The sequence below is a fragment of the Leptospira stimsonii genome (assembly GCF_003545885.1).
GTDB lineage: Bacteria > Spirochaetota > Leptospiria > Leptospirales > Leptospiraceae > Leptospira > Leptospira stimsonii.
Genome location: NZ_QHCT01000002.1, coordinates 1 through 57,154, shown reverse-complemented (window position 1 = coordinate 57,154; position 57,154 = coordinate 1). Strand labels below are relative to the sequence as shown.

At 43.6% G+C, this 57,154-nt stretch carries 60 protein-coding genes and 1 tRNA gene (1 of these 61 cut by a window edge); 48 read left to right on the top strand and 13 right to left on the bottom strand.

The window, feature by feature from the left end:
• The 15 genes from priA to DLM75_RS08345 form a co-directional block, all read left to right on the top strand.
• Positions 1-1,363 carry the 3' portion of a replication restart helicase PriA gene (gene priA, locus DLM75_RS08415; RefSeq protein WP_118968093.1) on the top strand. It extends 581 nt beyond the left edge of the window, so only the last 1,363 of its 1,944 coding nucleotides appear in the window; its start codon lies beyond the left edge, outside the window; it ends in the stop codon at positions 1,361-1,363.
• A gap of 1 nt (position 1,364) precedes the next feature.
• On the top strand, positions 1,365-2,312 hold the full coding sequence (gene fmt / locus DLM75_RS08410; protein ID WP_118968092.1) for a methionyl-tRNA formyltransferase: 948 nt from the start codon (positions 1,365-1,367) through the stop codon (positions 2,310-2,312).
• Positions 2,309-3,304 (top strand): PASTA domain-containing protein, encoded by a 996-nt coding sequence (locus tag DLM75_RS08405; RefSeq protein ID WP_069607357.1) that lies wholly within the window; start codon positions 2,309-2,311, stop codon positions 3,302-3,304. The genes fmt and DLM75_RS08405 overlap by 4 nt, the downstream gene beginning before the upstream one ends.
• The gene (gene rpe / locus DLM75_RS08400) at positions 3,301-3,948 is read left to right on the top strand and encodes a ribulose-phosphate 3-epimerase (protein ID WP_118968091.1); all 648 of its coding nucleotides are present in this window, start codon (positions 3,301-3,303) and stop codon (positions 3,946-3,948) included. Before DLM75_RS08405 ends, rpe begins: the two co-directional genes overlap by 4 nt.
• 122 nt (positions 3,949-4,070) lie before the next feature.
• The gene (gene rpsP, locus DLM75_RS08395; protein WP_118968090.1) at positions 4,071-4,337 is read left to right on the top strand and encodes a 30S ribosomal protein S16; all 267 of its coding nucleotides are present in this window, start codon (positions 4,071-4,073) and stop codon (positions 4,335-4,337) included.
• Positions 4,337-4,567 (top strand): KH domain-containing protein, encoded by a 231-nt coding sequence (locus DLM75_RS08390; RefSeq protein WP_000391865.1) that lies wholly within the window; start codon positions 4,337-4,339, stop codon positions 4,565-4,567. The genes rpsP and DLM75_RS08390 overlap by 1 nt, the downstream gene beginning before the upstream one ends.
• A complete protein-coding gene (rimM, locus tag DLM75_RS08385; RefSeq protein ID WP_118968089.1) occupies positions 4,560-5,090 on the top strand; it encodes a ribosome maturation factor RimM in 531 nt (176 codons plus the stop codon). Before DLM75_RS08390 ends, rimM begins: the two co-directional genes overlap by 8 nt.
• Complete coding sequence (gene trmD / locus DLM75_RS08380; protein WP_069607361.1) at positions 5,080-5,748, top strand: tRNA (guanosine(37)-N1)-methyltransferase TrmD; 669 nt, start codon at positions 5,080-5,082, stop codon at positions 5,746-5,748. The genes rimM and trmD overlap by 11 nt, the downstream gene beginning before the upstream one ends.
• Positions 5,745-6,176, top strand: coding sequence for a 50S ribosomal protein L19 (gene rplS, locus DLM75_RS08375; protein WP_118968088.1), 432 nt, complete (start codon positions 5,745-5,747; stop codon positions 6,174-6,176). The genes trmD and rplS overlap by 4 nt, the downstream gene beginning before the upstream one ends.
• Before the next feature lie 6 nt (positions 6,177-6,182).
• On the top strand, positions 6,183-6,854 hold the full coding sequence (rnhB, locus tag DLM75_RS08370) for a ribonuclease HII (protein ID WP_118968087.1): 672 nt from the start codon (positions 6,183-6,185) through the stop codon (positions 6,852-6,854).
• A 116-nt stretch (positions 6,855-6,970) separates the two neighbouring features.
• Positions 6,971-7,720 (top strand): hypothetical protein, encoded by a 750-nt coding sequence (locus DLM75_RS08365; protein ID WP_118968086.1) that lies wholly within the window; start codon positions 6,971-6,973, stop codon positions 7,718-7,720.
• On the top strand, positions 7,721-7,984 hold the full coding sequence (locus DLM75_RS08360) for an EscU/YscU/HrcU family type III secretion system export apparatus switch protein (RefSeq protein ID WP_118968085.1): 264 nt from the start codon (positions 7,721-7,723) through the stop codon (positions 7,982-7,984).
• 1 nt (position 7,985) lies between these two features.
• Positions 7,986-9,176 carry a cyclic di-GMP phosphodiesterase gene (locus tag DLM75_RS08355; RefSeq protein ID WP_118968084.1) on the top strand — a complete coding sequence of 397 codons (1,191 nt, stop codon included), beginning with the start codon at positions 7,986-7,988 and terminating at the stop codon, positions 9,174-9,176.
• Positions 9,177-9,184: 8 nt separating this feature from the next.
• Positions 9,185-9,535 carry a YraN family protein gene (locus DLM75_RS08350; protein ID WP_118968083.1) on the top strand — a complete coding sequence of 117 codons (351 nt, stop codon included), beginning with the start codon at positions 9,185-9,187 and terminating at the stop codon, positions 9,533-9,535.
• A 96-nt stretch (positions 9,536-9,631) separates the two neighbouring features.
• A complete protein-coding gene (locus DLM75_RS08345) occupies positions 9,632-9,829 on the top strand; it encodes a hypothetical protein (RefSeq protein WP_100787307.1) in 198 nt (65 codons plus the stop codon).
• 19 nt (positions 9,830-9,848) lie between these two features.
• Here the strand turns inward: DLM75_RS08345 and DLM75_RS08340 are convergent, their stop codons facing one another.
• On the bottom strand, positions 9,849-11,378 hold the full coding sequence (locus DLM75_RS08340; RefSeq protein ID WP_118968560.1) for a YifB family Mg chelatase-like AAA ATPase: 1,530 nt from the start codon (positions 11,376-11,378) through the stop codon (positions 9,849-9,851).
• A 245-nt stretch (positions 11,379-11,623) separates the two neighbouring features.
• Here DLM75_RS08340 and DLM75_RS08335 point away from each other — a divergent pair, with 245 nt between their 5' ends.
• The 15 genes from DLM75_RS08335 to DLM75_RS08265 all read left to right on the top strand — a co-directional run bounded on the left by DLM75_RS08335 (position 11,624) and on the right by DLM75_RS08265 (position 25,800).
• Positions 11,624-11,998, top strand: a complete 375-nt coding sequence (locus DLM75_RS08335; RefSeq protein WP_118968082.1) for a type II secretion system-associated lipoprotein — start codon at positions 11,624-11,626, stop codon at positions 11,996-11,998.
• Positions 11,967-12,980 (top strand): M23 family metallopeptidase, encoded by a 1,014-nt coding sequence (locus DLM75_RS08330; protein WP_118968081.1) that lies wholly within the window; start codon positions 11,967-11,969, stop codon positions 12,978-12,980. Before DLM75_RS08335 ends, DLM75_RS08330 begins: the two co-directional genes overlap by 32 nt.
• A 61-nt stretch (positions 12,981-13,041) precedes the next feature.
• On the top strand, positions 13,042-13,944 hold the full coding sequence (locus DLM75_RS08325; protein ID WP_118968080.1) for a general secretion pathway protein GspC: 903 nt from the start codon (positions 13,042-13,044) through the stop codon (positions 13,942-13,944).
• 5 nt (positions 13,945-13,949) lie between these two features.
• Positions 13,950-15,737, top strand: a complete 1,788-nt coding sequence (gene gspD / locus DLM75_RS08320) for a type II secretion system secretin GspD (RefSeq protein ID WP_118968079.1) — start codon at positions 13,950-13,952, stop codon at positions 15,735-15,737.
• 1 nt (position 15,738) lies between these two features.
• Complete coding sequence (gspE, locus tag DLM75_RS08315) at positions 15,739-17,412, top strand: type II secretion system ATPase GspE (protein ID WP_118968078.1); 1,674 nt, start codon at positions 15,739-15,741, stop codon at positions 17,410-17,412.
• Positions 17,413-17,417: 5 nt separating this feature from the next.
• On the top strand, positions 17,418-18,644 hold the full coding sequence (locus DLM75_RS08310; RefSeq protein WP_069607374.1) for a type II secretion system F family protein: 1,227 nt from the start codon (positions 17,418-17,420) through the stop codon (positions 18,642-18,644).
• 21 nt (positions 18,645-18,665) lie between these two features.
• Positions 18,666-19,142, top strand: a complete 477-nt coding sequence (gene gspG / locus DLM75_RS08305; RefSeq protein WP_118968077.1) for a type II secretion system major pseudopilin GspG — start codon at positions 18,666-18,668, stop codon at positions 19,140-19,142.
• Between the two features lie 21 nt (positions 19,143-19,163).
• On the top strand, positions 19,164-19,736 hold the full coding sequence (locus tag DLM75_RS08300) for a type II secretion system protein (RefSeq protein ID WP_118968076.1): 573 nt from the start codon (positions 19,164-19,166) through the stop codon (positions 19,734-19,736).
• Positions 19,711-20,259 carry a type II secretion system protein gene (locus tag DLM75_RS08295; RefSeq protein WP_118968075.1) on the top strand — a complete coding sequence of 183 codons (549 nt, stop codon included), beginning with the start codon at positions 19,711-19,713 and terminating at the stop codon, positions 20,257-20,259. The genes DLM75_RS08300 and DLM75_RS08295 overlap by 26 nt, the downstream gene beginning before the upstream one ends.
• A gap of 1 nt (position 20,260) precedes the next feature.
• Positions 20,261-20,905, top strand: a complete 645-nt coding sequence (locus DLM75_RS08290; protein ID WP_118968074.1) for a type II secretion system protein GspJ — start codon at positions 20,261-20,263, stop codon at positions 20,903-20,905.
• The gene (locus tag DLM75_RS08285) at positions 20,868-22,037 is read left to right on the top strand and encodes a type II secretion system minor pseudopilin (protein ID WP_118968073.1); all 1,170 of its coding nucleotides are present in this window, start codon (positions 20,868-20,870) and stop codon (positions 22,035-22,037) included. Before DLM75_RS08290 ends, DLM75_RS08285 begins: the two co-directional genes overlap by 38 nt.
• Positions 22,038-22,044: 7 nt before the next feature.
• The gene (gene pilM / locus DLM75_RS08280) at positions 22,045-23,670 is read left to right on the top strand and encodes a pilus assembly protein PilM (protein ID WP_118968072.1); all 1,626 of its coding nucleotides are present in this window, start codon (positions 22,045-22,047) and stop codon (positions 23,668-23,670) included.
• A 7-nt stretch (positions 23,671-23,677) separates the two neighbouring features.
• Positions 23,678-24,202, top strand: coding sequence for a hypothetical protein (locus DLM75_RS08275; RefSeq protein ID WP_118968071.1), 525 nt, complete (start codon positions 23,678-23,680; stop codon positions 24,200-24,202).
• Positions 24,199-25,113 carry a type II secretion system protein GspN gene (gspN, locus tag DLM75_RS08270; RefSeq protein ID WP_118968070.1) on the top strand — a complete coding sequence of 305 codons (915 nt, stop codon included), beginning with the start codon at positions 24,199-24,201 and terminating at the stop codon, positions 25,111-25,113. Before DLM75_RS08275 ends, gspN begins: the two co-directional genes overlap by 4 nt.
• 42 nt (positions 25,114-25,155) lie before the next feature.
• Positions 25,156-25,800 (top strand): D-Ala-D-Ala carboxypeptidase family metallohydrolase, encoded by a 645-nt coding sequence (locus DLM75_RS08265; RefSeq protein ID WP_241547868.1) that lies wholly within the window; start codon positions 25,156-25,158, stop codon positions 25,798-25,800.
• A 23-nt stretch (positions 25,801-25,823) separates the two neighbouring features.
• On the opposite strand, the gene DLM75_RS08260 is transcribed toward DLM75_RS08265, so the two are convergent.
• The gene (locus DLM75_RS08260) at positions 25,824-26,399 is read right to left on the bottom strand and encodes a TetR/AcrR family transcriptional regulator (RefSeq protein ID WP_118968069.1); all 576 of its coding nucleotides are present in this window, start codon (positions 26,397-26,399) and stop codon (positions 25,824-25,826) included.
• A 225-nt stretch (positions 26,400-26,624) separates the two neighbouring features.
• On the opposite strand from DLM75_RS08260, the gene DLM75_RS08255 reads away from it, so the two are divergent.
• Together DLM75_RS08255 and DLM75_RS24410 are read left to right on the top strand one after the other, a co-directional pair.
• A complete protein-coding gene (locus DLM75_RS08255; protein ID WP_118968068.1) occupies positions 26,625-26,849 on the top strand; it encodes a tautomerase family protein in 225 nt (74 codons plus the stop codon).
• 24 nt (positions 26,850-26,873) lie between these two features.
• Positions 26,874-27,941, top strand: coding sequence for a zinc-dependent alcohol dehydrogenase (locus DLM75_RS24410; protein ID WP_167731739.1), 1,068 nt, complete (start codon positions 26,874-26,876; stop codon positions 27,939-27,941).
• 408 nt (positions 27,942-28,349) lie between these two features.
• Here the strand turns inward: DLM75_RS24410 and DLM75_RS08240 are convergent, their stop codons facing one another.
• A complete protein-coding gene (locus DLM75_RS08240) occupies positions 28,350-31,949 on the bottom strand; it encodes a vitamin B12-dependent ribonucleotide reductase (RefSeq protein ID WP_118968067.1) in 3,600 nt (1,199 codons plus the stop codon).
• A gap of 210 nt (positions 31,950-32,159) precedes the next feature.
• On the opposite strand from DLM75_RS08240, the gene DLM75_RS08235 reads away from it, so the two are divergent.
• Positions 32,160-32,235: transfer RNA gene (locus DLM75_RS08235), tRNA-Asn, on the top strand.
• Between the two features lie 509 nt (positions 32,236-32,744).
• Here DLM75_RS08235 and DLM75_RS08230 read toward each other — a convergent pair.
• From DLM75_RS08230 to DLM75_RS08205, 6 genes are all read right to left on the bottom strand, one after another.
• Positions 32,745-33,665: a c-type cytochrome gene (locus DLM75_RS08230; protein WP_118968066.1), complete on the bottom strand. Its 921-nt coding sequence runs from the start codon at positions 33,663-33,665 to the stop codon at positions 32,745-32,747.
• 235 nt (positions 33,666-33,900) lie between these two features.
• Positions 33,901-34,476: a hypothetical protein gene (locus tag DLM75_RS08225; protein WP_118968065.1), complete on the bottom strand. Its 576-nt coding sequence runs from the start codon at positions 34,474-34,476 to the stop codon at positions 33,901-33,903.
• A gap of 108 nt (positions 34,477-34,584) precedes the next feature.
• Positions 34,585-34,878: an exodeoxyribonuclease VII small subunit gene (locus tag DLM75_RS08220; protein ID WP_118968064.1), complete on the bottom strand. Its 294-nt coding sequence runs from the start codon at positions 34,876-34,878 to the stop codon at positions 34,585-34,587.
• Position 34,879: 1 nt separating this feature from the next.
• Positions 34,880-36,148: an exodeoxyribonuclease VII large subunit gene (gene xseA / locus DLM75_RS08215; protein ID WP_118968063.1), complete on the bottom strand. Its 1,269-nt coding sequence runs from the start codon at positions 36,146-36,148 to the stop codon at positions 34,880-34,882.
• A 5-nt stretch (positions 36,149-36,153) separates the two neighbouring features.
• Positions 36,154-37,287 carry an AI-2E family transporter gene (locus DLM75_RS08210; protein WP_118968062.1) on the bottom strand — a complete coding sequence of 378 codons (1,134 nt, stop codon included), beginning with the start codon at positions 37,285-37,287 and terminating at the stop codon, positions 36,154-36,156.
• 3 nt (positions 37,288-37,290) lie between these two features.
• Positions 37,291-37,779: a hypothetical protein gene (locus DLM75_RS08205; RefSeq protein WP_429945449.1), complete on the bottom strand. Its 489-nt coding sequence runs from the start codon at positions 37,777-37,779 to the stop codon at positions 37,291-37,293.
• Between the two features lie 24 nt (positions 37,780-37,803).
• Here DLM75_RS08205 and DLM75_RS08200 point away from each other — a divergent pair, with 24 nt between their 5' ends.
• Positions 37,804-38,448, top strand: a complete 645-nt coding sequence (locus DLM75_RS08200) for a DedA family protein (protein ID WP_118968060.1) — start codon at positions 37,804-37,806, stop codon at positions 38,446-38,448.
• A 668-nt stretch (positions 38,449-39,116) separates the two neighbouring features.
• Here DLM75_RS08200 and DLM75_RS08190 read toward each other — a convergent pair.
• A complete protein-coding gene (locus DLM75_RS08190) occupies positions 39,117-40,676 on the bottom strand; it encodes a phosphatase domain-containing protein (protein WP_118968058.1) in 1,560 nt (519 codons plus the stop codon).
• Positions 40,677-40,827: 151 nt separating this feature from the next.
• Between DLM75_RS08190 and DLM75_RS08185 the strand changes: the two genes are divergently transcribed.
• The 7 genes from DLM75_RS08185 (at position 40,828) to DLM75_RS08155 (ending at position 47,678) form a co-directional block, all read left to right on the top strand.
• Positions 40,828-41,139: a Smr/MutS family protein gene (locus DLM75_RS08185; RefSeq protein WP_118968057.1), complete on the top strand. Its 312-nt coding sequence runs from the start codon at positions 40,828-40,830 to the stop codon at positions 41,137-41,139.
• Positions 41,136-42,680, top strand: a complete 1,545-nt coding sequence (gene cimA, locus DLM75_RS08180; RefSeq protein ID WP_118968056.1) for a (R)-citramalate synthase CimA — start codon at positions 41,136-41,138, stop codon at positions 42,678-42,680. Before DLM75_RS08185 ends, cimA begins: the two co-directional genes overlap by 4 nt.
• Positions 42,668-43,240 carry an aminoacyl-tRNA hydrolase gene (gene pth / locus DLM75_RS08175; RefSeq protein WP_118968055.1) on the top strand — a complete coding sequence of 191 codons (573 nt, stop codon included), beginning with the start codon at positions 42,668-42,670 and terminating at the stop codon, positions 43,238-43,240. The genes cimA and pth overlap by 13 nt, the downstream gene beginning before the upstream one ends.
• Before the next feature lie 147 nt (positions 43,241-43,387).
• Positions 43,388-44,323, top strand: a complete 936-nt coding sequence (gene xerC, locus DLM75_RS08170; RefSeq protein ID WP_118968054.1) for a tyrosine recombinase XerC — start codon at positions 43,388-43,390, stop codon at positions 44,321-44,323.
• Complete coding sequence (gene hslV / locus DLM75_RS08165) at positions 44,310-44,852, top strand: ATP-dependent protease subunit HslV (RefSeq protein ID WP_118968053.1); 543 nt, start codon at positions 44,310-44,312, stop codon at positions 44,850-44,852. The genes xerC and hslV overlap by 14 nt, the downstream gene beginning before the upstream one ends.
• Before the next feature lie 13 nt (positions 44,853-44,865).
• Positions 44,866-46,302 (top strand): ATP-dependent protease ATPase subunit HslU, encoded by a 1,437-nt coding sequence (gene hslU / locus DLM75_RS08160; protein WP_118968052.1) that lies wholly within the window; start codon positions 44,866-44,868, stop codon positions 46,300-46,302.
• Positions 46,303-46,394: 92 nt separating this feature from the next.
• Positions 46,395-47,678 (top strand): PQQ-dependent sugar dehydrogenase, encoded by a 1,284-nt coding sequence (locus DLM75_RS08155; protein WP_118968558.1) that lies wholly within the window; start codon positions 46,395-46,397, stop codon positions 47,676-47,678.
• A gap of 613 nt (positions 47,679-48,291) precedes the next feature.
• Here DLM75_RS08155 and DLM75_RS08140 read toward each other — a convergent pair.
• Entirely contained in the window at positions 48,292-49,122 is an 831-nt protein-coding gene (locus tag DLM75_RS08140) for a hypothetical protein (protein ID WP_118968049.1), read from the bottom strand.
• Between the two features lie 67 nt (positions 49,123-49,189).
• Here DLM75_RS08140 and DLM75_RS08135 point away from each other — a divergent pair, with 67 nt between their 5' ends.
• The 4 genes from DLM75_RS08135 to DLM75_RS08120 are packed head-to-tail and all read left to right on the top strand — an operon-like array spanning position 49,190 to position 52,106.
• On the top strand, positions 49,190-49,450 hold the full coding sequence (locus tag DLM75_RS08135) for a lipoyl domain-containing protein (protein ID WP_118968048.1): 261 nt from the start codon (positions 49,190-49,192) through the stop codon (positions 49,448-49,450).
• Positions 49,447-50,325 (top strand): metallophosphoesterase family protein, encoded by an 879-nt coding sequence (locus tag DLM75_RS08130; RefSeq protein ID WP_118968047.1) that lies wholly within the window; start codon positions 49,447-49,449, stop codon positions 50,323-50,325. The genes DLM75_RS08135 and DLM75_RS08130 overlap by 4 nt, the downstream gene beginning before the upstream one ends.
• A gap of 1 nt (position 50,326) precedes the next feature.
• Positions 50,327-51,370 (top strand): Mrp/NBP35 family ATP-binding protein, encoded by a 1,044-nt coding sequence (locus DLM75_RS08125; RefSeq protein WP_118968046.1) that lies wholly within the window; start codon positions 50,327-50,329, stop codon positions 51,368-51,370.
• A 46-nt stretch (positions 51,371-51,416) separates the two neighbouring features.
• On the top strand, positions 51,417-52,106 hold the full coding sequence (locus DLM75_RS08120) for a hypothetical protein (protein WP_118968045.1): 690 nt from the start codon (positions 51,417-51,419) through the stop codon (positions 52,104-52,106).
• 6 nt (positions 52,107-52,112) lie between these two features.
• Here DLM75_RS08120 and DLM75_RS08115 read toward each other — a convergent pair whose 3' ends face one another.
• Together DLM75_RS08115 and DLM75_RS08110 are read right to left on the bottom strand one after the other, a co-directional pair.
• Complete coding sequence (locus tag DLM75_RS08115; protein ID WP_118968044.1) at positions 52,113-52,727, bottom strand: UbiX family flavin prenyltransferase; 615 nt, start codon at positions 52,725-52,727, stop codon at positions 52,113-52,115.
• Between the two features lie 304 nt (positions 52,728-53,031).
• Positions 53,032-53,931 (bottom strand): 4-hydroxybenzoate octaprenyltransferase, encoded by a 900-nt coding sequence (locus DLM75_RS08110; RefSeq protein WP_118968043.1) that lies wholly within the window; start codon positions 53,929-53,931, stop codon positions 53,032-53,034.
• A gap of 123 nt (positions 53,932-54,054) precedes the next feature.
• On the opposite strand from DLM75_RS08110, the gene DLM75_RS08105 reads away from it, so the two are divergent.
• From DLM75_RS08105 to ychF, 3 genes are read left to right on the top strand one after another with little or no spacing between them, the layout of a single operon-like run.
• Entirely contained in the window at positions 54,055-54,705 is a 651-nt protein-coding gene (locus tag DLM75_RS08105; RefSeq protein WP_118968042.1) for a hypothetical protein, read from the top strand.
• Positions 54,706-54,711: 6 nt separating this feature from the next.
• Positions 54,712-55,686, top strand: coding sequence for an LIC11612 family fibronectin-binding protein (locus DLM75_RS08100; protein ID WP_118968041.1), 975 nt, complete (start codon positions 54,712-54,714; stop codon positions 55,684-55,686).
• 48 nt (positions 55,687-55,734) lie between these two features.
• Entirely contained in the window at positions 55,735-56,838 is a 1,104-nt protein-coding gene (gene ychF / locus DLM75_RS08095; protein ID WP_118968040.1) for a redox-regulated ATPase YchF, read from the top strand.
• Positions 56,839-57,154 lie beyond the last annotated feature (316 nt).

Here is a 57,154-nt window from a genome sequence, read left to right as displayed (position 1 = left end):
ACTCGCGGTATTACATTCCGCCCTGAAGGTTTCCGAAAAATTCAAGGCTTACAACGAACTTCTCACGGGCAAAAAAAGAATCGCGGTGGGCACAAGGAGCGCGGTGTTCGCACCCGTTTCGAACGTGGGCCTGATCATCATAGACGAGGATCATGATTCTTCCTTTAAAGAACATTCGAGTCCGAGATACCACGCAAGACAAGTCGCGATGCAGAGATGTAAGACAAACAACGCGGTTCTCGTGATAGGAACGGCGACTCCTTCTTTAGAAATCTATCACTTAGCGAAAGAAGGAAAAATTCATCTTCATACCCTCACCAAACGGCCCGAAGGCGTTGTGCCTCCGACGGTTCGTATCGTGGAGAATCAAAAAGAATCCAACGTTCTCAGTTCGGAACTTTCCTTTGCGATCAAACAACGTTTGGATAAAAAAGAGCAGGTGATTCTTCTTTTGAATCGGAGAGGTTACAGCCCTCTGATCTATTCTCCTGCGACTTCTTCCTACGTTCCTTGTCCGAATTGTACGACCAATCTTTGTTATCACAAAAAAGGGACCGCGATCTGTCACCTCTGCGGCCACACAGAAACGTTAGACTCGCTTGAAAAACGAATGGGCGAAACCCTAACGCTCAAAGGAACCGGAACCCAAAAGCTGGAGGAAAATCTTCTCGAAGCGTTTCCACAAACCCGCGTCGAACGTCTCGATCAGGATTCGATCCAGGATCGAAGTTTGTTAAACGAAGTCATCTCCCGTCTTTTAGGAGGTCAGATCGATATTCTTACCGGAACCCAGATGATCGCAAAAGGTCTGGATGCCTCCCAAGTAACGTTAGTCGGTGTTTTAAACGCGGGAATCGGACTCGGTCTTCCGGATTTTAGAGCCAACGAAAGGGTTTTTTCTCTTTTGACCCAGGTTGCGGGAAGAGCGGGGCGTTCGACACTCAAAGGCGAGGTTCTGATCGAAACCAACGCACCGGACCACCCTGTCATTCAGATGGCGATGACCCAAGACTATATTCAATTTTATGAATGGGAACTTCCCGTTCGAAAGGAATTATTCTATCCTCCTTTCTCCCGTTTGATCCGAATTGTATCCAGATCCAAAGACGAAGCAATTTCTCTGGAAACGATCGAACTCGTCTTTAACGCCCTTAAAAAATTCTTTCCTTCGAAAGATACGGTTCTGCTCGGCCCGGCGCCTTGCCCTTTTTATAGAATCGATTCCAACTTTCGAAACCATATCATTCTCAAGACGTCATCGATTCAACATTGGAGAGAGATCATCAAAAAAGAAGTTCGTCCTTTGAAACTTTCTAAAAAAGTTTATCTTGAAATCGACTTTGATCCTTTAGATTTGGTGTAATATGAAAATCGGATACTTTGGAACCCCGGAACATTCCGCAGAGCTCTTAAAAGCGTTGATCGACTCGAAGATCGTCGAAGTTCTTTTTGTGGTCACCAATCCGGACCGTGCCAAGGGAAGAAGCAGAACTCCCGAGCACGGGCCCGTAAAAAAGATAGCTCTCGAACACGGACTTCCCGTGTTTCAATATGAATCTATCAAAAAAGAAAAGGAACAAGCTCTTCAAGACTTCGGTTCCTTTCCCGCGGATCTCTATATCATCTTCGCTTTCGGTTCGATTCTTCCGTCCGAGGTTTTTAGAAATCCTCCACTGAGTTCGATCAACTTACACGGCTCCCTTCTTCCGGATCTACGCGGCGCATCTCCCGTACAAACCGCGCTCTGGAAAGGTTATACAAAATCCGGAATCACGATCCAATACATCACCGAAAAGATGGACGAGGGAGACGTTGTCGCTTATCAAGAAGTGGAAATCACTCCGGAAGACAACACCGGAACCCTGATGGATAAGATTACGAAAGCGGGAATCACAACCATTCTTCGTTTACTTCGGGAATTCGACGGCAAACCATTCGCGGCGACTCCGCAAGATTCTTCCAAAGCAACCTATTGCGGAAAGATCAAAGCGGAAGATAGAATTCTCGATTGGTCACTGAATGCGAACGATCTTCACAATCGAATTCGCGCTCTCTTTCCGGACGCCGTGGCGACGACTCAGTTCCGAGAGAAACGTCTCAATATACTAAAAACCAGGACTTCCGAACTCCCTGCGGAACTTCCGCCTGTGCCTGGTAAATTGAAACGATTGGACAAAAAAGGCCTTCTTACACAGTGTGGTGATGGTAGATTTTTGGAAATTCTGGAATTGCAACCGGAAAACAAGAACAGGATGTCCTCATCCGATTTTCTCAACGGTTTCAGAATCCAAGAAGGGGAAACATTCGGGTGAATCAGGAACAAATCAAAGAGAAATACCTTCCGATCGGGGGTTATATCTTATTCTTAGCGGCTGGTCTTTTATTATTCTTTAGCGCCGCATTCTTAGTCGTATTCGTTAGAACCAAAAGTACAGCGAAGGTAATCGTTCCCGATCTGGTCGGAAAGTCTTATCCCGAAGTTCACAACGAGCTCAATCGTCTTCAGCTGAAGGTGCGTCTGGAAAACAAACGGTATCCAGACAAAACGGACGGAATCATTCTCTATCAATCCATTCGTCCGGGAAGAGAAATCGAAGCCGGAAGTAAAATTGTTCTCGCGGTCAACACGGGAGTGGATCGACTTTTGGTTCCCGACGTCAGGGGACAGTCCATTGATTCCGCAAGAGCCAATCTTCAAAAAGTTCTCGCCGGAGAAACATATGTAGAATTACAAATCGGCGGGATCACTTATATCGAACCACAAGCCGACCAACTTCCAAACACGGTCATCGATCAAATCCCGGAACCAGGGAAGAATACAACTTCTCGAGAAAAAGTATTCCTACTCGTAACGAAGGCGCCTGCCAAAACAAAAGAAGAATTTGCACCGACTTCTTTTCAAGGTGCTTCCTTTCCTCTCGTTCAAAAAAGCTTAACTCGTTCCGGAATCAAAAGTAGGGTTGAAGAAATCATCAGCACGAGAGTTCGCACTGAAAACGGACTCATTCAATCCGCGAGAATGGAAGGAGATGAGATTCGTTTCAAAGTCTTCTACTTCGAACCCGAGCTCGCGGTCGAAAGCGGATACGAACTTTTCTCTTACGAGGTTGGAGACAACGGAGAATACAAGGCGGTCGTCAAACCGGAAAACCAAGACGTGGCCGATGTCCTCACACTTCCGGTGAGTCTCAAAGACGGAGAAAAGTTTCAGACCGTATTCTATAGAAAGGGAAGCGTAAAGTTAACACTTCTCGACGCAACGGATTCCAAAGTAAAATCCAAATCCTACGAGAGCGAACTTTGAAAATTTCCGCATCCATCTTAGCTACAAAACTCACTGAACTCGGAAAGACAGTGCCCGATTACGATCCTTCCGCCATCGACTTGATGCACATGGATGTCATGGACGGAAACTTTGTTCCTCAGATCAGCTTCGGAGAAGCGCTGAGCAAGGAAGTAAAAGCTCTCACTTCCATTCCATTGGACGTTCATCTTATGGTTTCCAAACCGGAAAACCATGTTTCCAAATACTACGAACTGAGTCCCTATTGTATTACGTTTCATATCGAAACCACCGATTTTCCGGTGCGTTTGGCTCAGGAAATCAAATCCCACGGAACCAAGGTCGGAGTTTCTCTGAATCCCGGAACAACCGTTTCTTCTTTGGAAAACGTTCTTCCTTATATCGATTTGATTCTTCTGATGACCGTGGAACCTGGATTTTACGGACAAAAGTTTATCGTAAACGGAATGGAAAAAATCCGCAAAGCGAAGGAACTCATCGGTTCCAGACCGATCGAGCTCGAAGTGGACGGCGGCGTAAACGATACCAATATCCAAGAACTCAAGAAGAATGGGGTGGACATCGTAGTAGTTGGGGCCGGACTTTATAAAACCGGAAACCCTGTGGAGAACGCAAAACATCTCAAATCCCTCGCAAAAACCTGAACCTGCATTTTTGTCGGATCATTTCTTGACAGAGGGACATATTGTCCAATATTGGTAAAAATCATGCATTCTTTTTCCGTACTATTCTTGTAAGGAAAAAATGATAAAAGGAAAACGATCCCTTGGTAAAGCTTAGATTACAAAGAACTGGAACCAAACACGACCCTCATTATAGAATTGTTGCCGCTGACAGCAGAGCGCCTAGAGACGGAAAATTCGTAGATATCGTTGGTCACTATCATCCAGCACAAATCAAAGAACAGACTACCTTCCATAAGGAAAAAATTCTTACTTGGCTGAAAAACGGAGCTCAACCTACAGGAACCGTTTTGAACCTGTTTAAGAGCGCCGGAATTTGGGCTGAATACAAAACAACCCTGAAGAAGTAATGGAAGAATTGCTGAAGTACATCGTTGCTTCTCTTGTTGAATTTCCCGAAGAAATCGTAATTCGGGAAATCGAAGGGGAAGAACAAAACATCATCGAACTTCGCGTTTCCCCAAAAGACGTGGGAAAAGTAATCGGTAAGAACGGTCGTATTGCAAAATCCCTGCGCGCGATTCTTACTGCGGCTTCCGTAAAAGCAGGAAAAAACTTCTCGCTCGAAATCATTGACTGAAGGCTGGATTTCACTCGGCCAACTTGGAAAACCCTTTGGAATCAAAGGGTTTCTTCGTTTTAATGTAAGAGAAACCGTTCTCACAGAATTCAAACTTCCCATTCAACTCAAACTTCGAAAACCGGATCCCAATTTTCCGGAGAAAGATATTACAATTCTCGAATTGCAAGCGCATACGGGAAAGTTTATCGTTCGTATCGAAGGAATCAACACACCGGAAGAAGCTGAACGACTTACGGGTGGAATCCTTCTTTTACCGGCTCATCTCCTTCCTAAAATCAAAAGCAAAGACGAATTCTATATCTCCGATTTGATCGGCCTTCACGCCGTGGACGAATCCGGAAAAAAATTGAATTGGGTCTTGAAAGAAGTTTTAGACAATCCGGCGCATCCGATTCTTTCTTTTACAAGGCCTGAGGACGAAGAAATTTTAATTCCTTTCATTCACGTCTACGTCGGGGAAGTGGATTTAGAAAAGAAAACCATCGTCCTCATTCAACCGGAGGTATGGAATGAAATTTAATTTCATCACTCTTTTTCCGGACAAGATTCGTTCTTACTTCTCAGAAGGACTTCAACAAAAAGCAATCGAAGCCGGAGTATTCTCCGTTAACCTTGTTCGTCTTCGAGACTTCGCTGGGAACAAACACAACCGCGTGGATGATACGATCTACGGCGGTGGCCCGGGAATGCTCCTTAGAGTCGAACCGATTCACAAGGCTCTGGAATCTCTCGGAGAAGACAAGGGAACGGTCATTCTTACTTCTCCTTCCGGAATTCCGTTTCATCAAGGCATTGCTACGAAGTTAAAAGAAGCTGGAAGACCTCTAACTTTTATTTCCGGATACTACGAAGGCGTGGATCATCGTGTGGCGGAACATCTAGTTGACATGGAAATGTCCCTTGGAAATTATGTATTATCTGCCGGGGATTTGGCCAGCATTTGTATAGCGGATGCGGTGTCCAGACTTCTGCCGGGTTTTTTAGGAGCAGGGGAAAGCCTGCTGGATGAGTCTCACAACCATCCCGATATTTTAGAATATCCGCAATTTACAAAACCCTCGGAATACAATGGATGGAAAGTTCCTGACGTCCTGCTCAGCGGCAACCACGCTTCTATTTTAGCGTGGAGGGAACAAAATAGAAAGAAGATCGACCCTGATCAAGAGAGGAAATTATGAATCAACTTTTAAGAGAAGTATTAACTCCAGACGCAGAAAGAAAACAAAACTTTGCGGTAGGCGATACTGTTAAAGTACATTATAAAATTGTTGAGTCTGGAAAAGAAAGAGTTCAGGTTTACGAAGGTGTGGTAATTTCCGTAGCAAACGAAGCAAACGGAAAAACTTTTACCGTTCGTAGAGTTTCTTACGATATCGGCGTGGAAAGAATCTTCCCTCTTTTTTCTCCAAGAATCGCAAAGATCGAACTGATCCGAAAAGGAAAAGTAAGAAGAGCGAAACTGTATTATCTCAGAAATCTTGCCGGAAAAGCGGCTCGTATCAAAGAACTCAAGGGTGGTAAAACTCTCGTGAGTGAAGATAGAAAGAGACAAATTCAAGAAGATTCGGTTGCGGCGGCAAAAACCGCGGCTCCAGCGGCAGAATAATCCGGTTTGCCGGAAACAAAACCAAAATTTGAACCGGAAGAACTCCGGTTCTATTCAGAGTCCATTCCCTGCGGAGTTGACGAAGCCGGAAGAGGTCCTTATGCGGGGCCTCTTTCTGTTGCACTTGTCTCTTTTTCCAGAAGCACGCTGGAACAAATCCTGGAAGGTAATATTCTCCAAGGCTTGACCGATTCCAAAAAACTTTCGGAGAAAAAACGAGAAGCCCTTTATCCTGAGATTCTCAAAAACGCACAAATAGCCTATCGAACTTTCTTAAGCCCTCACTACATCGATCAGGCTGGAATCAATCGAGCCGTCTTAGAGGGAATTCGAAAATGCGCAAAACTCGCGATTCGAATTTCCAATTCCACACTTCCGCTCCAACTTTTGATCGACGGAAACTACAACTTCAACCGATATCCGGAATGGAGTTTTTTAAAGAGCCGATCCGTTTTTTACACAAAGGGAGATCTCAGAATCGTCAGCATTGCCGCCGCCTCAATTCTTGCGAAAGTCGACCGGGATCGATATATGATCTCCATTTCCAAAAAATATCCTCGGTATCAATTTGAACAACACAAGGGATATGGAACAAAACTTCACGAAGAACTGATTGTTCGCCACGGTCTTTCCGATATTCATAGAAGAAGTTTCACCGGAAAATTCTTAGAATCTTGAAATTTCTTTTTTTGTTTGGAAATTAATTTCCTGAACGAAAAAGAATGCGGCGAAAACTTCGGACGAACCCGTATTATGATTAGATTCTTTCTCATTTCTGAAAGAGGTGGATTCTTATGAAACTTTCTGCGGATTTTTCGGCAGGAAATCTAAACCTCCTTTTCGGAAAGGAATCGGAGTTTGTCAAATCCGGATTGCAGAACGTATTCCTGGATCAAAAGGTCAAAGGATTGGTTTTGGAAAATTTTCCGGGCGGAGCCTGGATTTCTTTAGCGGGAAAACGAATCAGAACAAGTTCGGATACAACTCCCTTGTTTGTAGGAGAAATTCTCACGTTAGCAGTGAAGCCGAGTAAAAAAGGGATCGAACTCAAAATCGTGGAAAGAGAATGGTCCGGAAACGAAAACCCACTCTCCAAACTACAAGGAATCGGAATGAGCGTGCGAGACTTATCCGAAAAATTGACCGGACAAAATCCGTCCGATAACTCAGTGGAAACTTCACTCCTACGAGTTTTAAAAACATACTATCCATTTATAGAATGGGGTCCGGAATTGCCGCATTTTCGCTGGGACCTTCCTAATGGATATGCCGAAGGAACCTTGGATGGAAAACAGGAGACAAAAAAATTTCTCTTTCGCATTCAAACTGAAAAAACCGGAAAGACCCTAATCTTGTTCTTATGGAAAGAAAAATCGTCGGAAGACCTTCAAATCAACGCTACTTTTGATAATTTTAAAATGTACTTGCACGCTTGCCAAAACAAAGAAAAATTTAAGAGAATCCTGAATGAATCTTCTGTGAGCTTCCAAGGATACAATCTTGCTTATAAACCTTCGCTCACTCAGAAGGAATGGAATGCGTAAATGATCAGTGTGGCACTTAAATTCATACCCCAAAAGGACGATGCTCCCGTAATCACTGCGTCGGCATCCGGCCTTTTGGGAGATACCATTCATAAGATCGCAAAAAGAAACTTGGTTCCCGTCGTTGAAAATCCGATTCTCGCCGAAACCTTGTCCGAACTCCCGGTCGGTCAAGAAATCCCTGAAAATTTGTATAGAGCCGTCGGTGCGATCTTTTCGATGATCTTAGAATTGGATCTAAGTTCGGGAAAAAGGAAAATCTAATATGAAAAAGTTTGCCGTCTCTGAACTCAAACCGGGGATGAGGTTTTCAAAACCCGTCTACTTAGATAAAGAAAATCTTTTTATCACCTCCAATACTCCGGTCACCGATAGCGATCTTGATCGATTGAATAAGTTCGGAATTCAGGAAGTGATGACGGCGGGTGAATTATTGCAAATCGGCAATTCTACAAGTTCGGATCCGAGTCATTTGGAAACGAATATCGACGACATGATCGTCAATACGATTGTAGACGACGATCTCCAGCCTCTCAAAGCGATTTATGATAATCTCAACCGGATCAAAGTTACATTTAGTAACCTTTACAGAGAGACCACACAAATTCTGCAAGACGTCTTTAAAAAAACACTGGAGGAGAAACCGCTCGAGGTGACTCCCGTGAGAGAGATCGCGGAAAAGCTTACGGACTTCGTTCGCTCCAATCAGAACATTTCCTATCTCATTCTATCCAACAATCCGAGCGGATATTATCTTTATAATCAAATCGCGAACGCGACTTTCTATTCTCTCATCATGGGAAAGCTTTTGGAATATTCCAGACCGAAGATGATCGATCTCGGAATCTCCTGTTTACTCGCGGACATCGGAATGTGTAAGGTTCCCGCGACGGTTTCCGAAAAAAACGAACAACTCACGGACGAAGAATTCAAAACGATCATGAAACATACGATCTTGGGTTATCAGATTCTTTCCCAAAGAATGAAACTCAAAAATAATCTCGCGATCGTAGCTCTTCAACATCACGAACGATACGACGGAAACGGTTATCCTCAAAAATTATCTTCGAACGCAATCGAGGAACAGGCAAGAATCTATGCGATTGCGGATAACTTTTCAGCTTTGGTTACCAATCGCCCTCATCGTAAAAAAATTCTTCCACACGAAGCGATCAAATCGATGATCAGCATGGACGTCGGCAAATTCGATCTAAAACTAGTGCGCGCGCTTTTGAACCATCTTTCTCTATATCCGGTCGGTTCTTGTGTGGAGCTTTCCGATAAAAGAATCGGGGTGGTCTTGGGTCCAAATCCGGACAAACCGATTCGTCCCTGCATTCGTATTATAAAAGATGAATATGGTGAAATGGTCCGAAATTTGATTCTTGTGGATCTTCTTCGCGACACGAATCTTTTTATTTCACGACCCGTCGACCTTCAGGAAATTACCGGCTGATTTTTTTCTTGCTGGACTCCAGAAAACAAAAAGGAATCGAAGGGGAAAATCTTGCATGCGATTTCTTGGTATCGATCGGTCATAAAATTCTCAAACGAAATTTCCGGTTTTCCCGATTTGAAATCGACATAATCTCTTCAAAAGGAGAAGAACTTCATTTTGTGGAAGTCAAGAACTGGAAAGAATCCGGAACGTTTGATCCTCGTTTTTCTCTCAACCAAGCTAAACAATCCCGAATGAGAAAAGCCGCCGAGGCCTTTTTGGTCCAAGATCTTTCCTTTCAAAACCATTTTGTCTCATTCGACCTTGTCTTCATAAATTCAAAAAAGGGATGTGAATATTATCCTCAGCTCTTTTGAAATAGTGCATTAAGGTACTTCCAACAAGCACCGAATTCTTTAATTGTCTGCGGGTTCTCAAGGAAGAGAGCCTTAAATCGTTACAAGGAAGTAACTATGAAGAGCATCCCGATTTTAGGAAATCTGGCCGAATCAGATGATTTCGGACCGGATCCGGTCATTCTCCGTAAAAGGGGAATGCCGGTAAAAAAGCGAAAATTTGAAGATTACAAAAAGAAACTGGAGGACCCTAGCTATATCGATTTTGCAATCGATAAGATCGCAATGGAAATCTCCCATTTTCTTTCCAAATGAACTTCTCGCTTAACGGGAATTAAGCGATGGCCCTGTTTTCTCCGTAATTTCCGGCGTTCTGGAAATTCAGGGCCTCTAGAAGGTGCCTTTCCTCCACAGTCTTGTTTGCCTCCAAATCCGCAATTGTCCTCGCAACTTTTCGAATCTGATTGAACTTCCGTATGCTCAACCTACGAAGTCGCATCTGATTCTCCAGAATGTCCTCACAAGCCGAATTGAATTTTAGACGCTGATTCACCGATTCTCCGCGGAGTTGCCCGTTGAAATAGATTCCTGTATTTTGGTATCTTTGATTTTGAATCTTTGCGGCTTCTTCGATTCGATCCTTCACATCTTGCAAATCGACCTGAATTCTTTTTCTTTCCTTTTCTTTCGATGGGAAAATTTGAACTTCCAGATCCACCCGATCTCGAAACGGACCGGAATAGGGGGTTTGGTATTTTTTAATCTTTTGGGCACTACAACCACAAGATCCTTTCTCCACTCCGTAAAATCCGCAAGGACAAGGATTGGTGGCCGCCGCCAAAAGAAAATGAGCAGGATAAGTGACACTTCCAGTGATTCTCGAGACCGTGATTGATCCTTCCTCCATCGGTTCTCGAAGGGCCTGCAATACGCCTGATTTATATTCCGAGAGTTCGTCCAAAAAAAGAACTCCTCGATTGGCCAGCGTCACTTCTCCCATCCTCAAATCGCGGGAACCACCGACTAAGGCAATGTCCGAGGATGTATGATGTGGTGCTCGATACGGTCTCTCCACATACAGTTGTTTCAGGGGAGATTGAGCAGATCTGATTTTAAGAATGTCCAATGCCTCCGATTCTACCGGAGGGGGAAGAAGAAGTCCCAGCATCCTCGCTAACATACTTTTCCCCGTTCCTGGAGGTCCTGTAAGAAGAATGTGATGCCAACCCGCGGCGGCGATTTGAATCGCGCGAAAGGCTACCATCTGGTCCTTGTATAACTCAAAACTTTTTAGAATTTGTGGTACGTTTACTTGAATCGTGGACTTGATTTCCGGATTTCTCCGATTCTCCAAAACTTCTTCCAATTCTTTCAATTGGGAGATTCCAAAAACGTCAAACTTCTTCAAGAGCGCGGCCTCTTCTTTATTTTGAAACGGAAGAATCACCGTATCGTATTTATCCGAGGAGATTCCGGAAAGAATCGGAAGCACACCTTTCAAGGGTTTGAGAAATCCGTCCAGACCCAATTCTCCTAAGAGAATGGTTCTCTTTAATTTCCCGGATGGAAAGATCTGTCCGGTGAGTACAAGGATTCCGCAAGCGATGGATAGATCTAAAAGGGTTCCTTCTTTTTTTCTCCCCGCAGGAGCAAGATTCACGAGAATATTTTGGAAAGGACAGGAATAACCGCTGTTTTCCAGTGCGACCCGAACTCGTTCGGAGGATTCTCGAATTGACTGGGCCGCGAGTCCCGTAATCATAAAACGTGGAAGTCCTCGTTTCAAATTCATCTCCACAAAAACTGGAAACGCTTCCAGACCGTCTAAATTGGCTCCCGTTAAAGAAATCCAAGTGTTTTTCATTCTATCCCTCCGTAGAATACCGTTCCTGAGCTGAAAACGAAAGAGTAACTTTCCGATTTTTTTTTGAGAAAAAAGTGCATTCATCCGGACTTTCGAAATCAGCAAAGGGATCGATCTCGACTTAGGGAAAGTGTAGTAGGGAAATTAGATAGAATAGGGGATTCTTGGAAAAATTAAAGGGAATTGAGGAGGAATCTAAAAAAACTAGTTTCAAATACCTTCCCCCTCTGTAATTTTGCACTGAAATGTTTCGTATCACGGTTTTCCTGCTTCCAGGGATCATTTTTTTTCTAGCAGGCTGTGGAAACCGACTGATTCGAAAAGATGCAGTCGCTCAAATTAACGAGCACTACGCGGATAAGACTTACTACCTGATTCAAGACAAGAAGGTTTCCAATACGGAGACGTTTAAGAAAGGAATGCTCGTGAAGATCTACATCGAATCCACACCCTCGATGGTTAAGATCAAGTGTTATCCGGCGGATCACAAAAGAGAATACGCCATCGGAAGGATGATCATCTATCAATTGAACGATGAATACAGCGGAAAAAAGATTACGATAGAGGATCTGGATAAACTGATAGCTAATGAACTCGTGGAATACAAAAAGAAAAAATAGATCCTCCCGAAGAGGCGGTTCAAGATCGGCAACTCGGATGTCCGATACTAAAAAGGTGAACGGAAAGTTTTTTTTGATTCCCCTTATCTCCTCTTTGGTTCTGTCTTCTTCCCTGGGAGCGGATCCTCTGAAGAATTACGACGCGGAAATTTCCGAATACACCAATAAGGATTCTTCCTTTTTTACGGACAAAGAAGAACGTAAAATAAAACAATTATTCTCTCAATCGCCTGAAAACTGGCAAGAAGAGAAATACTCCCTCAATTATCATAAAGACAAATCGAATCTGGAACTTCCGAGTTTCATCAGCGTCAATCGAATCATCTCCTCCAAAATCGTTAGCCATAGCGGTGTAGTTTATAAGAATTACGTTGTAAAACCGAAGGACACTCTTTCCAAAATCGCAAGAATTATGAAAACCTCGGTGCAAAAGGTGAGTTCCGCAAACGGACTCAAGAAAAACTCAACTCTCCAAGTCGGACAAAATATTTCAATTCCCGTTCAAGTGCGTAATGCAAGTCGCGAGAAAGTCGAGTTCCGAAAGGTTTTTGTTTCCCCCGTGGTGAACGCGAAGATGACTTCCCGTTTTGGAAGAAGAAAGGATCCGTTTCATACTGGTTCCGGCGGTTATCATAGCGGCGTCGACTTCGGCGGAGCGCAAGGTTCTCCCATTTTGGCTTCTGCCGACGGGATCGTCTCCTTTACAGGCGTTAACGGTGGATATGGAAACACTGTCATCATCGATCACGAGAATGGCTACAAAACCATGTATGCGCATTGTGCAAAAATTACCATCGAGCAGGGAACGAGAGTGAGCGCAGGAACGGTCATAGGTGCCGTTGGCAGAACTGGATCGGCGACGGGTCCTCACTTGCATTTCGAAGTATTCTTAAATGGAAATCGGATCAATCCGGAAGTTGCCTTAAGAAAGACCTTGAAGATTGTGACTCCCTTAGACCCCGGTAAATTTGCCAGACTCTAAACATCCTTTCGAGACTGGGTGTTATTCAAATCTCTGAAAGAAATTTACTGATCGGATCCCTATGAACGCGATTTTTTTAGAACTCAGGAAGAACACATTCTATACCCTCATTCCTGTAATCCTGTTCTTTTCTTACTCGCTTTCGTATCTCTTGCGCGCGGTAATCCTCGCATTCTTAAATCCTAGCGTGCAAACCGCAAATACCAATCTCAATCCGACTCGAAAGGTCGGTCCTGAAACCAATCGAGCCCTTTCTTCCTATGAGGAAATGGTTCAGGGAAACCTCATTCGCGGTGTGATTCCAAGAGCGGGTGAAGTGGCTACGGAAGGAGAACTTTCTACCGCTCCTCCAGACACAGGCGAAGGCGAAGAAATGAGAATCACAGGAACCCTAAGCGGGCATTGGTCCTTTGCCCGAGTGACGATCGTCGAAAAGGGTAAGCCGGATGCGCAAGAATTCGCAACGGGAGAAACCGTAGCCGGTTATAAAATTCGTTCCATTGCTCTCAACTACGTCGTTTTAGAAAAAGGGGGAGTTTCTCTCAAAGTTGAAATCGGCCAAACTCCTGGTGAAGCAAGAGCAAAACTTGGCCAGGACACGGCGCCAAAAGGTGATCCCGGTCAAACCGCTTCCGGCGATACGGTAAGAAAGGTTCTTTCGAGACAAGACGTCAACCGCAAGCTCAAAGACCCGGCGGCCTTGTACAAGAACGCAAGATTTGGTCCCGCTCTGATCAACGGTAAAATCACCGGATACAAGATCTATAGCGTTGCCCCGGATCATATCTTTTATGCGCTCGGAGCAAGAAACGGGGACACGATCAAACGGGTGAACGGAATGCCTTTGACCGAAACCGAAAAAATGTTGGAAATCTGGGGATCCGTAAAAACTGCCGATAAGATAACGGTAGATGTGGAAAGAGGTAGCCAGATTCTCACCTACGAATTTATTATCAGAAACTAAAAAAAATGCCCGGAACAACCAATCAATTTCCAATCTTTAGAATCTTCTCCATTCTTATGCTCGTACTTTTGGTATGGGATCGCCCCGTATTCCCTCAGAATAAAAAGAAAGTTACCGTTAAGACAAAATCGGCGACTTCTCCCGAAGAACCGGCAGAAAGAACGTTCTACGCAAACTGGAGAGATACCGAGCTCAATGATTTCTTAAAAGGAATGAGCGCGATACTTAGAAAAAATATTCTTCTGGATGAGAGTTTAAAAGGCAAAAAAATCACGATCATTTCTCAAAAAGAAATTCCGATCAAAAACGCATTCGTTTTTATGAAATCGGTTTTGGAATCTCTCGGCTTTGGGGTCGTAGAAGAACCGGATCTGATCTCCATCGTCAAGATCAAAGATGCACTCGCAAGATCTCCCATCGTTCGTGTCGGGAAGGAACTGATCCCCGAAACGGAAGTCGGAGATTTTAGAAACATAACCCAAATCATTCCGGTGGAAAACGTGAAACCGGAAGAATTGGAGCCGATTCTCAAACGTCTGACATCTCCGAATACGGACGTGATCGTTTATAAGAATACGAATACGATCGTTCTTTCCGGTTCCGCCGCCGACATCAACAAGCTCTTGCTCTTAGTCAACGAACTCGACCAAAAACTGGAAGAGGCTACACCAGGCGCGGTTTCTTCCGCGGGCGACGTTCATATCTACACTTTGGAACACAGTGAAGCGGAAAAGATCGCGGCAACGTTAGTCAAGCTGGATAACCCTGTCGTTCAAACGGAAGAATTGACGCCTGAGAAAAAAGCCCAGGGTCAGGTTCCCGGAAAAGTGGATAAGATCAAGGCGGTCGGTCACAAAGAATCGAACTCCGTGATCGTCACCGCGACGAACTCGGAATGGACCGAGATTCGAAAGATCATCAAGGTTTTGGATTCGGCAAGAAAACAAGTTCTCTTAGAAGTGTTGATCGTAGAATTGACTTCCAGCGATCTCAACGACTTCGGTATCGATTGGAGATACAAGAGCGAAGCCTACGGACAATTCAACACCGGTCTTTCCAAAGAAGGAAATATCATCAACTCTAACGGTCAAGTGAACCCGAACATCAACACCTTGAGCGGTTTCTCCTTGGGATTCTTAAAAGCCGGTTCCGAGCAGATCATCGGTATCTTAAGCGCAAACCAAGGGAATGAAAACTTCAACGTCTTATCCGCTCCTCAAGTTTTGACCGTCGACAATCAAGAAGCGGAGATCAGCGTGGGACAAGACGTTCCCGTAAGAACACAAAGTAGAAACGCCGGAACCGGTGGGGCCAACGCGGTAACGGTGGACAACTACGAATACCGTCCGACCGGAATCAAACTCAAGTTTACTCCGCACGTAAACAAAAACAATAAGATCACTTTAGAACTCTTCCAAGAAATCAAGAACATCGCAGAAATTGCCCTCGCCGGCGGAAACCCGACCTTCAATCGCCGCGAGATCAAAACGTCAGTCACCATTGAGAATACACAATCCATAGTGATCGGCGGTTTGATTTCCACGGATAAACAAAAACGAATTATCAAAATTCCTCTACTTGGTGACATTCCGTACATGGGGCATTTGTTCAAAAGAACGACTGAAAAATTAAAAAAGACCAACCTGATGGTTTTTATCACACCTCATATTCTCGATAGCAGAGAGAACGCGGATAAGATGACGGTGAAGAAAAAGATGCAACAGGAAAGATACGAACTCGAAAGAGAAAGAATCCTCAACAAAGAAAAAGAAATCAAAGAAAGAGGGGACTAAGTTGAAAACTCTCGGAGATATCCTAATCGAAGAGGGGATCATATCCGAAAAAGATCTGGAAGATTCCCTGAAGGTTCAGAAAAAGAATAACCTTCCTCTCAGTCATATCATTCAAAAAAAAGGAATCGCCGGAGAATCCGATATTCTCCGCGCGCTTTCCAAACTCTATCAGCTCGAGTTTCGTGAAAAATTAGAATTCTCCGGAATGGAAGAGGTCTTTCAACAGATTCCTCTCAAACTCATTCAAAGAAGTAGAATCGTTCCTTTTCAACTCTCAAAAAAAACGATTCGAATTGCGGTCTCCGATCCTTCCGATCTCCATCCGATGGACGACGCTCGTAATTTTCTCAAAGGATACAACGTAGAATTCATTCTCGCTCCCGAACCGGAAATCATGCGGATCATCCATTCGCATTTCGATACAACTTCTTCCGCGGCCAAAGAAATGCTGAACGAGATGGAAGGAAGTTTTTCCGAACTCGCGGAAGCCTTTGAAAACGATTCTCTCGATTTAAGCGACGACGCGCCGATCATCAAGATGGTCAACGTCATTCTTTCCCAAGCAGTGAACGAAAGGGCTTCGGATATACACATAGAACCGTACGAAAAATCACTTGTGGTTCGTTATCGTGTGGATGGCATTTTGCATAACGTGCTCAGTCCTCCGAAATCCTATCATGCGGGAATTTCTTCCAGAATCAAGATCATGTCGAACTTGAATATCGCGGAAAACAGACTTCCTCAAGACGGTAGAATCAAACTTAGATTGACGGGAAAGGATATCGACATCCGCGTTTCTACGATTCCTTGTCAGTTCGGAGAAAGAATCGTGATGCGACTTTTGAACAAGACGGACCAAAAGTATTCTTTGGATACGATGGGTTTTTATCCGGAACTCGTAAAGACGATCCGATCCTTGATCATCGAGCCGCACGGAATCATACTTGTTACAGGTCCTACGGGTTCCGGTAAGTCTACGACTCTCTATTCAGCACTCAGTGAATTGAATACCGAAGAAAGAAACATCATCACCTGCGAAGACCCAGTGGAATATCAGTTCGAGGGAATTTCTCAAATGCAGATGCAGGAGAAAATCGGACTTACCTTCGCAACGGGACTTCGAGCCATTCTTCGTCAGGATCCGGACGTCATCATGGTGGGGGAGATTCGGGATGAAGAGACGGCAAGGATCGCGATCCAAGCCTCGCTCACGGGTCACTTGGTATTTTCCACACTCCACACAAACGACGCGGCGAGCGCGGCTACAAGGCTTGTGGATATGGGGATCGAACCGTATTTAATTACGTCCACCGTTCTCGGATTTATGGCGCAACGACTTGTGAGAGTGATCTGCGCCCATTGTAAAGAAACGTATAAACCGACCGCGTCCGAATTGGAGTCGATCGGAATCTCGAAAAAAGCTTTGAAAAACGGAACTCTCCACAGAGGAAAAGGTTGTTCTCATTGTATGGGCACCGGTTTCAAGGGAAGAACCGGGATCTACGAACTTTTATTAGTAGATTCTCATATTAAATCGGCTATTCTTCAAGGTAGCGACGCCGGAAAATTAAACGATATCGCAAGAGAACACAATTTCAAAACTTTAAAAGATTATGGAATTCGAAAGGTAATCGACGGCGTTACAACGATCGAAGAAGTGCTCAGAGTCACTTAAACAAAATGGCAATTTATTCTTACGTAGCATTTAACAAAAAAGGAAAAGAAGAAAAGGGAATCATCGACGCGGCTTCCCTCCAGGCGGCTCGTTCTAAATTAAAAAACAAGGGACTCTACGTTCGCAACATTTCCGAAGATTCCGAAAAAAAAGACCGGGAACTTTTTCCGTTCTTAGCCAAATATTTTTATAGAATTCCTCGCAAAGAGGTCGGGCTTTTTTCAAGACAACTCGCGACCTTGCTCGGAGCGGGAATTCCTCTCGACAAATCCTTGGCGAGCATAGTAGAACAAACCGATAATCAGAATTTTAGAAAAGTTTTAACGGGGATGCAAGCCAACATCACCGAAGGTTCTTCCTTATCCGAAGCGATGAAGAAACATCCGGATGTATTTCCGAGCCAGTTTCCTTCTCTCGTCGCGGTAGGAGAAAAAACGGGAGATTACGAAGCGACCTTAACTCGACTCGCGGAATTGGAAGAGAAGTCGAGCGAGCTCAAAGCGAAAGTCCAAGTCGCGATGGTCTATCCCTTTATCATGGGTTCGCTTTCCATCTTTGTAACGATCTTTTTATTGACCGTGGTAATTCCTCAGATTCAAGAATTGTTTTTGCAGTTCGACGCAAAACTTCCTTTAATCACTCGAATCGTCATTGGAGTTTCCGATATTCTCATAGGATTTTGGTGGCTTCTTCTCGCGTTGGGTTTTGGTGGAATCGTCGGCTTTATCTATTATAAAAATACCCCCCAAGGAAAACGAAACTGGGACGAGTTTATTCTCAAGGTTCCGATTTTGGGTTCTTTGGCTCGTAAGGTTTTAGTCAGTAGTTTTGCGAGAAACATCGGTATTCTTTTGAGCAATCGAGTTCCCTTGATCACAACTCTTTCCATCGTTGAACGTATTGTGGATCATTCCATCTTCGGGGAAGAAATCAAAAACGCGGTCGATAGAATCAAGGAAGGAGAAAAACTTTCAGCTTCCTTTAGCGGATCGGTAATTCTTCCTCAGATGGTGATCGGTATGATTGCAGCCGGAGAGGTTTCGGACCGGGTTCCGGAAATGATGAACAAACTCGCGGATATTTACGATACCGAAGTGGATACTGCGATTAAAACGATGACACAATCCATGGAACCGCTCATGATTGTGGTAATGGGTCTTCTCATTGGAACGATTATGGCCTCGATCATGGTCCCAATGTACAACTTGACGCAGCAACTTCAAAATATATAATTTAGAATAAGGAGAATTCAATTGAATCTGTCCAAATTAAAAAGAAAATACAGAAAAGGTCTCACACTGATAGAACTCGCTGTTGTCGTGATCATCTTAGGAGCGCTCATCGCTTTGGTTTATTCCAACTTTCGTCCGGGTGAAATCAGCGACGATACCGCGGCTCTAAAACTTAAGAAAGACGCATACGAATTACAATCTCATCTGGAAAGATACGCACAGAGATACGGCTCTTATCCGAGCGACGAACAAGGATTAGAGGCTCTTGTTGAAAAACCGACGACCGGAGAAGTGCCTGAGGATTGGAAACCGATCCTGAGTAAAAAAGGGGCGATCAACGATCCTTGGGGAACTTCTTATAAGCTCAAAAGAGACTCCGGTGGTGACGTTCAATTATTTACCTTAGGTAAAGATAAAAAAGAGGGCGGAGAAGGCAAAAATGCTGACTTCAACATTCTCAACGAAGACGAATATCCATCCGACTTCCGCAGAAAATAAACTTCCTTCTCCTTTCCGGTTATGAAAATAAGAAATATCCGGAAAGGATTTACCCTGATCGAGTTGATCGTGGTGATCGCGATCCTCGCGGGGTTAATTAGTATTCTTGCAACTACCGCCGCAAATTTCATCGTTCCCTCTAGTTCGGACGCGGCACAAACCCTCAAACAAGCGGCTGAATTTTGTTATCGCAAATCGATTCTTACGAACACGACCATGGTTTTGGAATTGGATATTGAAAACGACACGTACACCGTAAAAAAACTCGTTCGAGACGAAGGCGGCCTCAAAGAAGTATTGGTTTTTAAACCGCAAAAACTTCCATACAATTCCGAAATCATAGATATCACCGACATTCGAGGTTTTCGATATACAAAGGGAATCGTAAAGGTTCCCTTTACTTACCTAGGCATCGCCGCGGATTACAGCATTCACTTGGGAAACGATCCGTCCATTTATCGAACTTTGATCATCTATCGTTACGGAGGAAAGGTTACCGTTCTGGAAGGGGAACAATTTCACACTTCTTCCAACCTCTCAAACGATAAAAATTGGAAAGAACAACAGGATGAAAACGAACAACAGCAACCTTAAATTCTTCTCCAAATGGAAACGGATCCGGAATTCTTTTCGAAAGGGTTTCAACCTAATCGAAGTTTCCATAGCGCTCGCGTTAGCCGGAATTGCGATGACATATACGTATATGGTCATCTCCAATGGGATCAGACAACAAAGACTCGCGGCTGTGATGTCAAACGCGGTTCATCTCGCAAAGATCAAGATGGCTCAGATCGATTCCGTTTCGGTTCTTCAATCCGACAATACGACCGGAGAAATTCCGGGTTATCCGGGTTATAGTTTTAAAACACAGATCGGGGAAGAGGATATGGATCTTCTCAAACTCGCGGGTAAGGAAGGTAAAAAACCGGAAGACCTGTTAGGTGGAAGAGATTCCGAGATGAACAAACTGATTATGCGAAGATCCGGTCAAGCGAATCAAGGGGCCTCCACGGCAGGGATCATCCGAGTTTTTAGAATTAAGGTTACGATCAATTATCCTGCGGGAAGTGGAACGGAATCTTATACTGCGGAAACATTCAAATCGGCTCAGTATTGATATGAAAAAGAACCGTTTCAAATTCTACCGCAATGGATTCACGTTGATCGAAATTTCGATCGTAGTGATGATTTTGGGCGTGATCTTCACAGGAATTTTCTCCACGTATTATACTGCTTTGAAAATTTCCAGAGAATCGTCTTCTCCGGGCGGAGCTTCCAAAAGAGACATTCTACTCGCAATGGAAAATGTTCGTAGTACGATTTCTATGGCTTACTTTCATCAAACACAAAGAAGATTGATCTTTGTTGGAAAAAACGACGGGAGAGGAATCGATCGAAAAGACCGTTTGGACTTTGCCGCGACCCATCCCAACTCGGAAGAAACCTCGATGCCCGAAGTCAGAGAAGTCGGATTTTATCTCAAACCCATGCCGGAACAACCGGATTATAATTTTCTGATTCGAAGAGAAGACGAGATGGTGGATCGTTATCCGAAATCGGGCGGAACCGAATACACTCTCCTCAGTCACGTCAAAAGTTTTCAATTAAAGTATTCCAGGACAGGCGCAAAATGGGAAGACGAATGGGATTCCAAGCTCACTAAGGTTCTACCGAGACTCATTCGAATCGAAATGATCGTAAATTCCGGCAAAAAGGAGGTCCGCTATGAAACCCTCGCGTTTCCGGGAATTCTTTTTAAATAATAAAATCAGAATATTCTTAAATACCTTCGAGTCTAAAGAATCCAGAACTTATCTCGCGCGTAAAACTCTGCGCAAATCCAGGGAAGGATTTATGGTAGTCATTCTCGTGATGGCGATCGGAACGGCTTCCTTTTATACGGCTACCGAATTCGGAGAACGCGCCCTCGGAGAACGTAGGATTGCACAGGCGGACGCGGACGGATTCAGAGCGCTTTTGCTTGCAAAAGCGGGTTTTCAAGGTGCGTTAGGCGCTCTTAAAAAGATTCCGGAAGAATATCTCTACAAAAGTGGGATCGCGCTCAATCCGCCTCCGCTTCCGATGGGCGGAGGAACGATCTACTATAAGATCAGCTCCGAAGACGGAAAGATCAATCTCAACACACTTCTCAATCCGGATGATAACCAACAAAACCTGCGCGCTGTGGAAATGGTTTCCCGTCTTTTCGATAAACTCGGAATCAAAAGGGAAAAGATCTTTCCGATCTTTGATTGGATGGATACGGATCTTCAGGAAACCGGAGGGGGCGCCGAGGACGGATACTATTCTTCCTTAAAACCTCCAAGAAAAAATAAGAATTCATTTATGTATTCCGTTTCCGAACTCGTTTCCGTAAAAGGTTTCGATCGGGAACTCGTCTATGGCTCCTTAAAACCTGCGGACTATGCCGAAAAGTATTCGAATGCATTCCAATCCGAAGAGGAAAAAGCCCTGATTGGAGACAGCGACTTCGTTTTGGCTAATAATATCACTGCTTACATCCCTTCCGGTCAAAACTCAGACGATAGAATCAACTTGAACGCCGCGCCTTATTTTGTTTTGATGTCTTTATCCGATTTTATGACCAAACAGGCCGCGATGCGTATTCTTAAATTCAAATTGGAGCAGGGCGGTTTTATCAAAGAGCTGAAGGACATTGAGAAATTCCAGGAATTTCAGATTCCAACAGCGGGCGGGCTCACTCTTTATAAAGAACTCGCCGGCGAAGGGACGGATGTTTCCGGCGGAAGGGTCAAGACCAAAGGTGAAATTTTTAGAATAGTTGCAGTGGGGCAGGTCGGAAAAACGATTCGAAGAATCACCGGGATTTTCGATCTAACCAACAGTACTATGCTCTATTATATGGAAGACTAAAAGTAAGATGTTTATTTACGATCAATTTCTTGCAATCGATTACGGAACCAGCACGATCAAAGGAGTTCTCTTCCAAAAAGTTCTGGGTAAACTGAGTATTCTTCGTTCCGAGATCATGAGTATCTCTCACGGAGAAGAAGAGGAATATCGCCACAACATTCTTCGTTTTATCAACTCTTACTTTCCAGGAGAAACAAGCATTGTTCTCAATCTTCCGCTCGACCGCTTATTTGTAAGAGAACTACACATTCCACTCACAACCGTCAAAGCGATTCGAGAAGTCATTCCGTTTGAAGTGGAAAATAGAATTCCGTTTCCTATGGAAACCGTAGAAGTCACGGGAAGTATTTGGAGAATCGATCAGGAAAAGTCCGACGTGATCGCGTATTGTGCTCACCACTCGGAACTCGACTTCATCACATTTCCTTTTTTGGATACGAATATCGTTTTCCGCGGCCTCTTCGTAGATTCGGTAAGTTTGTCTACGGTCATCTCCGAACATACAAACAAAGAGATCACTTATAAGAATTGTGCACAAGCCGACATCGGCGGAAGAGTTACGATCCTCAACATTCTCTCCGAAGGAAAAGTGGCTCATACGAGATATATTTCGATGGGAGGAGACACTCTCACGGAACAGATCGCTTCCGATTTAAAAATTCCTTATGAGAAAGCGGAGGCGATCAAACTTTCTCTCCAGTTCGAACCTTTCTCCGGGGAAGACGACGGCTTAAATCTATTCGCAAAAGAATTCAAACTCAAAGTCGCCGATATTAAAAAATCCTTTCAGAGCGTTTCGAAATTCGCTGAAAAACTTTCCTCCGAAATTAATAGAAGTATCGTCTCCATGAACGAAACGGAAAGGCCGGAAGTTTTATATCTTTCCGGCGGAGGAAGTAAGATCCGAGGAATCGAATCCGTTTTTGGAGAATCCCTTGGATTGATTACGAGAAGATATGATTTTCTTTCTTTGGACGGAGATACATTTTCGACTTGTTTCGGTATGGGTTACCATTTCGGTTTAGCAAAAAAAGATAAAATCGATTTCATAAACACTCCACACGTTAAACGAATCAATAAGAATATTCTAAACTTCGATCAATTTCTTCCACATTTGATCTTTTCAGGAGTTTCCCTATTTATCTTGATCACCGTTTTTTTTGTCGGAATCGTGATCGACAAAAGAAAGTTAAGCGCGAGCGAAAAACTTCTTGCCGAAAAATTCCAAAGAGGTTTCGGACGATCCGCTCCGGAAGATGTGGATATTTTAGAATACGCTACAAAACTCAAAAACGACGAGAAGAAAAAGACCGAAATCTACAGACTCTACTTAAGTAAACCGAGTATTCTTGATATTCTTTTTGAACTTTCAATGAACTTTCCCGCTTCCGATATGCAACCATTTCAGTTGGATCAATTCGACTACGATCAAGACCTCGTAAAAATCGGAGGAAGAGTAAACGAGTTTAGCGAGATCGGGGTCGTGCAGAGATCTTTGGAAAAATCACCGATGTTCAAGGACATCGAAGTAACGAATAAAAGAATGATGCAGGGAATCAAAACGTATAAGGTTTCGTTTACGATCACGATGAAGGTTGTGAATAAGCCCGTCGGCGCGGAGGAATCTTTTTAAGATCATTATGCTCGAAAAATTAGAACCAAGAGAAAGACTGATCGTCCTCGGTGGAATCGGCGCGATCCTTTTACTGATCGTATTTTTAGCGATCCAAAAGATCGTAAGTATTCGCCAAGGTTTGACGGAAAGAGTTCAAGATTCAAGAACCGCTCCGGTAAAACTGGATAAGATCATCCAAGAATACAATGACTTTCGTTCTTTGGATTCTTCCGGAGGAGATTCGGACGTCAGTGCGATCTATGCAAAACTCGACGAAATTTTCGTGAGATACGGATTGAAAGAAAAGATCTCAACGATGAAAGACTCGTACGCGATCGAAGATAAAAAATACAAACGAACTACGATCGATATCAATTTTAGATCCGTAACCCTCGATAATATATTTCGATTCGTATATGATATAGAAAAAAACAAAATGATCAACGCGAGGGTCGAATATCTCAACTTTAGAAAACCGTTTCAGGGGAAGGAAGTTTATGACGTTAACCTGAAATTGTCGAGTTATAGTCGAGAAGGCAATAAACGATGAAAAAAGAAGAAGAATTTCAGGAAGAAACAGCCCTTACTCCGGAGGAGGAAGAATTCTTAACTCTGGAACTTCAAGAAGAGGAGGAAGAGTCGGCGCCTCGATTCTCCCTCAAACAAAAACTCTATTTGATCGCAACGGGTGTCGGCTCTTTTCTGATTTTTACGATTCTCCTTTTTCCACTCGACGAAATCATTCGAAGTTCCTTGAATACTTCCTCCACAAAAACGGGAACGATTATTAATTTTCGGGATCTGAGTATTTCACTCTTGGGAAATGTAACTCTGGACACTTTGGAGATTACGACACCGTCCAATCTTAAAATCAAAGCCGAAGAAACGGTTCTAAAAACCTCGCTCTTCGGACTGATGAAACGTAAGTTTGACGGAAAATTCAAACTCATCTCCTTGAAAATCGATACGGAGAACGGACCGTTTGCAAAGATTCCTCGGATCGAAGGTCAGGGAAAATTTGAAAATTTGGATGCGGGAATTGCAAGAATGGGCGGTGACCTGGATCTAGAAATTCCTGCAGGTTCTTCCGGTATGATCATGGAACTTCCCGAAATTCCATTACTCGGAGAACTCAAAAATGTTACGATAAAGAAATTCTTAACCAAGATCAATCTCCAAGGAGGGAATCTAATCTTTAAAGATTTTACCTTGGACACGTCGATCGCTCGTTTTGATATTACCGGAAACATTCGTCTTTCTGAAAGTATTCAATTCTCGCAACTCAACCTTAAAATCTGTCTGGAATTGGACCGTAACTTCGCATTAGAAAGACAGGATATCGAAGATATGCTTACTGTCTTGAGTAAACAAAGTAATGAGAAGTGCATTCCATTGATGGGAACAATCGGAAAGCCGGAAGCGAAGATTCCTGGATTGAGCGGCCCTCCGTCCGCTCCATAAAGGAGTTATTTTATAAAGGATTGTATTTGAATCCGGAATGAAATGTCCAAAACGGATTTTGAAATTTTTACGATTCTTCGTTCTATATCCTCCTCTATCGATGTCATGAACAAGCTCGTCCTCATGAGAATTGTTATTTTTATCCCGTTGTTTTTCTGTTCTTTCTGCGATTTCCAACCTCATACAGCTCCTTCGAAAGAAAAGTGGAACGAATTTAGGAAACTTCCGGGAAATCAAAAGAAAATCATTGCCTTGGAAACATTTCTTCGAGAACACAAAGTCTTGAATGTAGTTCCCTTGGAACAACTATTGAGACAGGGCACGGATTGGAGACAAACGAAAAGCCAACCTTTTGCGATTCCGCCGAAAGCTCTGTGGCCAAACATCCTACCGACTTTAAGGGTGATTCGCGATTTGATAGTTCCCCAGATCGGTCCGGTTACGGTGGTTTCTAGTTTTCGAGAAGAAGATTATAATGAAAAAGCGGGCGGTGCAAAATCGAGCCGGCATCTTTATTTTTCCGCCCTAGATATGATCCCCGATCGCGAAATCGATCACGCTCATTTCAAGAATCGGCTTTTAAAACTTTGGGAAAAAGATGGAGCCGAACGAAAGATCGGACTCGGATTGTATTCTCGAAACCGATTTCATATAGACACGAACGGTTTTCGAAAGTGGGAAAAGTAAAAGCTTCTTCCGATCGATCGAAACTAACGTTTTACGGTTACTCCTGCGATTATCAATTCAACGATTGTATCATAGGGTTCTGAAGAAGATAAACCTCGGGCTAATAACAAGCCGCCTTCCAATGCGGCCAAAAGACCAAGTCCGACGGCTTTCGCTTCCTTTGTCTTTAAACCGGCATTTGTTAGAGTAGATTCAATCGCCTGGCTCCAGCGAGTGAAGGCGTTTGCTACCGCTTCTCTTACTACAGGCGGCTGCGAATGACCTTCTATAGCTGTGGCCGCGACGGGGCAACCGACTTGCCATTTGGAATTTTCAGGAGTTTGTCTAAAAACGGAAGCGATCTTTCGAATGACTTCGGCTACGTTTCTTCCATTTCTACCGGCTCGAATGATACCTGCTTCGGCAAGAATTGTCGCTTCTTCGATGGCTAAGCAGATCAGCTCGTCTTTTCCACCGGGAAAATGATGATAAATCGAACCTCTGGAAGTTTCCGCGACCGAAACAATTTCCATGAGTCCCGTTGCGGCAACTCCCTTTGCTTGAATCAGCTTACGAGCGGCCGTAATCATTTCTTTCTTCGTTCGGGATATTTTTTCCATCGATTCTTCCTCAAATTAGAACTCCGTAAAGATTCCTGATTCTTAGATCGGAAGTCCAAAAATTAGACAATTTATCATAATTATTATAATCGTCTCTTTTTCAATCTCTAAATTATTTGATAGTATAGCGAACTTTAATACATTTTATTTCAATCTCCGTAAAAAATTTTCTTGATAATTATGACGATCATCATAATATTAAATTCTGTAAAAAGGAGGATTTTTATGCCCTTAGTTCAAATTTTTGTCCCAGCGGGATCCTTGTCGGCGGAGATGAAGAATGATATGATTCAGAAAGTGACCGACGCAGTCGTAGAAGCGGAAGGAAAACCGATCGTTCGCCGATACACCTGGGTCCATATTAACGAGGTTCCCGATGGAGGCTGGGGAATGTCCGGAAAAGTAGTCACGTTAGACGCAATGAAACAATCCACGGAAACTACAAAATAAAATTCAATCTAAAAGGAAACCAGGATGAACCGAGCTCTTACATACTTTTCACCGGGGAAGTTGGATTGGAGGGAATCGCCCGAACCTACCTTGTTACATCCGGAAGACGCAATCGTCCGTCCTGTTGCCTCGTCCACTTGTGATCTGGATATAATGATCATTCAAGGAAAAACACCTTTTAAAGGACCTTTTGAGATCGGACACGAATGTATCGGCGAGATTATCGAAGTAGGAGAAGGTGTTCGAAGTTTCTATAAGGGTCAGCTAGTCGTTGTTAGCTGGCATCTTTCTTGCGGTCAATGTCATCGATGTCGAAAAGGATTGATGAACACTTGTGCTTCGTTTCCTCAAGGCGCGATGTTCGGTATGTCCGTAGGAGGAAAGTGGGGCGGTTTTTTTTCCGATCTCGTTCGTGTGCCGAATGCGGATGCTACGTTATTCGCCTTGCCCGCGAGTCTCAATCCTTCACACGTCGCAAGCCTAAGCGATAACATTCCTTTCGGCTACGAATTGACTGTACCACATCTTCTAAACAACCCAGGAGCCGATGTGTTGATTATGGGTGGCACCGGTTCCATCGGACTGTTTGCCGCGGCTTACGCGCGCGCAGCGGGGGCAGGGGCCGTCGACTACGTGGACACAAACAAAACAAGATTGGAAATCGCCGAAAAACTCGGAGCCAATCCGATAGAAAGTTCACCAAGACAAAGAATTGGAAAACGTCCCGGCAGATATCCGATTACAGTCGATACGAGCGCCTCGCAAGAAGGTCTTTTGTGTGCGATTCGTTCTACAGAACCGGAAGGTTATTGTTCGAGCGTAGGAGGGCATTTCAGCGATATTGCATTCCCTATGTTGGATATGTATGCAAAGGGTTTGCACTTTTATACCGGGCGCGGCTTGGGCAGAATCAATTTTGCAGCTGCTACCGACTTTATTACGAGTGGAAAAGTCAAACCGGAGATCATCGTAACGGAGGAAAGGCCGTTCGACGATGCTCCGGCTGTATTGAGTGATCCTTCGATGAAACCGGTATTAGTTCGTCCCAGCATTTTCACCGATGTATACCGACCTAAAATTGAAGTTCAGTGAATCGATAAGAAATATCACTGATGCGTTTGAAACCCAAGATCGATCGAATCGGTGCTAGTACTTAAAAAGCAAATCGATCCTACCGCTTTCGTTAGGGACTTCATTCGCTCGAAACGCATCGAGGCAAACTTTGAACTTTTTCATTCAGAATTGAGAGAGGCACGGATATGGAAGGATTCGAATTTTTTTAAAAGAAATCCCAGTTAAATAAAAAGCTGATACAAGAATCGGATTGCGATGCGAGGACACGATTTACATCTCGAAATCAAAATGCTTTTTGGACTCCTTAAATAAAAACACTTCATAAAAAAGAAAAGGTCTGAATGAAAATTCATCCAGACCTTTTTTTCACCCGATATCAAATCAATAATATCGAGATCTTTTATCTTTTCTTTTAGAAACTTTGAATCAAGAACATCCAGTGGTAGATCCGCAGGACATACATTTCAGACAAGACCCGTTTCTCACCATTTCAAACGATCCACATTCGGAGCAAGAATCTCCGGTATAGCCCTTGATCTTCGCGAGTTTTACTTCTTCCAAAAGCGCAAGTCCCGTTGGAGCAGAAGTTCTTTCCTTGGAAATCATCTGAGAATAGGAAATGGTTTCCACTTCTTTCTTCGGAGGAGCTTCCGCAACCGCGGTGTTCGTAACCGTTTCTTTTTCACGTACGTTCGATTCTGCGGTAGCTCTTTTAGAACCGATCTCGTCTCCTCTCAGATCTTCCGGCGCAACTTGTCCGAGGTCGTATCTTCCGAGATAGGTAATCGCCAATTCTCTAAAGATATAATCGATTACGGAAGTGCTCATCTTGATATGTTTGTTTCCGGAAACGATTCCGTTCGGCTCGAATTTGAAGAATGTAAATGCATCCACATATTCTTCCAATGGAACCCCGTGTTGCAGACCTAAGGAAACTGAAATCGCAAACGCGTTCATCAAACTTCTAAACGCCGCTCCTTCCTTGTGCATATCGATAAAGATTTCTCCGATTTGACCGTCTTCGTATTCACCGGTTCTTAAATAAACCTTGTGACCGCCTACGATCGCTTTCTGAGTATAACCCGCTCTTCTGCTCGGAAGTTTTCTTCTGTGAGAGATATACTTCGTAATTACTTTCTCTGCGATTTGAACCGGATCTCTGGAGATCATCGCTTCTCTGACTTCGTCTTGTTCTTCGATTTCAATTCCATTGAGGAGTTCGAGTACGGAATTGAGAGGTTGAGAAAGTTTCGATCCGTCTCTGTAAAGAGCGTTTGCTTTGATCATCATCTTCCAGGAAAGGAAGTAGGCGTTTTTGACGTCTTCTACAACTGCGTCTTCAGGAAGGTTGATCGTTTTAGAGATCGCGCCGCTGATAAAAGGTTGTGCCGCCGCCATCGTACGAATATGGGATTCGTAGGAAAGGAATCTCTTTCCATACTTACCGCATTTGTTCGCACAATCGAACACCGGATAGTCTTTCTCTTTTAAGAAAGGGGCATTTTCGATCGTCATCGTTCCGCAGACATAATCGTTCGCTTTGTTGATATCGTCTTTGGAAAAACCGAGATATTCCAGAAGAGAAAAACCGGGAACATCGAAGATTTCTTTTGCGATTCCAAGATTCCGGGTCAAGAAGTCTTCTCCCAGATTGAACTTGTTGAACGCGAAATTGATATCGAAAGCGAGAGGAAGAGAGGCTTCCACCTTTTCGAGAATCTCGTTCGTGAAACCTTTTTCTTTCAGAGCTTGCGTGTTTACTACCGGAGCTCCGTTGAGAGTCGCATGACCTTTGCAATAGTTGACGATCGCTTCGATCTCGGAAGGAGAATAACCCAATTTCTTAAGACCATAAGGAACGGATTGATTGATGATCTTGAAATAACCGCCACCCGCGAGTTTTTTGAATTTCACCAACGCGAAGTCGGGCTCGATCCCGGTCGTATCACAATCCATCACAAGGCCGATCGTTCCAGTGGGAGCGATTACTGTCACCTGTGCGTTTCTATAACCGTGTTTTTCACCGAGAGCCAAAGCGAGATCAGAATCTTCTTGAGCCGCTTTCAGCATATAGGAAGGACAAAACGCCGGATTGATTCCAACGGGAGTGATCGTCAAACCTTCATAGTCACCGGAAGGAGCGTTGTAAGCCGCTCTTCTATGATTGCGAATCACACGAAGCATATGTTTTTTATTCTTCGCGTAGCCCGCAAACGGACCTTGTTCTTTCGCCATTTCGGCGGAAGTTGCATACGCAGTCATGTGCATGATAGAGGAAATCGCACCGGTAATCGCCATCGCTTCTTGGGAATCGTAAGGAATTCCAAGAATCATCAACACAGAACCGAGGTTTGCATAACCAAGACCGACGGTCCGGAATTTATAAGAGAGTTCTGCGATTTCTTTGGATGGAAACTGAGCCATTGTGATGGAGATCTCAAGAATGATCGTCCAGAGTTTGCAAAGATAACGAAAGCCTTCCACGTCGAAGTTTAAGGTTTCCAGATCTACGAACTTTTGTAAGTTCGCCGAAGCAAGGTTACAAGCCGTGTTATCTAAGAACATATATTCGGAGCAGGGGTTCGATGCGTTGATCGGTCCGTCCTCGGGACAAGTATGCCATTCGTTGATGGTGGTATGGTATTGTGTTCCAGGATCCGCGCTCGCCCAAGCCGCATAGGAAATTTTTTCCCAGAGTTCTCTTGCTCTAAGAGTTTCGGAAGGTTTCGGTTTGCGTCCTTCTGCTTTCGCTCTTTCTTTTTCCGTTCTGAAATACAAGTTCCAAGGTTGGTCTTGTTCTACTGCGGTCATAAACTCATTCGTAAGACGGACAGAGTTGTTGCTATTTTGACCGGAAACGGTATTGTAAGCGTCGGACTGCCAATCGGTTGTGAGTTCTTCAAAAAGAATTTCTTTGTAACCTTGTTTAGCGAGATCGATCACACGCTTGATGTAGTTATCGGGAATTAAAACTTTCTTTGCTTCTACGATCGTTTTCTTGAGAGAAGAATTTTTCTTCGGATCAAAACGATCTTCACCTTCCATCTCGTAACAAGCGGAAATGATCGCGTTGAGATGACGGTTATTCAACATCGAACCGGTTACCAGAGACGCGACTTTCTTTTCTTCGGTTACTTTCCAATCTACAAAACTTTCGATGTCCGGATGATCCACGTCGAGGCAAACCATCTTCGCCGCGCGACGGGTGGTTCCACCGGATTTGATCGCACCGGCGGCACGGTCTCCGATTTTTAAGAAACTCATCAAACCGGAGCTTTTTCCTCCACCGGAAAGCGGTTCGTTTTCACCTCTTAGGTTGGAGAAGTTGGTCCCCGTTCCGGAACCGTATTTAAAAAGACGAGCTTCCCGAACCCAAAGGTCCATGATTCCACCTTCGTTGACGAGATCGTCATCCACGCTTTGGATAAAACAAGCGTGTGGTTGGGGGTGTTCATACGCGGACGCAGACTTAACGAGTTTTCCGGTAGAAGGATCTACATAATAATGACCTTGGGATTTACCATCAATTCCATATGCCCAGTTCAACCCTGTGTTGAACCACTGAGGGGAATTGGGAGCCGCCATCTGAGTGGCGAGCATATACACTGTTTCATCATAGAAAACTTTTGCGCTTTCTTCATCGGAGAAGTATTTGTATTTGTATCCCCAATACGTCCAGCATCCCGCAAGCCTATGAAAGACTTCCAGCGCGCTGGTTTCACCGCCAAAACGATCTTCCGGCTTTAAAGATTCCAATTTTTCTGCATCAGGAATCGATTTTTGAAGCCATTCTGGAATCCCTTCCTCTTGTACTTTTTTCAAATACTTCGGAATTCCTTTTCGACGGAAGTATTTCTGCGCAAGAATATCAACAGCAACCTGAGACCAACCCTCAGGAACCTTGATGTCGTTTGCTTCGAAAACTTTAGATCCATCCGGATTGGAAATCTTGGAATTGCGTTTCGCCCAACGAATTTCGGACGATTCTCCACTTTTGGGGGCCGTAAAATGGCGGTTTAACTTCATAAATTTGCTCTCAGACTCCGTAAGACTAGTAAGAAGGGATTATGTCACTCTAAGAAAAAGGAAAAATGATCCAAAGCTTTTTTTGGCTCTCCTTTCGCCGAAGTTTCAAAATTTTTCCTACAAAAAGTTGTAAAAACGCGGCCCAATGCGACAAATTAAGGTTGCGTGCTTACCCCTTTTTGAAAATATAGGCCTAACTACCGAGGATACTCCCCTTTAGCTCAGTCGGTAGAGCAAGTGACTGTTAATCACTGGGTCGCTGGTTCGAGCCCAGCAGGGGGAGCCACCTTTCTATCTCCTCAGCCTAATATCGGTATTTTTCCCTTCTTTGGTTCTTCTTAGACGAAGATTCCAAGTTTTTAGTCCCAAAAAACTTCTCTTTTGTATAGTATTTTTATCGAAAGATAGGAATTTTCGTGCAATTCCGAAGGTCCGCTTTTTTCAGAAGTTCTTTCCAAGAGATATTAACTCGTAAGACGATTTCGATTCCGATTTTTTTGAATTCAATGAGAATCGATTGCTCACAAGTCCCTCCAAAAAACGAAAACTCGGAGCGTTGAAAGTAAAAGGAGAAGAATGGAAAACCTCTCGAGATCTGTTTCTCTTTTTTAGAATAAAAGAGAAGATCGTCTCATTTGCCCGGTCTTAATGAAAAAAATATTTAATTTTTAGAATATTCTAATTTTACAATTAACCATTCGAGACTAAATCTCGTTTTGTTCAAGTGAAAGGTGAGTTTGAAAAGGAAGATGGACCGGTGACTTGTCTACGGAAACAAGTCACCGGATTCTCATTTTAAGATTCGTTTTTTGCCGGTTTTAAGGATTTCAAAAATCGAAAAATAGCCTTCAATTCGGAATCATTCATATTCGCATACGAATCCCAAGGCATGTGACTGTGGGAAATCGATTTCCCTTGGCGAAAACGAGCCAAAAATTGTTTTTCAGTCCAGTTTGTGATTCGTCCCTCCGAGTGAGGTGTTAAATTGGGAGGCGTGAGAACTTCTTTTGTTGGATCCGGATCCACCATCGGAGCTCCTCCCGCAAACGGTTCTCCGATGTATTCGCCTATGATATTTCTTTTCGTATGACAGCCGCTACAGTTTGCGACGCTATTCGCAAGATATTCTCCATAAGCAATGCTTTCGTCCGCCTCGATGGATTTTAGAACCTCGCCTTTAGGACCAACGGGTTTTACGACAAATGCCTTCAATACCTTTCCGATCAGATTGAGTTCATGGGAGGCAACTTGATTCTTTATCGGTTTTAAACTTCGGAGAAAAGAAATGATCGCGGTTAGATCCTCATCGCTCGTATTGTGAAAGGGCATAAAATCAAAAATGACCGTATTGTCCGGATGAACACCATAACGAAGTGCCCGAGCGATTTCCGCATCGGAAAAACGACCGATCCCCGTCTCCGGATCCGGGGTAATATTAGGAGAATAGAATGTTCCAACCGGTAAAAAGAACTTTTTTCCACCGGACAAACTTGGTCGCGAGTTTGATATTGCGGATTCCGCTAAGTGACAATCCGCGCAGTGCGCGGCACCATAGGCAAGGCGTTCTCCCCGTGAGATTACACGCGGATCTTGGGAAGCCTTTACTTCGGGATATGGAGCTTCATACTTTAAATTTTGTCGAAAAACGGTCCCGAGCCCGATTCCGAAAATCAACAGCAAGAAAAAAAAACCAATCCACTTTATGACTTTTAACATCGTTCTCTTCCTCATTCTTTTTTGAATCTATTCAGAAAATGGAATCGTTCTTTTTTTAACGATTCTCAAATTTCTAATCCATTAAGACAAAGAAAGAATCAGAGTTTGCGTCTTTTTACCGATTTTCAAAGCATTGGAACGCGCAACCAGGCTCTTATCTATAATTCGATTCCTTCTATAAAAAAGAGAGTCATCTTAGAAAGAGCCAGTTTTTCGATTCGTGTTTTTTTGAATTCTATCTATCGGAAGCGAGTTTTTTACGGAAAAGAAAACCAAGTAGGAACGCCGCGAGAGAACCGATCAGCATTCCGTAACCGATAAAGACAAAGCTCAATTTGATCGCGGTGATCCGACCGGTGAATGTAGCGAGAGAATCCGATACGACGGGCCAAGCGGAAAGAAAATAAAACATAAGAGAATTTTCGATCCAATCGAACACGATAAAACCGAAGGGCATTACGTTTAACACGATAGGGAGTTTAAAACGAATCGCAGATCTCGTATAAAAAGCGCCGATCATCATACAGACGGCGATCGGAAGAAACATATCCAATACGTTTTGCCAGAAATACAAAGTGCGCCCTACGTCGCCATAGAATTCAAACACTTCGATTAATTCCTTCGATGTAAAGAAGGGACGAAAATCCATCTTTAGAGGAAGCTTTTGACCAGGAGAGGTAGGAATCATCTGCTCTAAAAACTGCATCGATCCCGAGATAAGAATGGAGGCGAGCGTATAAATAAAAATCTTCTTACCGGAAGAATGTTTTTTTATAAGTTCGCTAAAGGAGAATAAAAATTGAAAGTTCATAACACCTCTTTCAACTAAGTCGACTTAATTGAGCAAAGGTAAAGAACCGGCAATTTATTCTTTAGTCAAGAAATTTGTGATATTCTAAAAAAGAACGTTATGTGCGTTTTAGAACAGATCTTCGTCAGCGGTGGAGGTAGCGGATTTTGTTTCTGTCGAAGTTTTCGCTTCAGCACGAAACCCTGTTTTGACTGTTTTTTTGGATTCGTCCTTGGTAAGAGCTTCGATCTTTCCTTCGGCGGTATCTAAAATTGCCTGACAGATTTTTTTGAGTTCCATTCCACGTTCATACGCTTTGAGAGATTCTTCCAAACTGAAATCCTGTCTTTCCAATTTCTCCGCGATTTGTTCCAGTTCGAGGAGCGCATCTTCGAAGGTTATTTTAGATTTTGATTCTGCCATTTTATTTTCCTTTTCGGATCACTTGCATCGTTCCGCCGGCAAGCAATACTTGTAATTCTTCTTCCGGTTTGGTTTGTTCCGGAGAACTGATAATTTTTCCCTTCGTATTTCGTACGATGGAATAACCTCGTTTCATCGTGGAAACGGGGGAAAGATCTTCCACTTTAGAAGTCAAAAATTCCGCCCTTTGCTTTTTATGAGAAAGAATGTTTTGAATTCTCTGCGTGAGATTCGTATAACGTTCGATGCGAACCGTAGCGAGATCCATTTTGTTTCGGACCGCTTTTTGCAATCGAATTCCGATTTCATCCACCCTCTGACTTCTTGCGTTCAGAAGTTGCATCGGTTCTTTGAATATAAATTTTCCGGATAATAGACGCAAACGATCCTTACTAGAAGAAACCCTCGCGTTTAAGGACGATTTGAGCCTTCCCTCCAATTGGGAAAGGAACTGTAGAATATCCTCTTCTTTTGGGACCGCGTGTTCTGCGGCGGCCGTCGGAGTGGGAGTCGCAAAGTCGGCGGCAAAGTCGCTTAACAAAACGTCGGTCTGATGTCCTACGGCCGAAATGATCGGAACCCGGGAATTCGCGTATGCACGAACCACCTTCTCATCGTTAAACGCCATTAGATCCTCGAAACTTCCACCACCTCGTCCGGCGATGATCACGTCCACGTTCCAGTCGGGCCGATTCAATTCTTCGATGGCTCCCACGATCGAAAGGGGAGCATCCTCGCCCTGAACCACACAAGGCGCTATGAGAATATTGATTCCAGGAAATCGGGAACGCGCCACTTTGATGATATCTTCGATCGCGGCGCCGGAAGGAGAAGTCGCGATTCCAAGCGTTTTCGGAAAGGCCGGGATTCTTCTTTTTTTCTCAGGATCAAAAATTCCTTCCGCGGTCAGTTTTTGTTTGAGTCTTTCGATTTGGAGAAGAATATCACCTTGTCCCAATTCTTCCACTCGAGTTACGTTGAGATTGTAAGAACCTCCTGCCTCGTAAAGAGTGATCGTTCCGTAGACTTGGATTTCCTTTCCGTCGCTCAGCGGCTTTCCGCCGTAATTCTTATTGGAATAATTGAAAAAAGTACAACGAACCAAGGAGGTCGCGTCTTTTAGAGAAAAGTAGATATGGCCGGAATTGGCCTTACTGTAATTGGAAATTTCCCCTCGGACCCAGATGTTTTTTAGGTCTTTGGATCCGGTGATGAGATTTTTGAGAATCCTCGTGACTTCCGTGACGGAAAGAGGTTTGGAATCTTCCAATCAGATCACCGATGCCCCTTGTTCAGTATCAATTCTCTCCGATACAATCTCCAGAAATCCCAAAGAATGACGACTAACGTTACCGCAACGGGTCCGACGACGAGTCCCATGATTCCGAATTCCTTGATTCCGCCGATCAAAGATAAAAAGATAAGAAGAGGGTGAACTTGTAACTTTTTATCGAGCATTCTCGGTTTCACGAAATTCTCCAGAGCCAAATAGAAAAAGAGGCCGCTTCCCATAAAGAAGATCGCCATCATCGGGTTATTTTCCAAAAACAGAATATAGAGTCCGATCGGAAGCCAGACAACCGAAGTTCCTACCACGGGAATGATCGAAAAGAATGCGGCCAAACTTGCGTACAAGAACGGACTCGAAATCCCCGCGATCAAAAGAAGAATATATACCGCTGTTCCTTGTAGAATCGAAATGATCAGATTTCCTCGAATCACGGTTTGAACCGCCGATGTTACTTTTCTTCCGACTTGTTCTTCCAATTGTCTGGAAAAGGGAAGGTTATCCAAGATGAACCGCTCCACTTTTTTTCCGTCCTGATAAAGAAAGAAAAGCACAAGAAGGGCGAAGAAAAGATTCATCAGAATCCCAGTAGGCAATTCAATGTTCCCCAGGATAAAAGAGGAAGCGTTGCTTAAAATTCCGTAGATGCTGTCGAGATTCAAAATGTCAACGTAGTTCTCGGCAAATTCTCCGTAGATTTCGGGAACTTTCACCCAGAAAAATTCGTTGTCAGTGATAAAATCCGTAAGAATCGCGAAATTCATCAAGGTCTCGATCATCTTATCTTCGCTTAACGAAATTCTTAATTTGAATAGAATCGAAAGGGCTTCCTGAATGAGAGTACGAATCACGAAGTAAGAAGGAATGAGAACGAGCATCGCGACGAGCGTGGTCATTATCCAAGGAACCAACCACTGGAATCGTTCTCCGAGATATTCCTTGAGGAGTTTGTATTGCCTTCTTGTGGCGAGATAAAGAATCAAAGCCATTAAGGAGGAATAAAGATAAGGACGAAAGACGAGGAAGAAAACTCCTATTGCAAAGAGAAAAAGAATCGAGAAAAAAATAACAAACGTATATTTACCGGGCTCTGGGTTGAGTGGAACTGCAGGTTCGAGCATCGATTAACCGCCTGATTTTTTATAGAAGAGTTTGATTCTGCTTCCGTTATCCGCGGCTTCAATCTGAATCGTAACCACTTTTTTATTCTGGCTCTCCGCCATGATCACGGTTTTTTGATCCGTGATTTCCTCTTGAAGAACCTTCCAATATAAGGATTTGAAAATGGAGGAATAATAAACTTCCATCTGTTTTTTCTTAAACGCGTGCGTGAAAACGAGAAAGGACTCTTTCGTATCGAAATATCCTCGTTCCGATTTCAACTCCGTAGAATAAATCAAAGCCGATCCCTCCGGAACGAACTCAACGGGAAGCGATCTCGGATTTCGAACCGGATTGTATTGAAGAGTCAATTTATTATAACGATACAATTCCGTCTTCGAATCGGAGGAAAAGACGGCGTTGGGCGCAACCAAAGCACAGAAAAGGAAAAGAGCTAAAAAATAGAATCGAGTAGGGTTCACTTTTTTTACTTGAACCTTATCCGCCATCACTGACAATTCTTTTATTCATCCTTCATGACTTTTCAGGAAACACTGATTCAAATTCTTCACCGTTTTTCGGAAACCGATCCCGTATTCGTCTGGCTCTTTTTCGTATTCTCGAACTTTGCTGAAAATATTTTTCCGCCTTGGCCGGGTGATACGATCACCGTCTTTGGCGGCTTTTTGGTCGCAAGAAACTTAGAATCCTTTGGTTGGATCGCTCTTGTTTCGAGTACCTTTTTCGGAAACCTTTTGGGCGCCTGGGTCATGTATCGATTTGGAAATGTCTTTCTGCACTGGGTGAAAAAGAAAGATTTTCCGTTTAAGGATTCTCTCTATGACGAAGAATCCATCGAAAAAACGCTGGCGTGGTTTCATCGGAACGCGATCGCGGTGGTTTTGTTTAGTCGGTTTTCGGCGGGAATTCGATTTTTCGTTTCCATCGTGGCCGGAATGGTGAAGATGAATCCTCTCGTTTTTTTCGGATGTTTTTCGATCGCGGTTTTTCTTTGGTGTGGGATTCTTATTTTTTCCGGTTTCTATCTCGGCTCCCATTGGGAGGCCGTTCTTGGTTTTTTAGAAATCTATAATAGAATCATCGTTGGATTGCTGATTCTTTTTGCGATCGGTTTTTTCTGGTATCGAAGACGGAGAAAAATTGCGGATCGGAATTCTTAATCGAAGATCGTTTTTAGCCGAAGATCCAAAGATGACTTTTTGAGGAAAAAAAACTTCCCTCGGATTAATAAACAAAAGTCCACCGTAATCATTCTGCCGAACAACCTCATAGAACCATTCCTTTCGGAAAGATGATTTTTCGGAACAACGTTTCGCCTTTTAAGGAAAGGGATAACCTCACTCACAAGTTGGCTGAATCTGAAGAAGAATCTGTCGGAACTCCGACAATTCTACCGTAAAAGTCGCGCGCCCCACCCAAATTTTGGGTGGAGGGGTGGGTGGCGGAAAAAACCACGGTGGACTTTCCTATATCACAAAATTCTAATCTTGCAAGTCAAAAATCCCTTATAGGAATTCCTACAAAACCCTTGTCTCGGGACGATTCTCAATGTTTATCCCTCTAAATTTGTGGGCAAGGTTATCCGACGAAAGGAATCGTTGTTTCCGGAACCGAAAGGTGTGTGAACTATACCGTTTCCGAGCAAAAGAGAATGACGCGAAATTTGAACAAAATCGCGTTAGACTTCCTTCGCGCGAACTCAAAGACATATTAGAATTTTATAAAATGAAATTCTTTTTTTTTTGAGCAACTCTTTCTAAGAAAGCGACTTTTAAAAGAAGCCTTTTCTTCCTTTTTTGGAATCCAAAACGAGTTTGTAAAATTCTTCTTACGTGATTTCTTCCCGATCCAGCGCTCTTTTGAGTCCTTGGATGATCAGATCCTTTTCATCCTGATAATCACCCGGAAGTGTAAGATTCTGAATCCATTCCATCAAAGCGGGCGGGTCGATCACTTTTCCCTCCATCCATTCTCCCGCCATATCAGCGACGACTCGAAACACGGCGGACGTATCTAAGATTCCATTGTCTTGAAGAACCACTGCGAACCCCGGTGCGCCTTCGGTAAGAATGTATGGATGAATTTCCTTTTGTTTGAACGGATCGATTCCCGCAGGAAGGGCGCTTTGTACGTTCCAGTGCATTTCCTCTTCATCGGGTCCGTGCGTTGTTTTGTTGATAAGAACGAGCGCAACCGAATTTAGATCACCGTGAATTTTTCGATTTTCTGCACCGAGTTCGGCGATCGTTTTGGCGGCGTCTCTTGTGACCGCGTCCCTTCCTAAAAAGTTCAAACGATACAAGTAGTCTTCCAATTCTTTTCCGGCCATCTTTCCGGAAAGAATGTACTGATACAAAAGAAAGATCAGATAATCGCTTTCCGTATTGTCTCCGATCAAGACCTCTTTCGAATGAGTGGGGAGATACAAACGATCTCGAAGAAGAATCGTGAGTTTATAACTCATCTGATCAAACAAACTCTGAAACGAGGCTCCCGCGAATTTTCGGATTCTTTCCACCGAACCCAAAAGTCCGTCGGTGATAAACTTTGTAGGATGTGTAACGGAATCCCAAAACTTTTCAACGATTCCTTTGATCGTTCCTTCCAAATACTTGAGATGCAAGGATTCCGTATCGATCGAATGACTCCGAATCGTGGACAAAAGTGTTCTTCTAAAAAAATGAGGACTTGCGGAAATAAAACAGAGGGGTGAATCCTCGGTCGCGAGTCGAATTTCCCGATACAGTGCCGGCATTCCGGGAAGCGGAAGTTTTTGCTGCGGTGTTTCGAATAACGTGGAAAGTTTCCCTTTGTTGGAATGTATGTCCGTCGCGAGATACGTCTGGTCGATATCGGAAGTTGTCACATAGCCGCTGAAGTTTTCCGGAAGAATTCTTAGCTTTCCCTTTCCGATCAGTGAACTTCCGGATATTTCACTTTTCCCCTTTTGATTGAGATAGGCGATGTCCTTCGTAAACTGCCGGTAGGAATCCAATCTTTTAAAAAGAATTCGAAAGGAATATTTTCCAGGAGGAAGAGGTTTTGTAAATTCGTGAAAGAAAAACCCTCCGTCGTCTCCTTTGATCTCGGGAGATTGATGCACCAGATTCTCCGATTCATCCCAAATCTCCGCGACTAAAATCGGTTTTCGAACCGGCTCCAAACCGTAATCCAAAAAAGGAGTGATTTCCCGATCCTGACCTTCGAACAAACCGGTCAAAAGATCCCAGCGAGAATCGTCCCTCATTTCTTCCGTGATCCCAGCGTCGACAACCTGGCCCCGAATGTAATACCGATTCTCGCGCCCTAAGGTTCCCCCGCAGATCGCGATTCTTTTTTTATCGACTAACTTTGCCGTTTCCGCTTTGGAATCTGCTTCTTCGCTCACTGTTCTTTCGTCCGCCTCAGATTTGATAGATGGGATGGATGGAAAATTGTACCGAATCGCTCAGAGAGTGAAAGCATAAAAAATGAAATTCTTTGTTTTCTGTACTCCCGATCAAAAAAACACTGGTACGTAAGAAGTGAGTCCGGATCGTATGAAAAAAAATTCCGTAAAATCCGGCTATTCCGGAGCAAAAACGATCTATATCCGAAAGTTGCGGTTTGAAGAAGCCCAGGAAAAACTCGAACGGGAGATTCAAGAAGCCTTCTTGGCCGGAGAAACGTTCGTGGAAATCATTCATGGAATCGGAGAAGGGATTCTCAAAAAATTAACGGTCGATACGATTCGATCCCATGATTTTTTGAAAGAAGTGGACTATTCTCTGTACGGAATTTACAATCCGGGTTCCACTCTGGTCGAAGTATTAGGACCCGATAAGGACACTCTCAAAAGGTATCTCAAATGACAAAAAACACGCTGGAGATTTTGGACGTAACGTTGAGAGACGGAGAGCAAACCAGAGGAGTCAGCTTTTCGACTTCAGAAAAACTGAATATTGCGAAATTCTTATTACAAAAATTAAATGTAAATCGAGTCGAAATCGCCTCAGCCAGGGTTTCCAAGGGAGAATTCGAGACCGTTCAGAAGATCATCGAATGGGCTGAAACCGAAAAACTCACCGATCGAATCGAACTCCTCGGATTCGTAGACGGAAACAAAACCGTGGATTGGATCCGAGACAGCGGAGCCAAAGTGTTGAACCTTTTGACAAAGGGGTCTCTCCACCACTTAGAAAAACAGTTAAACAAAACTCCGAAAGAATTTTTCACCGACATCTCCTTTGTAATAGAATACGCAAGAAAGAACGGACTTCGTATCAACGTCTATCTCGAGGATTGGTCCAACGGATTTCGAAACAGTCCCGATTACGTTTTATCGCTTGTGGAACACTTGAGCAAGGAAAACATCGAAAGAATCTTTCTTCCTGACACGTTAGGCGTTCTTTCACCTGCAGAAACCTTCCGAGGCGTGGACACGCTGGTCCAAAAATATCCGAATCTTCATTTTGAATTTCACGGTCACAACGACTATGACCTTTCGGTAGCGAACAGTTTGGAAGCGATTCGCGCCGGCGCCAAAGGTTTACATGCATCGATCAACGGACTCGGAGAAAGAGCGGGCAATACTCCTCTGGAAGCCTTGATCACGGCGATCCACGATAAGTCAGAGTCAAAAACCCAGGTCAACGAACCCGCGATCACGGAGGCAAGTCGTCTCGTCGAAGTTTTTAGCGGTAAACGAATTGCCGCAAACAGACCGATCGTAGGTGAAGATGTCTTCACACAAACCGCTGGAGTTCACGCCGACGGGGACAAAAAAGGGAACCTCTACGCAAATCCGATTCTACCGGAACGATTCGGAAGAAAGAGAAGTTACGCGTTAGGCAAACTTGCAGGAAAAGCGAGTATCTCCGAAAACGTAAAACAATTGGGTATGGTATTAAGCGACGTGATCCTCCAAAAAGTTTTGGAACGGGTGATCGAACTCGGAGATCAAAACAAACTCGTAACTCCCGAAGACCTTCCGTTTATCATCGCGGACGTTTCCGGAAGAACCGGAGAAAAAGTAATCGCTATCAAATCTTGTAATATACATTCCGGAATCGGGATTCGTCCTCACGCACAGATCGAGATCGAATACCAAGGGAATGTGCACAAGGAAATTTCCGAAGGAGACGGAGGTTACGACGCTTTTATGAACGCGCTTACTAAGATCACAAATCGACTCGGGATCACTATTCCAAAACTCGTCGACTACGAAGTAAGAATTCCTCCCGGCGGAAAAACAGATGCGTTAGTCGAAACGATGATCACATGGAATAAATCCCAGGATTTAGAAGAAGACTTAACGTTCAAAACGATGGGAGTTCATCCCGATCAAACGATAGCCGCCGTGCACGCTACGGAAAAAATGCTCAATCAGATTCTTCAGCCATGGCAAACCTGAAACTTTTACTCGTTGGGATCGGGAATCCCGGTCAAAAATACGCCAACCACAGGCATAACATCGGTTTTGTGATCCTGGATTCTTTTTTGAATTCTTCTTCCGGAAGTTATCAAGAGAACTCCAAGTATTCCCTCGCACGGACCGACGAGGACGGAATTACGATCTTTTATCTAAAACCCCTGGAATTTATGAATCTTTCCGGAAAGGCAGTTGCGGAGATCGCAAAGAAGAATGGAATTCCTCCGGAAAATATTCTCGTGATTCACGACGAAATCGACTTCGAATTCGGGAAACTCAAACTCAAAGGCGGGGGCGGTCACGCCGGCCACAACGGACTCCGGGATATCGTGGAGAAACTGGGTTCCAATGCATTCTTTCGGCTTCGGTTCGGAGTGGGAAAACCCTCTGAAAGTTCGGAGGTTCCCAACCATGTACTTTCTAACTTTTCACCGGAAGAAAGGGAAAAAATTCCAGAGCTCGTAAAGGCTTCCTTGCAAAAAATCTCCGATTGGATCCGAGAAAGGAAAAACGGATTTCAGAAACTCTCCGATACTAAGTAGGACGGCCGAAGTCCAAATTCTTTCCATCGAAATCGAAAGAGTGGACCGTTCGCCTTTTCGTTCGTTGCAAGTTGGAATTCCCGGGAAAGAAGAGCCCCGAGGATCCGATTCAAAACGAAGGAATTCAATTTAAAACGGAGCATTCCATTGGGCGATTATCCATTTCGACTTCCTCAGTTTTCATCCGCTTCCCAGAATTTAGCGGCGGAAAAATTCATCACGTATCTTAGAATCGAAAAAAATTATTCTCAAAACACACTCAACGCATACAGCATCGATCTGAAATTCTTTTTTGATTTCTGTGAGAAAGAACAGTTGGACATCCTACAAATCGAGCCCGTTGACATTCGTTCTTATTTTGCCTATCTCGCAAAAAATCACGGTTTGGATCGAAGGTCCCAGAGTAGAAAATTATCTTCTCTTAGGACCTTCTACAAAGTGTTGCTCCGAGAAGATCTCGTCGTTTCGAATCCTGCGGTTCAAATCAGTTTTCCGAGAGTCAGAAGGGACATCCCGAAAAACTTCCGAATCGGAGAAACGGAAGAAATCCTGAGCTTCGAAGCGGAACGGACGTCGGAAATTTTGGACATTCGCGATCGTGCTATGATCGAGGTGTTGTATTCTTCCGGACTTCGTGTATTCGAGTTGGTAAACGCGAAACTTTCCGCTCTTTCCAAAGATCTAACGATTCTCAAAGTTCTTGGAAAGGGACAAAAAGAAAGATTCGTATACTTCGGAAAAGAAGCAATACAATCTCTTGAAAAATATTTGGAATATAGAACTCATTTTTTTCCCGAGACAGAGGAAATTTTTCTCAATCAAAAAGGAAAGAAACTGACGACCCGAGGCGTACGTTATATTTTGAATGAAAGAAGAAAAAAAATGGGATGGGAAAAAACCATCACTCCGCATAAATTCAGACACACGTTCGCTACCGATCTTTTGGACGCGGGAGCGGATATCAGAGCCGTGCAGGAATTACTCGGACATTCTTCTCTTTCTACGACTCAGATTTATCTGAGTGTGAGTAAGGAAAAAATCAAAGAGGTTTATAGAAAAGCTCATCCCCATGCCAGAAAATAAAATTCGTTCCACTACCATTCTTTGTGTCCGTAAAAACGGAAAAGTCGCCATCGGAGGAGACGGTCAGGTTTCTATGGGAAACACCGTCATGAAACAATCCGCAAAAAAAGTAAGAAGACTCTACGACGGAAAGATTCTTTCCGGTTTTGCAGGATCCGCCGCAGATGCGTTCACTCTTTTTGAACTTTTTGAAAAGAAGGTGCAAGAATTCGGAGGAAGTCTTTCCAGGAGCGCCGTGGAACTCGCGAGAGAATGGAGAATGGATCGTATGCTTCGAAGACTCGAGGCGCTTTTGATCGTCGCAGACAAAGACGAATCGTTTTTGATTTCCGGAACGGGAGACGTGATTTCTCCGGACGAAGGTGTGATCGCGATCGGCTCGGGAGGAAATTACGCGTTAGCCGCCGCTCGAGCGCTCTACGATCATACCGATCTTTCGGCGAGGGAAATCGTAGAATCTTCCATGAAAATCGCCGCAGACATTTGTATCTACACAAACGATCATATTACCATCGAAGAAATTCTCTAAATAAAAAAAACCTATGACAGATTCTCAAAAAGACCAGGACCTTACATTCTCAATCGAAGAGGAACTCACACCTCGACAGATCGTGACCAAGTTGGATGAGCACATCATCGGTCAAAAAAACGCAAAAAAAGCGGTCGCCGTCGCGCTCCGAAACCGAACTCGTCGCAAAAAACTCGATCCGGAAATGCAGGAAGAAATCTATCCTAAGAATATCATCATGATCGGTCCGACCGGCGTTGGAAAAACGGAAATCGCAAGAAGACTTTCCAAACTCTGCGGCGCTCCCTTCCTGAAAGTGGAAGCGACAAAATACACCGAGGTCGGTTACGTAGGAAGAGACGTGGAATCCATGATCCGAGATCTGGCCGTCATTTCGATGAATCTCGTAAAACAGGAATTCAGAACCAAGGTGGAAGAAACCGCGAAACAAAAAGCGGAAGAAGCCTTACTCGATATTTTACTTCCTTTCCCGGGGGAACCCAAACCGACCTCCACGCAAATATCAGGTTTTTCGAATACACCGATTGCCGATGAAGAGGAAAGAAAAACGCATTTTCTCGAAACCAGAGAGTTTATGAGAAAAAAACTAAAAACGGGAAAGTTAGACGAACAAGAAGTCGAACTCGATCTACCGAATCCAAGCGCTTCTCAGATTCCGATGTTGCAGGTTTTCGGAGCGGGAAACTTAGACGACTTGGATAATCAATTGCAGAACGTTTTGGGAGATATGCTTCCGAAAAAAAATAAAAAACGAAAACTCAAAATCCCGGAAGCTCTCAAAGCCTTAGAAGAATTCGAAGCGGAAAAGTTACTGGATCCGGACAAGGTGCAAAGAGAAGCCATTCGAAGAGTGGAAGAAATGGGAATCATCTTTTTGGACGAGATCGACAAGATCGCCGGAAGGGAAGGAAAAACCGGAGCCGACGTATCCAGAGAAGGTGTACAAAGAGACCTTCTTCCGATCGTGGAAGGCGCCACCGTGAATACAAAAATCGGACCGGTAAAGACGGATCATATCCTTTTTATCGCGGCAGGCGCGTTTCATATGACCAAACCTTCGGATTTGATTCCGGAGTTGCAGGGAAGATTTCCGATCCGTGTTGAACTCGAAAAATTATCCAGAGAGGACTTTGAAAAAATTCTCACCGCGCCTCGCTCTTCGTTAACGAGACAATACGAAGCTCTTCTGGCAACCGATTCCATTCGAGTCGAGTTTACTACGGACGGGATTCAAGAGATCGCAAGAATCGCCTATGATATGAACGAGAAACACGAAAACATCGGAGCTCGAAGATTGAATACGATCCTAGAGCGTCTATTGGAAGAATTGAGTTTCGAAGGCCCGGATCTTCCCGAAGAGAAACGAAATGTAAAAATCGACGGAAAATACGTTTTGGACCGATTGCAAGGCGTAATTCAGGACAAGGATCTGAGTCAGTATATTCTATAATTCAAATTAGAATCTTTGCATTTTCCCTTTTCAAGAAATGATTTTTGAAAGTAAAATCGGAGATTCTATTTGACGGACTCGCAAAAAAAAGGATGCTTTGCGCCATGCATTGTATCCCAACCTCTTTTCAAAAAATTCTAATCTATTTCTTTTTTGCGTTCGTTTTGATTTTTTCAAACGGATGTGAATGGCTTCAGAAAACCCTCGTGGAGGTATTAGGCGCGCCCGATTCTTACAAGGCACAAGGCGATCCCAATCTGCTTCAGCCAAACTTCTCCGGTAAAGATGAACAAAAGGAAAAAATTCTCATTTCTCTAACGGAAGTTTCCTCCGGTTTTTCCCAGCCGACCGATCTTCAATTTCCTCCGGGAGAATCGGAAGCGTTCCTTGTGACGGAACAAAAAGGAAAACTACGATGGGGAAAAGTTAGGAAGAATGAAACGGGAACATTATTGACTTTGAATGTGTTATCCGAAGCGGAACAAGGTCTTCTCGGTTTGGCGTTTCATCCGGATTTTGCGAAGAATGGAAAACTCTATCTCAATTATGTTTTAAAAGTCAACGGAAAGGATACAAGCCGCGTCTCGGAATGGATCGTGTCTTCTCCGAAAGATTTACCGAATTCTAAAATTACTTCCGAAAGAATCATTATGGAAGTCGTTCAACCATATCCGAATCACAACGCGGGTCAACTTGCCTTCGGTCCCGATGGATTCTTATACATTGGTTGGGGAGATGGGGGATGGAAAGACGATCCCAAAGAGAACGGACAAAATCCGAAAACACTCTTAGGAAGTATGTTGCGTGTCGACGTAAACGCAACGGAAAACGGAAAAAACTATAAAATTCCCGCTGACAATCCTTTTGTAAACGATTCCTGTTGTGCACCGGAAACATTCGCGTACGGCTTTCGAAATCCGTGGAGATACAGCTTTGATCCGCAGGGACGATTGATTCTCGCGGACGTAGGTCAGGATCTTTGGGAAGAAGTGGATCTCATCGAAAAGGGAAAAAACTACGGCTGGAACACAAAGGAAGCGACCCACTGCTTTGATCCAAAACAAAACTGCGATGAAAAAGGGCTTACCGATCCGATCTACGAATATGGAAGAGAGGAAGGTCAATCGATTACGGGCGGTTACGTCTATTCGAACAAGGCGATTTCTCAGTTAAAGGGGAAATACGTTTTTGCTGATTTTGTTTCCGGACGCATCTGGGCCTTGGATCTTCCTGAAACTTCCGGACAACCCGCAAAAAAAGTTTATACATTGGGGAAATGGCCGGTCTTGATTTCTTCGTTTGGAAAAGACGCTTCCGGAAAAGTTTATCTCACCGATTTTGGAAGTGGAAAAATCTATCGACTCGATCCCAAATGAGAAATCGATACGAATTTTTTTAGAACAAAGAACTTCTCGTACAACTCTTGTGTGAGAAGTTCTTTTATATTCATTGCTTTCTTGAATGTAGTTCCTCGGAAGATCGTTTTTTTTCTCAAGTCGCAGGTTTTGTTTCGATGACAACTTCCAAAGGGAATTACTTTCATTCTTAGAGAAAACTTTCTATTCTTCATTCAAACGGATTTTTACTGGCATTCGACTCGAAAAAAATAGTACACGAGCCTTCAAATTTCTTTCGAACAAATCCTTCCTGTGGATTCCGTATCCGTAAAATGCAAGATACAAATCTCCGCATTTCGAGTCGCACAAAAGTTTGATGCAAGTTTTTGATTGAGAAGCCCGAACTTTTCAAAGAACACGGAGGAAAAAGGAACCGTGAAACGATTTTTCTTACGGATCCTTCGTTTGTGCTTTGGAGGAATTTTAAAGAGTAGATTCAAAAAATAAAAATTCGATCTTAGAAAGGTTTTCTGGATCGGAAAAATTCAAGAACGATCCAAACTTTCGTGTTTTCAATTTGTTTCGAAATTTTGTTTTCGAAATCAGAAGAACTTCTCGTGATCAAAAAAATTTTGAACGCACTTGAAATAAATTAGAAATCCATCTTCAATCCGGAAATCGGGTACTTCATGTACACCGTTGTTGTTCTTGCACCGGAAGTAATCGTAAGAAGGTCTAACGGATTCAAACCGATGCTATAGAAGCCCTCGTCAATCATAGCGATTCCGAAACCGGCGCTTTCTTTTTCATTTAAGAATTCAGGTCGAAAGAAATCGGCAGAATTTCCTTGGTCAAAGAGTTCTTTGTGTTTGAGTCTGGATTCCTGAATTCTTTCAAAGTCCAGGTGATGAATCGGAGAATCGTTCCGAATTCGAAAACTCAATTCCTCTTTGGTTATCCGGATCTTGAGTGAGATGTTCATATTGTATTTTTCAATCTTGCTACGAACATCGGAAAGAAACGCTTTTTCACTTTCCGTCAAAACCTTCTTCTTCGTACGAATCTTATCTTCCAAAGAAAGAACTGTCTGGACTTGTTTCTTCACCTTATCGGGGACGATATAACGATGCATCGCATCGCGGAGGAGTGAGGTCTCCATAATAATCTCAAGAAGGTCCTCCGCGTCTTGACGACTGGATTCTCCCTGTTCTAATTTTTTTAAAAGTTCGTCTCGGAAGATAATGTGGCGTATGTTCGCCTTGATTGCGTTTAACAACGCTTCCATTAAACCGCTAAAGAGATGAAAGCCGGCTAACGGGTTCGCTCCGATTTCTTCAAGAATTCCGTTTACAAGCTCGGAAAGAATATCTCTCGTAGGTTTTGTCAGACCTTTGAGCTCAAGGTGAAAGAATTTTCTCTTTTTGAGATCCTCGATATTTTTCAGGATCTCGCTCCCTTTGAGCGCTGTTTTCTGGTTTGCCATATATCCCCACCGAGTTTTTTAGGTATCATTGATGCGCAAAGTCTTTTACGCAAGTTTGTTTTAAATCATGAAACCAAAATCCGGCATTTTTGAACTGATCACACCGGACCTCGGAGATACAGACAAGATCGAACTCGTTCATTGGAATTCGAAGATTGGAGACTCTGTAACACCCGGTCAAGAAATCTTAGAGCTCGTAACCGACAAGGCTTGCTTCCCGATGGAGTCTCCGGTGAAAGGAAAACTAACGCAAATTATAAAAGAGAAGGGATCCATCGTTCGTAAAGGCGACGTTTTAGGAATCCTGGAACTTTCTGACGCCGAATGAAAATTCTTCACCTTTCAGATCTGCACTTTCCCACATCCGTTCCCTTCTTCCAGTTAAGAGGAAAGATGGTAGTAGGATATTTGAATTATACACTTCGAAGAAGAAAAAAATATCCTTCCTATATTTGGGACTCTATTTTGAAAAGTGTGGAGACTTTGAATCCGGACGCGATCGTAGTTTCCGGAGACATCACAAACGTTTCGCATGAAAAAGAATTCCAAACCGCAGGAAAAATATTAAGCGAACTTCCTCCGGATAAGATTTTTTACATCCCCGGAAATCATGATCGCTACACAAAACATGCCGTAGGCGAACATCCATTTTTCGAAAAGTATTTTTCAAATCTTTCCGGAGAATCTATTTCGCATAACGCAGAATACATTCGAATTAAAAAAATCGGAAATCTGCACTTTGTTGGCTGGGATTCCAGTCTTCCTCTTTCCATTCTAAACGCGTATGGAACGATTCAACCGGAAGTAATCTCAAGAACTCAAGAAATTCTTAGAGAAAAAAAAATAGAGGATTATATTCTAGTTTGTCATCATCCGATCTGGAATCCAAAGGAAAGACAGGAGACGGTTCATCACCGCTTACAAAATCGGGAAGAAATCGCCAGACTTCTACAAAAACAACCGCCTCTCGCTTTTTTACACGGACACGTACATACCAACTGGGTAAAATTTCCCGGCGAAAAAATGCCGTATTACGTCGTCAATTCCGCTTCCAGCACTCGCCTTTCGGATTCCAGACATGAGTGCGGATTTCACTTGCTGGAAATCGAAAAAAAGAATCTTAAAATTCAAAGATATACTTATAACCCAGAACAGTCTAAATTTACGGAAGCTCCCTTAGTTTCGTATTCAGAAAAGGAATAAAATGGCCACAATCGAAGCAGTTAAGATCCAAAGAGAACTTGCCAAAATCAAACATCCGGAACTCAAAAAAGATATCGTCTCGCTTGGAATGGTAGGGTCCCTTGATATCCAAGAAGGAGAAACGAATATTCTCCTCAAAACCCCCAATCAAGACAGAAGAATTCAGATCGGTCTTGAGGCACAAATCCGCCAGTCACTCACGAAGTTAGAAGGTGTGGGCAAGGTGAAGATCAAGTTTGAAGTCGATCCAAAACTCGTATTAGACGATTCTAATAAAATCCCGGGTGTGAAGAACGTGATCGCGATCGGTTCCGGAAAGGGCGGAGTCGGTAAATCTACCGTCACCGTAAATTTGGCGGCCATGGCCGCTTCCCTCGGATACAAGGTGGGAGTTCTGGACGCAGACATTTATGGTCCCTCCGTTGGAAAGATGTTCGGTGTCAACGGTCGCGTGGCTCTAAAAGCCGAGGAAGATAAAATTTATCCTCTGGAAAAAGACGGACTCAAGATCATTTCCTTTTCCTTTCTCATCGACGAAAAACAACCCGTCGTTTGGAGAGGGCCGATGCTCGGAAAAGCCATCGAACAGTTCTTATACGATATCGTCTGGGACGATCTCGACTATCTTTTCATCGATCTTCCTCCCGGGACGGGAGACGTACAACTTTCTCTCGCACAGCTGATCGATTTAAACGGCGCCGTTATCGTTACGACTCCACAGTCTGTTGCGCTGTTAGACGCTAACCGTGCTTCAGCGATGTTCGCTCAAGTGAAAGTTCCCATCTTGGGAATCGTAGAAAATATGAGCGAGTTTATCTGCCCCAAATGTGGACACGCTTCTGCCATATTTAGCAAAGGAGGGGGCCAGAGATTGGCAGAATCTTCCGACGCACGTTTCTTAGGTGGCATCCCGTTGACAATGGAGATCATGAACGCCGGTGAAGACGGAAAACCCGTGATTTTAAAAGACATAGATGGTCCAATCTATAAAGCTTACAAAAGTATTTTCGATCATCTAAATGAAGAAATAAAAAAGTGGGAATAATACAAGGATTTGAGTCTGTTGTACATAAAGAGGCGGGAGGTGAACCTTGAAGTTTGAAAAGGGATCCGAAAAAAACCCAACGGGCAATCTAATCGTTTATTGCAACGTGTTTGGTGAAAACCCTCTCAGCCCCGGAGGAAAGATCATCGCGTCTAACGTTGTCGTGAGCTTTCTAAAGATAGGGGAAAACTTTCCTGTAGTAACTTTCCCACCCGTTTCCTTGGATAGTTACGAAGAACTCAAGAAAGTTATTTCTGAGAACATCGACAAATACGATGTCATCAAGATACGGGATTTTGAAATGCCCGCTTCCAAAGAAGCGTCCAATGATTACATTCAAGAAAGAATGGATCAGTTCAACAGTGTCGTAATCAAATACGTGGAAATCTGCAAGAATCGCGAAGTTGGTAACGGACAGGTTCATTTTCCGGAAGAGGAAAGTGGTGTTAGAGAATATCTGGACGCGCTCGCCAATCTTTCCTTAAAGATCAGAAGATCGACCGGAATCGCAAGAGAGGCTTCTCTGATCAAGATGGATCAATTGGTGGAAAACTTTTCCACAAAACATCCAGAGTTCGATTTGGATAATTTTAAGAAGGCGCTCTCCTTACCCGGACAAACCGGAGAAGAGTTGATCGGCCTTTATCTTCAAAAGTTCAACGCGATCTCCAAGGAAAACTACGAAGACGCATCGACCTTGAAGAAGAAAATTCACGATATCGAATACTACGCTTAACAAAAACTATTCTTCTTGGTTGTTTGGATTCCATCTGGGGTAGAGATCCAATTCTACGCCTAAGAGTCTGAAAATTCTCTCGCTAATAAAATCTCCCAGATCTTCCAATGTCTTCGGCATTTGATAAAAACCCGGAGACGCGGGGAGAATCGTTCCACCTGCGTCGTGGAGTTCCAACATATTCTTCAGATGAATTCTATTGTAAGGAGCTTCCCTCGGAACAAGAACAAGAGTTCTTCTTTCTTTCAGAGTTACGTCAGCCGCTCTTTCAATTAGATTTTCCGTCAAACCTGCGTTAATCGAAGCGATCGTCTTCATGGAACAAGGAAGAACCACCATCGCCTTCCAAGGGTTGGACCCGGAAGCGATATCGGCTCCGATATCCAAAAAATTGCGGATCAAAAATTGATGTTTCGAAATTCCGATTTTGTATTTCGAAAAAATGTAATCGAGGAGTTCCTTCGCGGAAGAAACGGAACAATTCATCTCTTCCCGAAAAACTCGGAGAGAGGCCGGACTACAGATGAGAAAGGTCGTTCCTTCGATCGTCGAAAGCGCGCGGATAAATCGTTCCGCGTAAATAGAGCCGCTTGCACCGGCCATTCCTAAAACAAGTTTCATGAGAACTCCTAAGTAAGATTCAAAACCTTCAGAACGATTTCCATTTTGCGAAACTGGGAAAATGAATCCCTTCCATTCTTCTCGAGTCAGAAATTCGGATCCCTAGACGGATCTTTTTTTGGGATCGGATTTGTAAGAGCTCCTGCTTCTTCCATTCTTTCAGACAGAAAGTAAACGAAACAAAAGTGTCACCTCGTTTTGTACCGAATGATCTCCGATTACGATTTCCGATTTCGTAAGGAAGGTATTACTTGGATCCGATCGAATTCGGCACCCAAGGTTTCAAAGACGATCGCGTCCTTTCCTAACTTCCTAATAGGACCAAAAAAAAGAAACGGTCCGCGAGCAATCCTCCAAAAAGAATCAGAGAAATGTAAGAATGAATCTGATAGAACTTCGGTGGAAAAATATTCTCACCCGCACCTCTCGCAATTTTGTGTTCTTGAAAAAGATAATAGGAAGTGATCAAAAGAAAGAGCAAAAACACCGGACCCAAGCCGGATACGATTCCCGCCGCAAATAAAAGGACGATACAGAGAACGTGATTGATCGCCGCGATCCAAAGAGAAGAATTCCTTCCAAATTTTGACGGAACCGAAAACAATCCTTCCTTTTTATCAAATTCTTGATCTTGAAGAGCGTAGAGAATATCAAAACCGGCCAAGTTGAACGCAAGTCCCAAGGTCCAAAGCAGTGGTTCTAAAACGATTTCTTGTCGAATCGCCACCCATGTAGCAAGCGGAGCGAGACCGATAGAAAATCCAAGAATCCAGTGACAGAGCCAGGTAAAACGTTTTGCAAGAGAATAACCCAAGAGAATAAAGAGTGTCGGAAACGAGAGCGCAAACGCCATCGAATTGATCCACCAACTCACAAAACAAAATCCGATCGAAGACAAGACCACAAAAAGAACGGCGGAACGAATCGAAATTTTTCCTGCGGGAATTTCTCGATCCACGGTTCTTTGATTTTTCGCATCGATATCCCGGTCTACGATTCGATTGAATCCCATGGCGGCCGATCTCGCCAAAACCATGGAAATCAGAATCAAAAAAGAAAGAATCAACCATTCGATCGGAGATTTATCGTGCGTTTTGAGAAAGGCGAGGACAAATGCAATTCCAGCAAACGGAAGCGCGAAGAGCGTATGCGAAAACTTGATGAGACTTCCATACTGCTTCAGGGATTTTAGACTCAGATTCATAGTTTGGATCGGATCCTGCCTTTTTGGAAATCGGAACTATTTCCAAAATTCTTTTCCAACACAAAATCAAAGAGAAAGCTTAAAAATCGATGATTTTTTCTCCGGTCTCCAAAGGATACGCTTATGACCCAAACTCTTACTTCCTCTCCGGTTTCCGCGGAGTCCATTCGAACTTTTTTAAAAAAAATCATAGAAGATCCGAAGATTCATTCCCGCTGGTTGAATACGATTTCCTTTTTGGAACATATGGGTTCCCGTAAAATTCTCGCGACACAGAGCGATTTTGGAATGGGAGAAATGATTCTCAGACACGCATCGGAAGAAGCAAGACACGCGCATTTTTTCAAACGAATGAGCGAACGTGTTTCTCCGGGTTCTTGTCCCGATTACAAACCGGAAAATCTTCACTGCGGTTTTTCAGCCTTTTCCTATTTTCAAAGGTTGGACGCGCTCGTCCTCAAGGATCTCAACGGATCAGGAATCCGAGGAAAAAAACAATCGTTTCTTTCCTATCTGTATGTGACACATCTCATAGAAGAAAGAGCCGATTTTCTCTACCAGGAATACGATCAAATCTTAGAAGAGAACGGGATTCAGGTCAGCCTCAAAGCGATCATCAAAGAAGAAGAATCGCATCTCTCGGAGATGAAGGCCGCCCTAACTTCCGAAGATCCGAATTATGAAACACGTTATGCGCTCTTTCAAGAAAAAGAAAGGAAGAATTATCTCAAATTCCAAACTTCGCTATTGCAATCCGTAGGGCTTTCCTCCTAATTCTATATGCAACGATCGGTTTTCAAACGAGTCCTTCTTGCAGTTCTCCTTCTTGTAATTTTCGACGTTTCCGGTGTTCTTTCGGAAACGGGAGGACTGAAGGATCGACCTGTGAGCGTGGCGCTTGTTTGTGAACCTTCGTCCAAAGTCGACAAGGTCCGCTTTTACAAATCAACGTCTTTATTTTTCAAAAGGTTAAAAGCGAAGCGGACTCAGGAGAATGGGACCGCATTCTTTGTCGGTTACGGAACCTTCGCAAACGAAACGCCTACGGAACAACTCGCGCAAGCGACCCAAAACGGATACGATCTGTATCTCTTTTCCAAAGACGCCAAAGAGAATCTACCTTCCGCAAACATTCCTGGAAGTATCCCTTGGATTTCCTTTGGAATCGAAAAAAAAATAGAAATTCCCCAAAAAGAAAAAAGACCCACTTCGAAAAATTCTTCGAGGAAAAAATCAAAACGATCAAAGTCTCAAAAGAAAAAACCGATCTCAGAAAAAACGAAGGGAAAGAAGAATTCAACTTCCCGGAAAGCGAAGAATTCCAATGTACCCGAATCGCAATCGGAAAAGAGCGAAGGCAAAGAGGAAAAGCCTACGACGATTTCTTTTGGAAGGGCTTCTTGGGAATTGAGTTTTGATTCTTTGAAATTTTGGTTCTCCACAAGCACGGACGCAAAAGACATTCCTTTCGAATCCGATCGAATTTCCTTTTTATTAGGAGAAAAAAACTCCGAAGAATGGGCATCTTTTTTGGAAGGAAAAACGGAAGATTCTACTTGGATTCGCCTGTTGTCGCAACCGCAAGATCTGCGTTTTAGCGAAGGAATTTATTACACGGGCTGTGCTTCTCCTTCAATCCCAAACGGAATCTCCGTTTTGAATTTTTTCTTTCGTGGAAACCGACTGATCCGACTCAAACAGGAAAGTTTTTCTCTCAATAGCGACGGCTCTGGAAAATCCTGGGATCTGGAATAAGCGCGATTTTACTTTTCGGTTGACCCCTGTCCGGAAAATCTGGACTCCATGAGTCTGAATTGCGGCATCGTCGGCCTTCCCAACGTAGGTAAATCCACTATTTTTAACGCCCTCACAAAAGCGGGCGCGCAGATGGAAAACTATCCATTCTGTACCATTGAACCAAACAAAGGAATCGTAGAAGTTCCGGATTCCAGACTGGATCGACTGGCCGAAATCGTCAAACCGCAGAAGATCGTACCCGCCATTATCGAATTCGTAGACATCGCCGGACTCGTCAAGGGCGCGAGTCAAGGAGAAGGTCTTGGAAATAAATTTCTTTCGCATATCCGCGAAGTGGACGCGATCTGTCACGTTGTGCGCGCTTTTGAAGACGACAACGTAACACACGTCCACGGAAAAGTGAATCCTGTCGACGATGCGGCCGTCGTGAATCTGGAATTGATCTTTGCCGATCTGGACAGCGCAGACAAACAATACCAAAGAGCCGCCAAAAACGCAAAGAATGGAAACAAAGAAGCCCAGGAAATCGCATCGGTTCTTGAAAAGATTTTGGATCTTCTGAAAGCCGGCAAACCGGCGCGACTCGCACTTCCGAATCTTAAGGACGAAGAAAAAAAACTCGCAAAGACCTTCCAACTGATTACTTTAAAACCGGTGATGTATGTCGCGAATATCGCCGACAAAGACGCCGCAAAAAAAGACACAGCTCTGATCCAACAAATTCGACAAATGGCAAAAGAAGAAAACGCCGAACTCGTCATTCTCTGTGGACGTTTTGAAGAAGAGATCTCTGGTCTGGACCGAAACGAACAGCTCGATTTTTTACAAGAAATTGGAGAAACCGAGAGTGGGCTGGATCGGATGATCAAAACTGCATACAAACTTTTAGGATTAATCACATTCTTCACTGCCGGAGAAGTCGAAGTGAGAGCTTGGACCACTCCCGTCAACAGCACGGGACCCAAGGCCGCCGCCGTAATCCACTCTGATTTCGAGAAAGGTTTTATTCGTGCAGAAGTGATGAGCTACGAAGATCTGGATCGCGCGGGCAACCAAGCGAAGGTAAAAGAAGAGGGTAAACTTAGAATCGAAGGAAAAGAATACATCGTCCAAGACGGAGATGTGATTTACTTTAGAATCAACGCGTAATAAGCTCGTTTTATCTTTTAACTCAAACACGCTTCGGGGAATTATCAAAACCTCCGGAGTCCGTTGTTTCCAGAAGCCGCCTTTTAAAACCCGATTCTTAATGCAGAACACATTAAAGAATTAGATTATTCTTATTCTTTCGTATTCCATAATTTATTTCCGTTTTCTTTAAACAATACAAAGACCCGTTCAAAGGATACTCAACTTTTGTATCCTAAATTTCCCGGATTTATTTTGCTAAAATTCGGTTAATTTTTCTAAAAAGGGTTTGACCGGTCGAGAGACGTAATTAATTTGGATCTTGCGCCGTAGACAA

Excerpts from the sequence above, each read along its gene's own strand:
- fmt (WP_118968092.1), top strand. The coding sequence starts at position 1,365 with ATGAAAATCGGATACTTTGGAACCCCGGAACATTCCGCAGAGCTCTTA.
- DLM75_RS08390 (WP_000391865.1), top strand. The coding sequence starts at position 4,337 with ATGGAAGAATTGCTGAAGTACATCGTTGCTTCTCTTGTTGAATTTCCC.
- trmD (WP_069607361.1), top strand. The coding sequence starts at position 5,080 with ATGAAATTTAATTTCATCACTCTTTTTCCGGACAAGATTCGTTCTTAC.
- rplS (WP_118968088.1), top strand. The coding sequence starts at position 5,745 with ATGAATCAACTTTTAAGAGAAGTATTAACTCCAGACGCAGAAAGAAAA.
- DLM75_RS08365 (WP_118968086.1), top strand. The coding sequence starts at position 6,971 with ATGAAACTTTCTGCGGATTTTTCGGCAGGAAATCTAAACCTCCTTTTC.
- DLM75_RS08360 (WP_118968085.1), top strand. The coding sequence starts at position 7,721 with ATGATCAGTGTGGCACTTAAATTCATACCCCAAAAGGACGATGCTCCC.
- DLM75_RS08355 (WP_118968084.1), top strand. The coding sequence starts at position 7,986 with ATGAAAAAGTTTGCCGTCTCTGAACTCAAACCGGGGATGAGGTTTTCA.
- DLM75_RS08345 (WP_100787307.1), top strand. The coding sequence starts at position 9,632 with ATGAAGAGCATCCCGATTTTAGGAAATCTGGCCGAATCAGATGATTTC.
- DLM75_RS08340 (WP_118968560.1), bottom strand. The coding sequence starts at position 11,378 with ATGAAAAACACTTGGATTTCTTTAACGGGAGCCAATTTAGACGGTCTG.
- DLM75_RS08335 (WP_118968082.1), top strand. The coding sequence starts at position 11,624 with ATGTTTCGTATCACGGTTTTCCTGCTTCCAGGGATCATTTTTTTTCTA.
- DLM75_RS08330 (WP_118968081.1), top strand. The coding sequence starts at position 11,967 with ATGAACTCGTGGAATACAAAAAGAAAAAATAGATCCTCCCGAAGAGGC.
- DLM75_RS08325 (WP_118968080.1), top strand. The coding sequence starts at position 13,042 with ATGAACGCGATTTTTTTAGAACTCAGGAAGAACACATTCTATACCCTC.
- gspD (WP_118968079.1), top strand. The coding sequence starts at position 13,950 with ATGCCCGGAACAACCAATCAATTTCCAATCTTTAGAATCTTCTCCATT.
- DLM75_RS08310 (WP_069607374.1), top strand. The coding sequence starts at position 17,418 with ATGGCAATTTATTCTTACGTAGCATTTAACAAAAAAGGAAAAGAAGAA.
- DLM75_RS08300 (WP_118968076.1), top strand. The coding sequence starts at position 19,164 with ATGAAAATAAGAAATATCCGGAAAGGATTTACCCTGATCGAGTTGATC.
- DLM75_RS08295 (WP_118968075.1), top strand. The coding sequence starts at position 19,711 with ATGAAAACGAACAACAGCAACCTTAAATTCTTCTCCAAATGGAAACGG.
- DLM75_RS08290 (WP_118968074.1), top strand. The coding sequence starts at position 20,261 with ATGAAAAAGAACCGTTTCAAATTCTACCGCAATGGATTCACGTTGATC.
- DLM75_RS08285 (WP_118968073.1), top strand. The coding sequence starts at position 20,868 with ATGAAACCCTCGCGTTTCCGGGAATTCTTTTTAAATAATAAAATCAGA.
- pilM (WP_118968072.1), top strand. The coding sequence starts at position 22,045 with ATGTTTATTTACGATCAATTTCTTGCAATCGATTACGGAACCAGCACG.
- DLM75_RS08275 (WP_118968071.1), top strand. The coding sequence starts at position 23,678 with ATGCTCGAAAAATTAGAACCAAGAGAAAGACTGATCGTCCTCGGTGGA.
- gspN (WP_118968070.1), top strand. The coding sequence starts at position 24,199 with ATGAAAAAAGAAGAAGAATTTCAGGAAGAAACAGCCCTTACTCCGGAG.
- DLM75_RS08265 (WP_241547868.1), top strand. The coding sequence starts at position 25,156 with ATGTCCAAAACGGATTTTGAAATTTTTACGATTCTTCGTTCTATATCC.
- DLM75_RS08260 (WP_118968069.1), bottom strand. The coding sequence starts at position 26,399 with ATGGAAAAAATATCCCGAACGAAGAAAGAAATGATTACGGCCGCTCGT.
- DLM75_RS08255 (WP_118968068.1), top strand. The coding sequence starts at position 26,625 with ATGCCCTTAGTTCAAATTTTTGTCCCAGCGGGATCCTTGTCGGCGGAG.
- DLM75_RS24410 (WP_167731739.1), top strand. The coding sequence starts at position 26,874 with ATGAACCGAGCTCTTACATACTTTTCACCGGGGAAGTTGGATTGGAGG.
- DLM75_RS08240 (WP_118968067.1), bottom strand. The coding sequence starts at position 31,949 with ATGAAGTTAAACCGCCATTTTACGGCCCCCAAAAGTGGAGAATCGTCC.
- DLM75_RS08230 (WP_118968066.1), bottom strand. The coding sequence starts at position 33,665 with ATGTTAAAAGTCATAAAGTGGATTGGTTTTTTTTTCTTGCTGTTGATT.
- DLM75_RS08225 (WP_118968065.1), bottom strand. The coding sequence starts at position 34,476 with ATGAACTTTCAATTTTTATTCTCCTTTAGCGAACTTATAAAAAAACAT.
- DLM75_RS08220 (WP_118968064.1), bottom strand. The coding sequence starts at position 34,878 with ATGGCAGAATCAAAATCTAAAATAACCTTCGAAGATGCGCTCCTCGAA.
- DLM75_RS08210 (WP_118968062.1), bottom strand. The coding sequence starts at position 37,287 with ATGCTCGAACCTGCAGTTCCACTCAACCCAGAGCCCGGTAAATATACG.
- DLM75_RS08200 (WP_118968060.1), top strand. The coding sequence starts at position 37,804 with ATGACTTTTCAGGAAACACTGATTCAAATTCTTCACCGTTTTTCGGAA.
- DLM75_RS08185 (WP_118968057.1), top strand. The coding sequence starts at position 40,828 with ATGAAAAAAAATTCCGTAAAATCCGGCTATTCCGGAGCAAAAACGATC.
- cimA (WP_118968056.1), top strand. The coding sequence starts at position 41,136 with ATGACAAAAAACACGCTGGAGATTTTGGACGTAACGTTGAGAGACGGA.
- pth (WP_118968055.1), top strand. The coding sequence starts at position 42,668 with ATGGCAAACCTGAAACTTTTACTCGTTGGGATCGGGAATCCCGGTCAA.
- hslV (WP_118968053.1), top strand. The coding sequence starts at position 44,310 with ATGCCAGAAAATAAAATTCGTTCCACTACCATTCTTTGTGTCCGTAAA.
- hslU (WP_118968052.1), top strand. The coding sequence starts at position 44,866 with ATGACAGATTCTCAAAAAGACCAGGACCTTACATTCTCAATCGAAGAG.
- DLM75_RS08155 (WP_118968558.1), top strand. The coding sequence starts at position 46,395 with ATGCTTTGCGCCATGCATTGTATCCCAACCTCTTTTCAAAAAATTCTA.
- DLM75_RS08140 (WP_118968049.1), bottom strand. The coding sequence starts at position 49,122 with ATGGCAAACCAGAAAACAGCGCTCAAAGGGAGCGAGATCCTGAAAAAT.
- DLM75_RS08135 (WP_118968048.1), top strand. The coding sequence starts at position 49,190 with ATGAAACCAAAATCCGGCATTTTTGAACTGATCACACCGGACCTCGGA.
- DLM75_RS08130 (WP_118968047.1), top strand. The coding sequence starts at position 49,447 with ATGAAAATTCTTCACCTTTCAGATCTGCACTTTCCCACATCCGTTCCC.
- DLM75_RS08125 (WP_118968046.1), top strand. The coding sequence starts at position 50,327 with ATGGCCACAATCGAAGCAGTTAAGATCCAAAGAGAACTTGCCAAAATC.
- DLM75_RS08115 (WP_118968044.1), bottom strand. The coding sequence starts at position 52,727 with ATGAAACTTGTTTTAGGAATGGCCGGTGCAAGCGGCTCTATTTACGCG.
- DLM75_RS08110 (WP_118968043.1), bottom strand. The coding sequence starts at position 53,931 with ATGAATCTGAGTCTAAAATCCCTGAAGCAGTATGGAAGTCTCATCAAG.
- DLM75_RS08105 (WP_118968042.1), top strand. The coding sequence starts at position 54,055 with ATGACCCAAACTCTTACTTCCTCTCCGGTTTCCGCGGAGTCCATTCGA.
- DLM75_RS08100 (WP_118968041.1), top strand. The coding sequence starts at position 54,712 with ATGCAACGATCGGTTTTCAAACGAGTCCTTCTTGCAGTTCTCCTTCTT.
- ychF (WP_118968040.1), top strand. The coding sequence starts at position 55,735 with ATGAGTCTGAATTGCGGCATCGTCGGCCTTCCCAACGTAGGTAAATCC.